Below are 56,044 nucleotides of genomic sequence, written 5' to 3' on the forward strand. Positions count from 1 at the left end.
GACGCCCTTGGGATCGCCCGTGGTCCCGGACGTGTAACACATGCCGGCGGCGGTGCTTTCGTCGAAGGTCTTCCAGGCGAAGTCGCCATCCGCTTCGTCAAGCCAATCTTCATAGGCGACCGCGTTGGGCAATGTCGTCGGCGGCATATGCGCCCTGTCGGTCAGCACGATCACCTGTTTCAGCGACTTGACGGCGCCGGCGATCTTCTCGAGCAGCGGCACGAAGGTCAGGTCGACGAAGACTGCCTTGTCCTCGGCATGGTTCATGATCCAGACGATCTGCTCGGGAAACAGCCGCGGATTGAGCGTGTGGTAGATGGCGCCGATGCCCATGATGCCGTACCAGGCCTCGATATGGCGTGCGGTGTTCCAGGCCAGCGTGGCGATGCGGTCGCCCAGCCCATAGCCGTCGCGCTCGAGCCGCTGGGCGACCTTCAGGGCACGGCGATGGATGTCGGCGTAAGTGGTGCGCACGATCGGCCCCTCGATCGAGCGCGTCACGATCTCGCGCACGCCATGCTGCCGCTCGGCATTGTCGATGAGCTTATGGCAAAGCAGTGGCCATTCCTGCATCAGTCCCAGCATTCGATCCTCCCTCACGCTTTTGCGTTGTGCTTTTCGAGCTATTGTGGAGCGAACCGGCGGATTGTCCAGCCGCCAGCACCCCTGAGCGCCGCATTGGTGGAAAACCGCCACAATCCGGCCATCGTCGGCGTTAAGTTTCGTTAACGGGCAAAGGGGTGCGATTGGCGACTGAAAGAGGTTCGCATGGACGCGCAGCTCGACGACAAGGCTCTCGAGAGTACGCTTGCCGAAAGTCTGGCCGATCTGGTGCCGGACACAAAGACTGTTTCCGAAGATGAATTTGTTGAAGTTGTCGGCGGCGCGCTGGAAGCGGTCGGCGGCACGCTGCTGTTCAAGATGTGCGTCCAGAATCAGGGCGAGGACCAGCACGTCGCGGCCGCGTCAGTCGGCGATGGCGGAAACCGCCAGTTCCTGCTGCTCACCTTGCCTACCGGCGGCGGTTCCCTGAAGGTCGAGACCGTCTCGAGAAGCAGCAACCCGGTCGCCGGGATCGCTGCCGCCTATGCCGGTCTCATGGACGTGTTCAAGGCCGCCGCCTGACCGCTGACGACAAGTACCTCGAAGATTCCAGGGTCCGATTCATCAATGTCGGCCTCGGCAAGTTTTGCGGGCTGGATGGCGATAGCGGCCTTGCGCAACGGGCTTGCGCGACACACCTTAAGTCGACGCAAGGAGAGCCCCCCGCATGGATCAGATCGCCAACCCCGCACCCGGTTTCCAACGCAACCCGGACAAAATCATCACTGTCGAGCCCTATGCCGGCACCGTTACCGTGCGTGTCGGAGACGTGGTCATCGCTTCAACAACGAAGGCCAAGGTGCTGACCGAGGCCCCCTATCCGGCGGCCTTCTACATTCCGTTCGCCGACATCGATTTCGGCAAGCTCGGCCGCACCGACCACTCGACCCATTGCCCCTACAAGGGCGATGCAAGCTATTGGAGCGTGCTGCCTGCCGGCGAGACCGGCCAGAACGCCATGTGGGCCTACGAGCGGCCTTTCGACGAAATGGCTGAAATCCGCAACCACGGCGCATTCTACGCAAGCAAGGTCACGATCGAAGCCAAACCGGACTGAGCCAACGCCGAAGGCATCGAGATCCGCTCGGCTGGCCAGTCACTCCGTCGTGCCGTTATTGCCGATGCCCTCGGCATCGTCGAGCCGCACAAAGGTCAAGCCTTTGGCCTTGAGCGCCAGCAGCCCCTGCACCACGCCTTCGCCGGCCGCATGGGTCGGCTGGTTGATGTGCGAGATGATGACGTCGCCATCCTTGGCCGCCGCGATGCGCCGGGCGGTCTCCTTGGCGCCAAGCAAAGAGCCGCCGTCGCCATTTATCGAGAATCCCGCGACCTTGAAGCCAAGCTTGCGGATCATGGCGATTGACGACGGGCTGTATTCGGCGGTTGCGCCACGAAACCATTTCGGCGCCGGCTCGCCGGTCCCGGTAAGAGCGGCGGCTCCCGATTCGACCTCGGCCAGCACCGCATCCGGGCTGCCGGCGCTGCGAATGCCATAGATTTTCCGCGGCGTGTCGACCGCCGGGACATGGTGGCCGCCATGATTTTCCAGTTCGAACAGATCGGGATGCGCCCGCATGATCTCGACGGCGGCGGCGTTTCGCTTCAGCCAGATGCCGGTCACGAAAATGGTGGCGGGGATCTTGTTGTCCACCAGCGCCGAAAGGATCCGGTTGTCGGTCTGTCCACCGCACGCGTCGAGCGTAAGCGCCACACGGCCGGCTCCGCTCGCCTGCGACTTGATGTGCAGCGTCGGCTCGACGAGGGGCGCGGCATGGCTGGCGGATGCCATCGCCCACGACAGGGCGATCATGCAGAGATTTTTTTGCAGCAGGCGCATCAAACCGATTCCCGGACCCGTCATTTCAAGCAGGCATCCCAACGACCCGCATGAAGGCGGAAATCGGGATGGCGCATAGCAGAAAAGCGCTCCGCGACAATGTGACCATTCCTGTGGGCGACAGGTCATTCCACCGCGTCGAGAGCGGTCGTGCATGCGGCGCATGATCTCAGATGGCGTGTTCCAGCTTCATTTCGGTGCGCGAAAGAACCTCGCGCACCGCATCGACCACAGGCTTGACCTCCAGGCCCCAGACGCAGCATGCCTTGCTGGGATCCGGCGCGCGGCAGAGGTTTTCGGCCATGCAGGCGCAAGGCATCGGCGGCTGGAGCGAGATGCTGGGCACGCCGACGGGACCCCAGCGCGACGGCTCCGTCAGACCGAACAATCCGACAACCGGGGTTCCGGTGGCTGCGGCCATGTGCATCGGGCCGCTCTCATTGCCGAGAAACAGCCGGGCCTGTTTCAGCACCGCCAGCAGGCTTTCAAGCGACAGGTCACCGACGAGATTGACGACCGACGGCGCGGTCCTGGCGACGATACGTTCGGCGATCTCGCGCTCGTCCGGGCCGCCCACCAGGACTACGTCCAGGCCGGTCTCGCCGGCAATCTCGACGATCACTGCTGCAAACCGCTCCGGCTGCCAACGTCGGCCCTCGAAGCTTGCACCCGCATGTACCGCGATGAATGCGTTTGGCCTCAGATGGTGCTTACCCAGCAGCGCCAATGCTTTCGCCGTCTCCATTGGCAGCGGCTCAAGGTTTGGAATCACCGTGCGAAGTTCGATGCCGAGCGCTTCGAGCGGCGAGAGGTAGCGGTACAGGAAATGCTGACCATCAAAGCCGTAGGGCTTGGCAAAAACATTGGCGGGTTGCCGCTCCAACATACGCAAGGGTCTTTCGGAAGGACTGTAACCGACACGGGTCTTGGCGTTGACGAGCCCGGTGACGATGCGCGACGTCTTCGAGTCGGTCAGGTCAATGGTCAGGTCGAAACGGAAGCGGCGCAACGCCTGCACCATGGCGTAAAGCTCTTTCCCGCGCTCCAAGGACGTGCCGCGCATGCGGTCGCGCCTGAATGTGACCACCTCGGAAGCTATATCATGGGCGATCACGAAGCTCTCGAAGCGAGCCTCGCACAGAAAGACGATGCTGGCGCCGGGGAATGCGAGCCGCAGGTTCTTGGCGAGCGCCGAGGCGAGGACGAGATCGCCTATGAACTTGGTTTGGACGACCAGGATCGAGTGGAACGGCGCGGGAGAAATCTGCAGCATCTGTTTCCGGGAGCAATTTGCGGATAGCCGCAAATTGGGCAGGAACAATGTCGAGATTGCGCGACGCCGCCAGCACGTTCGCGTGAATTGCCTTACAAAACGGTAAGCTGGATGGATCCTATCGGCGGCCTGCCTTCGCAACCAGCACCGCAGCCTGCGCGGCCGCCAGCCTGGCGATCGGTACGCGATAGGGCGAACAGGACACGTAGTCGAGGCCGACCTCTTCGCAAAAGCGGATCGAGGCCGGATCGCCGCCATGTTCGCCGCAGATGCCGAGCTTGATGTCTGGCCGCGTCGCCCTGCCCTTTTGCGCGGCCATGCGCACCAGTTCGCCGACGCCGTCGATGTCGAGCGAGACGAACGGGTCCTGATCGATAATGCCCTTCTGGCGGTAGGTTTCCAGGAACGAGGCCGCATCGTCGCGCGAGATGCCGAAGGTCGTCTGGGTCAGGTCGTTGGTGCCGAAGGAGAAGAATTCGGCTGACTCTGCAATGACATGGGCACGGATCGCGGCGCGGGGGAGCTCGATCATCGTGCCAGTGAGATAGTCGATCTTGACGCCGGTTTCCTCCATGACGCTCTTGGCAACCGCATCGATGCGCGCCTTGACGTAATCGAGTTCCTTCACCAGGCCGACGAGCGGCACCATGATCTCGGGGACCACCAGAGCGCCGGCCTTCCTGCCGGCCTCCACGGCCGCCTCGAAAATGGCGCGCGCCTGCATCTCGGCGATCTCGGGATAGGAGACTGCCAGGCGGCAGCCGCGATGGCCGAGCATCGGGTTGAACTCGTGCAAGGCCTCGGTGCGCTGCCTGAGCTTGTCCGGCGACACCTTCATGGCGGCGGCGACCTCGGCCACCTCCTCCTCGGTCTTCGGCAGGAATTCGTGCAACGGCGGATCGAGCAGGCGGATCGTCACCGGCAGGCCGGCCATGATCTCGAACAGTTCGAGGAAGTCCGAGCGCTGCATGGGCAGAAGCTTGGCAAGTGCGGCGCGCCGGTCCTTTTCGGTGTCTGCCAGGATCATCTCGCGCATGGCGACGATGCGGTCGCCATCGAAGAACATGTGCTCGGTGCGGCAGAGGCCGATGCCTTCGGCGCCGAAGGAGCGCGCCATGCGCGCGTCGAGCGGCGTTTCGGCATTGGTGCGCACTTTCATGCGGCGGACCGCGTCCGCCCACTCCATGATGGCGGCGAAATCGCCGGAAAGTTCGGGCTGCAGCATCGGCACGGCGCCCTTCAGCACCTGGCCATTGCCGCCGTCAATGGTGACGATGTCGCCCTTGCGGAAGGTCGAGCCCATCGCCATCAGCGTGCCGGCCTTGTAGTCGACACGCAGCGAGCCGGCCCCGGAGACGCAAGGCTTGCCCATGCCGCGTGCCACCACCGCGGCGTGGCTGGTCATGCCGCCGCGCGTGGTCAGGATGCCTTCCGCCGCATGCATGCCGTGGATGTCTTCGGGGCTGGTCTCGATGCGCACCAGGATCGCCTTGCGGCCCTGCGTCTTCAATTCCTCGGCGTCGCCGGAGGAAAAGACGATCTCGCCGGTGGCGGCACCGGGCGACGCCGGCAGTCCGATGCCGATGACGTCGCGCGCGGCCTTGGGGTCGATAGTCGGATGCAGCAACTGGTCGAGCGAGGCCGGGTCGATACGGGCGACGGCTTCCTCTTTCGTGATCAATCTGTCGCGCGCCATCTCGACGGCGATTTTCAGCGCCGCCTTGGCGGTGCGCTTGCCGGAGCGGGTCTGCAGCATCCACAATTTGCCGCGCTCGATGGTGAATTCGAGATCCTGCATGTCGCGGTAGTGCTTCTCCAGACTGTCGGAGATGGTGACAAAGGACTGGAACGCGTCAGGCATCAGCTTCTGCAGCGACGGCCTGTCCGAGCCAGCTGCGATACGTGCCGCTTCGGTGATGTTCTGCGGCGTGCGGATGCCGGCGACGACGTCCTCGCCCTGCGCGTTCACCAGGAACTCGCCATAGAGCATCTTTTCGCCGGTCGAAGGGTTGCGCGTGAAGGCAACGCCGGTGGCCGAGGTTTCGCCCATATTGCCGAACACCATGGCCTGGACGTTGACCGCGGTGCCCCAGCTTTCGGGAATGTCGTGCAGCCGGCGATAGGTGATGGCGCGGTTGTTCATCCAGCTCGAGAACACGGCTGATATCGCGCCCCAGAGCTGCTCATGCGGATCCTGCGGAAAAGGCCTGCCGAGCTCTTCCTCGACCTTGGCCTTGTAGAGCGCGATGACGCCTTGCCATTCGAGCGCCGTGAGTTCGGTGTCGAGCTCGTGCCCGAGCCCCCCCTTCTGATCCTCCAGGATTTCCTCGAACACCTCATGGTCGAGGCCCATGACGACATCGGAATACATCTGGATGAAGCGGCGGTAGCTGTCATAGGCAAAGCGCGCGTCGCCGGAATCGGCGGCCAGCGCCTCGACCGTCTCGTCGTTCAGGCCGAGATTGAGCACGGTATCCATCATGCCGGGCATCGAGGCGCGAGCGCCCGAACGCACCGACACCAGCAGCAGTTTCGACGGGTCGCCGAACCGACGGCCGGTCAGCCGGCCGATGTGATCGAGCGCGACCGCGACATCGGCTTCCAACCCGGCCGGATAAATACGGCCGTTGGCGTAGTAGGCGTTGCAGACCTCCGTGGTGATGGTGAAGCCCGGCGGCACCGGCAGCCCCAGGCTGCACATCTCGGCCAGGTTGGCGCCTTTGCCGCCCAGGAGATTCCTGTCGCTGGCACGGCCTTCCGCCGCACCATCGCCAAAGGTGAAAACCCATTTGGTCATGCATCGCTCCGGTTGCAGGAGACTGGAAAGATTGGCGAAACGGAAAGTTCCGCCGGTCCGTCCTTGGAGCGATATGATGCTGCAGTGCGAAAGGCAAGACATCGGCAAAGCCACCTGGCCACTACAATCGATTAAGCAAAGCCGTGCTCCAGCATGCGGCAAAAAGACTTGCCAAGTCAGGAATTCTGGGGTAGAACATACAGTGAACAAACAGGTGCGCCATGAAACTGCCCGGAAAACTCGACTATCTGGAAATGCCCGCGACCGGTGGAACGCTGGACCGGCTGAAGGCTTTTTATAGTACCGCCTTTGCCTGGTCGTTCACCGATTATGGGCCGACCTATTCGGCCTTTGCCGAAGGCCTGGACGTAGGCTTTCAGGCAGATGCCGCGGAAGCGCCATCAAAGCCGCTGCCCGTGCTCTAAGCAGGGATCTGGAGCAAACCCTCGACGCTGTCGAAAGCGCCGGCGGCACGATTGTCAAACCGATCTTCCCGTTCCCCGGCGGCCGGCGCTTCCACTTCGTCGATCCAGCCGGAAACGATATGGCGGTGTGGTCCGAATAGCCCGCTGCATATCATTTGCCAGCGCTGCGTTGCCTGCCCAATTCGAGCGTTCCAACCGTCACTCATAAGGATTGTGCTTTTTGGCTGCTCTGCTAATAACGCGCCGCACAAGCGACTCTGACGGCAATTGGGGCGTCGCCAAGTGGTAAGGCATCGGTTTTTGGTACCGACATTCCCAGGTTCGAATCCTGGCGCCCCAGCCATCCCGCGAAGGTCCGTTCCGGACACATAGGACCCGAGAGGACCTTTGCGATCTTGCATGAAGCCGATCAGCTAATAATTCGACTGTTTCATAAATCCAGATGAGCCAACGCCATCGCGGCAAATCGGGTCAGCATTTGCACATGATCTGTAAAGTGTCGCCTTGAACATCTCCTTCTTTCCATACATAGGTCGACCAGGTGGGTGGCGGCTCAACATGGAACTTCAATGAACCTCCCTATCTTCGCCATCAACCTCGATCGCGAGACCCAGCGCTGGAGCGAATTGCTCGCCAGCGCCGAAGCGGCAGGACTGACCTTGCAGCGCATTGCCGCCGTCGACGGTCGGGCGCTTGCTGAAAAAGACTGGACGGAGATCGATCTTCCAGCCGCGCGCAAGCTGAGCGGGCGCGACATCCTTTCGGGCGAATATGCCTGTTACCGTAGCCATATCCGGGCGCTGGAAACGTTCCTGGCCGGTGGCAGCGCCCATGGCCTGATTGTCGAGGACGACGTCCTCTTCAGCAAAAACACCATGCGGCGCATCGAGGCCATCATCGCGGCGGTGCCGGATTTCGACGTCATCAAGCTGACCAACCATCGCATGAGCTTCTTCATGCGCGCCGTCGAAACGGTTGAAGGCGACGAGATCGGTCGTGCGCTGCATGGCCCGCAAGGCTCGGCCGCCGCCTATCTGGTGACGCGAGAGGGCGCGCAGGGTCTGTTGTCGGCGCTCGCCGTAATGAAAATGCCATGGGACGTCGCGCTCGAGCGCTTTTGGGATACCGGCCTGAAAGTCTATTCGGTCCGCCAAAACGTGCTTGGCTTCGCCGCCAGCAGTGGGATTTCGGGCATAGCCGGTCCCTCGGGAAGCTACAAATCCGCAAGGCTGGGCGGGCCAAGCCGGCTACGTGCCGGGGTGTTGCGGGCCAGCGACGAGCTGCGCCGCCTGCATCACGTCCTGCTGCCGCCCCCTCTGCCGCGAGATGCCCTGGATGATGCCAAGGACAACGCGCCTCGCCACACCTTGCTTCTGTTGCTTGCGGCATTCGCCATTCTCGCTTTGGTCTCCGCGGTGTGGCGCGAGGCCGACACCTACCGCTATGCGGGCCTGGCGCTGGCCCTGGTCGCGGTCATCCGCTGGTTCAGAGTGGATTTGTGGACCTACAGCAAACCGCTGATCGGTTGGGTCGGCTTTCTCTGTCTGGGCTGGTCGCTCTATGTCTTCATCCGACTGGCGATCGTCTATTTCGGCACCCACCAGTTGGGTGGCGCCGAAGGCATTTACATGTTTCCGCTGTTCTATGCGACGACCGGCTTCGCGTTTCTGCTGTTTGTCAGGCAACCCGCACGGCTCGTGCTCTGGTTCATGATCCTCAGTCTCGTCTTCCTGGCGGCGGACACCTTCTATTCGGACATGTTTCAAGGCATCCAACCGACCCCGTGGCTTTTCAACAATCCCATCCACGCGTCGGTGGCGGCCGGTTTCATCTTCCTCTGCACGCTGCAATTCATGGCCTACTCGGCCCAGAGAACGGACCTCGGGAAAGCAACCAAGAACCTGCATTGGGTCCTGTCGACAGCCGTCCTGCTGCTTGCCCTCGTCAACATCATCGAGATGCGCTCAAAGGGAGTGTGGCTTGCGCTTGCGCTCGCTCTGCTCTTGTTGGCGGTCATGACCCTGGCGAGAGGCCATCGCCGCGAACTGTTGGTTTCGGGTGGCGTGCTGGTGATCGTGGCGGCCGGCATTGTCGCGGCACACAACATCTTCTCGTCCACCGCCGACGATACCATGGCATTCGTCAAAACCTTGGTTCCGGATGTGTTCAGGCATGGGGTCCTCCCCGCCTTCGACCGCGCCATCGCGAGCGACGCGGTTCCGCTTGCAGCCAAGGAAAGGCTGATGCTGTGGGCGGATGCGATCAATATCTGGAAGCGCCACCCGATCTTCGGAGCCAGTTCCAGCTGGCTGACCGAATGGCAGAACAGAACCTATCATCCCATGATCTTCAATGTCTTCCACAATGGTTATCTGGAGATTGCCGTGCGTTATGGGGTGGTCGGACTGGCGTTCTTTGCCTTTCTCTACACCTGGTCGGCCAGGCAGGTTCTGCTGGCCATGCGAGCCAAGCTCGTCGCTCCGGCCGCATGGTCCTGCTACATCTCCACACTGGTCTTCTTCGCCCTAACCATCCTCACCAATTCCAACAACCGGCTGGCCATGGGCGAGGCCTTCATGTGGTTTGCCGCAGCGTTCGGCTTCTATTGTTTTTATGTTCGCCAGCAGAAGAACCTTGTCGCGCCGCGGACCTATTTTTAGGGCCTGCCGGCGCAGCACGTATCTGACCAGCCGATTGCGACCAATCCACCTTTGACGCCCCGCTCAATTTCCCGATAATCGGGAAAGTCGATGCCAAAATCGATGGCTTATCGCCGGCAACCCCTTCGTTACGATCGACACGGATCACAGACAGGGGTTGTCACGGACATGCTGACGGACAGGCAGGCACGCGAGGCGGTGGAGCAGTACCGCGAGGAAGGATACGCGGTCGTTCGACAATTCGTCGACGGCGACGAGATGATCCGGCTGAAGAAGGAAACCGATGCGGTCTATGCCGAAGGCCTCAAGCATCACGCCACCTTCCGGCACGGCAACCTGAATTTCCAGATCCTGCCTGAATCGGACTTTGGCCAACGCTATGTGCTGCAGGCTTACTGGTTTTCCTGGATCAATTCCTATTTCGAAGAATTCCGCCGCAATCCCGACTATCTGAAGCTGCTCGAGAGCCTGATCGGCCGTGACATAAGGCAGATCGCCCAACAGCTGCACTGGAAGCCGCCCGGCGCCAATGTCACGGGTTATCGCTTCCACCAGGATTTGCGCTTCCGTAACCAGGCGGCCTTCGACAATGTCGCCGACGCCACCGTGACAACAGGCCTCGCGGTCGATCGGGCGACGCTGGACAATGGCTGCCTTCAGGTCGTGCCCGGCAGCCACAAGCTCGGCTATCTCGGCCTGTCGGACGAGGGAACCGGCGAGCTGATGAAGGGCCTGACCGCCGAAGAAGAGTTGCGCAAAGTCGGCATCGACCCGGCGACCATCGTTCCGCTGGTGCTAGAGCCGGGCGACCTTGCTTTATGGGGGCTGCTTACCGTGCACGGCTCCTCGCCCAACAAATCGCAGCACGACCGGGCCTTTGCGCTGTCCAGCTATGTGCGGGCCGATACGACGCAACGTGGCGAATGGGCGTTCAGGGACGGCGTTTCGGTGCCGCTCGGCAAGACGCCGGCACTGTGCAAATACGAAAAGCTCTTCGAGGAGCCGGGACCGATGTACGACACCACCGCCTGGTGGAAATGACGCTGCCGCGTCGGGCGACGGGGGCAGAGGGGGCCTGGCGTTCGCGCCAGGCCCCTGGCGGCGTTGGCCATGGACAATCGGGCAGCATTTCAGGCGGTGAAGTCGGCCGACAGTTCGCGGATCAGGAAATCGACGAACGCGCGCACCTTGGCCGCAATATAGGTGCGGTGCGGATAGAGCGCGTAGATCGGGCTGGAGCCGGGGCGAAACTCATCCAGTTGCACTTCCAGCCGGCCGTCCCTGATCGCAGCGTCGACCAGGAGGCTGGGCAGGTTGCCGATGCCGAAACCGGCGGTAGTCATCTGGTAGGCGGCCTCGACGCTGTTGGTCGAGATGCGCCCGCCGATAGCCGCATCGAAAGGGCCATCGGGTCCGATGAATGGCCACGTGCCAAGGCGCTTGGCGAAATTGCTCAGCACGCAGGAATGGCTTGCCAGCTCATCCGGGTGGACCGGACGGCCGTTTGCATCCCAATAATCGGGCGTGGCGCAGACATAGTTGCGGACTTCACCAAGCCGGCGCGCAATCAGGGCGGAATCCGCCTGACCGCCGAAGCGGATGGCCACATCATAGCCTTCCTCGACAATGCCGACGACATAACGCGCGGTGAGGTCGAACTCGATCGTGGTGAGCGGGTTTTCTTCGAGGAATTTCGGCACCAGCTTGGTTATGCGCGTGTGGCCCAGAACATTGGAGCAGGAAACCCGGATCAGGCCGCGCGTCTCCTTGTGCAGGCCGCGCGTCGAATCCTGCAGTTCGGATATGTCGTCGAGCAGGCTGCGCGCACGCGGAGCATAGTCGCGGCCCGCCTCGGTGAGGCTGAGACGCCTTGTGGTGCGATTGATGAGCCGGACGCCAAGGTCGTCTTCCAGTTCCTTGATGGTACGGCTGACGGCCGTCGTCGACATGTTGAGATCGCGCGCCGCCGCCGACAGGCTGCCCAGCAGGCAAACCCGATCGAACACCCGCATCGCCGTCAGAAGATTCATCTTGCCTTCCCCTCGCCGTCGCGGCCCCGCCGCCATCGGCTGCGTCCTGTAGAAAACAGCGCCCAGCAACGACGCGGCAAGGGCATTCCACCGAATTTGGGCGTAAAATCAACAATGGGAGAACCGATATGACATCCAGACCTCTTCATCCCGCGATCGGCACATTTGCGAAAGGCGCGAAGAGCGGCGCGCTTGGCCGCCGCGAGTTCCTGGCGCTGGCCAGCGCCTTCGGCGCCAGCACGGCGATTGCCTACGGGCTCATCGGTCAGCCGGTCCCGGCGCGAGCCGAGGAAGCCGTCCAACCCAGGAAGGGCGGCGTGGTGCGTGTTGCCATGCAGGTGATGGAGCTGGAAGACCCGCGCAAGTTCAAGGTTTCGCAGATGGGCAACATCGCCATGCAGTTTCTCGAACCGCTGGTGCGCTGGAAGCCGGATTTCACCTTCGAGCCGGTGCTGCTGCAGAGCTGGGAGATCAATGCCGACGCGACGGAATATGTGCTCAAGGTGCGCCCGGGGGTGAAATGGTCGAACGGCGACGATTTCACCGCCACGGATGTTGCCTTCAACATCACGCGCTGGTGCGAGAAGGATGCCGCCGGCAACTCGATGGCCGGGCGCATGACCGCGCTGATCGATCCCGACACCAAGGTGGCGCGCACTGGCGCCATCGAGGTTCGCGACGGCCACACCGTGGTCCTGAAACTGTCTCAGCCCGACATCACCATCATCCCAGCGATGACCGACTATCCGGCATTGATCGTCCACCACACATTCAATCCGAAGGCGGCGCCACTGTCGGCCAACCCCGTTTGCACGGGCCCGTTCGAGCTTAAAAGACTCGATGTCGGCGTTGCTGCCTCGGTGCGCAAGCGGCCGGACGGATCGTGGTGGGGCGGCGAGGTGTTCCTCGACGGCATCGACTGGACCGACTACGGCACCGACTCGGCCGCCACCGTCTCCGCATTCGAATCCGGTGAGATCGACCTGAATGGGCAGACGCAGTCCTATGACGTCGCCATGCTCGACAGGCTGGGCCTGAAGAAAAGCGAGATCGTCACCGCGGCCACCCTGGTCTCGCGCTGCAACGTCAACGCCAAACCCTATGACGACAAGCGCGTGCGCAACGCCATACAGCTTGCGGTCGACAACGAAGCGGTGCTGCAACTGGGCGCCGACGGCATGGGTATCGTCGCGCAGAACGATCATGTCGGACCGATGCATCCCGAACACGCCGACTTGCCGCCGATCAAACGTGATCCGGTCCGGGCCAGGGCATTGCTCGAGGAAGCCGGCCAGCTCGATTTCGAATTTGATCTGATCTCGGTCGAAGCCGATTACCGCAAGGAAAGCTCCGATGCCGTCGCCCAGCAGATGCGCGACGCGGGCTTCAAGGTGAAACGCACCGTCATCCCGGAATCGGCATTCTGGAACGACTGGACGAAGTATCCCTTCGCGACCACCAATTGGAACGCCCGACCGCTCGGCATCCAGACCTATGCGCTTGCCTACCAGACCGGTTCGGCATGGAACGAGACAGGGTTCGCCGATCCCGACTTCGATGCCAAGGTCCACAAGGCCAACGCCATCGCCGATCCGGAGCAGCGCCGTGCGGTGATGAAGGAACTGCAGGTCATGCTGCAGGATTCCGGCATCATCGTTCAGCCCTACTGGCGAAAGCTGTTCTGCCATATGAAACCTGCCTTGATGGGCTACCAGATGCATCAGGCCTATGAGCAGGATTTCACCCGGGCCTGGCTCGCGGCCTGATCGCGGGCAACCCTTCCGACAGGCGGCGCATTTTCCGGCGCCGCCCATCGCCTGCTCACCGGGAAAGTTGCGCCGAAGCGTCGGCATCAAGGGCGTTCGAGGAGCAGTGCGGGCTTCGCATCGGGCATGATGCGCAGGTGCGGCCACACGCGCCATACCTTGGCAGGTCGGCCGGAATCCCGGGCCAGCGCACCGGACCGGCTGGCACATCAAGCGTGTGAAACATTCTGGTTTCCGCCTCTGTCATCATCAAGCTCCGGTTCATGGCTGGAGCTTACTTTTGAAAGATGGAAGTGAAACCCGCTTTCCCGGGCAACGACCTTCCCGAAAACCGGGAGAATTCGCGCTCTTGGTGCCGACAGGAACCGAAGCGGCAAGATCGAGCCGCATGAGCGGTCTGCCGCCGCCTGATGTTTAGAGATCTCAGGTCTCTGCCGCTCAATCGAACTGAATTCGCCTGCTTATTGCGCGGAACTCCAGCCTGTCTCGGGCGTTGGACGCCAATATCTGCAAGATATTTTCCGGTCGACGACAGGCAGTATTATGAAGCTGGCGAAACGCCCCGAGCCACACACGGTCTTCGGACATGAAGCAATTTTGCGGTTGAGATCGCGGAACATGCGGCGTTATTTCCATCCTATCTGGAGACCTTAAATTGCCAGTTCGAATATGCTGCGTCTTTGGCAGCTGGCAATTGCTCAGCCTGGTTGCCTCTCTTCGCCAGTCAACAATGGATGGAAGCTTCCCGGCGGGTGAGGAGCATGAGGATTACCTTCTGCTCTATGAAACGGCCGGCGTTTCCGAGCATTTCAAGACCGGTCTTGCTGAACTTGCGTCGACAGTATGGACCTGGAAACGGATCATATGGGCATACGACCTTCTGACGTCCGAGCGTAAATATGGGCAACTGCAAATTTTCCGGATTCATCGTCTGATCCGAGACACAATTGGCATCGACGCGAGTTCCGCGGTTGAAATCTGGGCCTGCTTCGTTAACCGGCCATCGGAAAAAATACTGCTGGACTCATACCCAGAAGCCAAGATCGTTTTGTATGAGGATGGCTTGACGTCATACCTTCCATTCGAAATATCAACCATGTCACGGCCGCCAGGCACCAGGTTTAGACGGCGCATCACCGGAGCCTTGATTGCAGGACTCTCTACAATTTCACCGGCGTTCCGACTGAGGAAAGCGGCCGACAAGATAGAAAGACACCATCTGAGACGGGTGACAAAGTTTTATTCTTTGCTCCACGAAATCCCCATTCACGATGCTCTGGAGAACGTACCAAGATTCCAGGTCGGCGCTTCGCTGATGCGCGACGTAATAGATGAAGCCTGCAGGGATGCGCTTTCCGACGGCAATGAACATTGCCGTGCGTCAGCCAACCCACGGATCCTGCTGCTCGGCCAGGCATTGTCGCGAAACGGCATAATGTCGTACGCGCAAGAGGCGGCGATCTATAGACGCATTGCGGAGCAGATCGTTGAGAGAGGATACGACGTCGTCTGGAAGGAACATCCCAGAATAAGCACGCCCTTCTTCCCCGAATTGCTGGATACCATCGGCAATGTGACGGCCGACGCCAGCACCAGGATCATGGAGGCGAACCTTCCGCACATATATCCGATAGAGCTTGTCGTATCCCGGATGAACATTGTTGGGTGCGTCTCCGGCACGTCAGCTGCCCTTCTCTACCTGAAGTGGCTTTACGGCATCAAAACATACACATTTGCGGAAACCTTGATCCCCCTGATGACTGGCGCGGATATTCTAATGAGCGAAATGGTGAAAGCCTATGCGGAGCCCTTTTCAGCACTCCACTCTTTGAACGAGACGCAGACGGGAATCCATTGAACGGCGGCAACGCCGCGCTACGTCCCGGCGCATCAAGACCAGGATGAGGCGGAACAGACCTGGCTGAAAAGGCTCAAGCAAAAATTGCGGCTTTGAAAGACAACGCCGTCGATCTGAGTTTCAGCCTGAACCGCCAATACCGAGCTGGTTTCGACCTTCGCGGCGGGCAGGCACAGATTGGAGCAGAATGAGACTTCATCCAGCCGCCGAACGGATTGCTTTTTTCAGCACGCTTGTCGCTGTTCTTGTCCTTGCACTGGTGCCTATACCCGGACTCGAGGAGTACGGGATCGATATCGGTTTCCATTACGACAAGCTGAATCACGCCAGCGCCTTTGCCGTCATGACTTTCCTTGGAGGGCTCGGCTGGCCTGATCGCAAGGTCAGGCTGATCGTCTTCCTTGCAGTTGTTGGAGCGGCGATCGAGGTCCTCCAGGGCACGGCGCTGATACGACGTGATCTGGACGTGTCCGACTGGGTTGCCGATTGCGTCGGCATCGCGTGTGGCCTCGTGGCCGTGATCTGTGTGAACTGGATCTTGCGGCGCAGAGGTTGAGCCTGTTCTCAAGCCTTTGTGCACGGGGCCGATAGCCAGAGGAGTTCGCCCCCGGCTCCATTGACTCGGCGAAATCGGATTGCAACGGTCCGATCCGAGAGTGGGCGGTTTTTTCTACCTTGGCCGGACAGATGAAGCTTCGGGCGCGGCACCCAGGAAGCGCGCCATCAGTATTGAGGGACGATGACGATCAAGATCAGGCTTCCGGGTGGTGTGTTGAAGGTCAAGCAACGTCATGAGTTGCGGCGACGGGAGCACAAGGGCGAAGTCCCGGCCTGGCAGTTTGGCAAATATTTCGTCATCTGGTGGCCCAGTACAATTCCCGATCGACCCTCCAAGAGCTCGAATACTAACGAGGAGCTTGAAATGAACATTCCGTCGACTGGAGAAAGCACGTAAGCTCTATGCATCATGGCTTTGCGAATCAGATTGCCGGGGGCACACTGAAGGTGAAGACCTACCGCGAACTGCGTGATCGCGAGCGGGATCGCAGGGTGCCTGTGCTGAAACTGGGATCGCTCTATTTCGTCTGGTCCTCGGCCAAGCATCATTCGCACAGGCACAGTCCGCGGCCCTGACATTTTTTTGCCGGGCGAAAACCGCTTGCACACTTTTCCTGAATTGCTCCGGAACGGCCCTTCGCAGGCAGCGCGACCTGGGTCAGCTTGCCTCGCGCATCGCCTCGGCCGCCTGCAGATCCACCGACACCAGTTGGCTGACGCCCTGCTCGGCCATGGTCACGCCGAACAGCCGGTTCATGCGTGCCATGGTGATGGGATTGTGGGTGATGATGACGAAACGCGTCTCGGTGGTGGCCGCCATCTCGTCCATGAGATTGCAGAAGCGTTCGACATTGTGGTCGTCGAGCGGCGCGTCGACTTCGTCGAGCACGCAGATCGGCGCCGGATTGGTCAGGAACACCGCGAAGATCAGCGACATCGCCGTCAACGCCTGCTCGCCGCCGGACAGCAGCGTCATGGTCTGCGGCTTCTTGCCGGGCGGGCGGGCAAGAATTTCGAGGCCAGCCTCGAGCGGATCGTCGGATTCGATCAACTGCAATTCCGCCGTGCCGCCGCCGAACAGATGCGAGAACAGCCGCTGGAAATGGCCGTTGACGACCTCGAAGGCGGCCAGCAACCGCTCGCGGCCTTCGCGGTTGAGGCTCTGGATCGCCTGCCTGAGCTTGCGGATCGCCTCAATGATGTCCTCGCGCTCGGAGACGATCGCCTCCAGCCGGTCGGATAGCTCCTTCTGCTCCTCCTCGGCGCGCAGGTTGACGGCGCCGAGCCGTTCGCGCTCGATCTTGAGCCTGTCGAGTTGACGCTCGATCTCGGCCATCTCAGGCATCGGGCTGTCGGCCTCCAGACCGGTGTGGCGGATGACCAGATGCGGCGGCGTGTTCAGCGTTTCCTGGATGCGCGCCTCGATCTCCAGCCGGCGCTCGTCGGCCGCGGTCAGCCGCTCTTCGGCGCGAACGCGGGTCTCGCGCGCCTCGGCCAGGAACTGGATGGCGCCGGTGGCGGCCTTGTCCAGTTCGGATTGCCGGTTCTCCGCTTCCTGCAGACGGTCGGCTGCCGCCTTGCGCAAGCTCTCGGCCTCGGTGAGCTGCGACAGCAAGGCACGCCGCTTGGCGTCGATTTCATCGGGAGCATCGGCCAGCCGCTCGCGTTCGGCCTCGGCCTCGGCCTTGCGTTCGCCGAGCGATGCGATCTGCGTCGAGGCGTTTTCGGCCCGCTCCAGCCAATTGCTGCGCTCGGCGCCAATGGCATCGAGCCGGCGCGCGCGCGCCTCGGCTTCGCGCCGCAGCCCCTCATGCACCGCGCGCGCATCGGCAAGCGCGGCGCGGTCGCGGGCGACATTGGCCGAGGACTGTTCGAGCTGCAATTGCAGATCGCCAAGATCGGGCGCGTCCTGCAGCAGCATTTCCGCCTCGGCGAAGGCGGCCGAAATCTCCTCATGGCTGTCGACGATGCGGGCGCGTGCCTCATCGAGTGCGGCGCGCCGGCTCTGCAATTCGCCGCCGGCCCTTTCGGCCTCGGCCAGCGCATTGCGGGCAGCGTCCAGCCGATGCTGAGCGTCACGACCGGCCTGGCGCGTGTTGCGCTCGGCCTCGCTTGCCAGGCGGAGCGCCTGTTCAGCCTCTCCCAGCGCATCCTCGGCCTGGCGCAGGACGAGCGTCGCTTGTATCGCCTCGGCATCGAGCTCAGCCAGCCGGTTCTTCTGCGCCAGCCGTTGTGCTGCGGCGGTCGGCGCATCGGCGCTTGCGGTAAAGCCATCCCAGCGCCAGAGCGCGCCTTCACGGCTGACCAGCCGCTGGCCGGGAGCAAGCAGCGACTGCAACCGGCGGCCGTCGCCGGCGGCATCGACGATACCGATCTGCGCCAGGCGGCGGGCGAGCTGTGCCGGCGCGTGGACCACGCTGGCCAGGCTTTTAACGCCTTCCGGCAGAGCCGCGTCGCCGGGCTGGATCGCACTTTCGCCCCAATGCACCGGCGCGCTGCGGTCAAGCGGCACGTCGAGGTCTTCGCCAAGGGCCGCACCCAGCGCCGTTTCGAAACCGCGATCGACGCTGATCTGCTCCAGCACGGCCGGGAAGAGATCGCCGCTGGCTGCATTCAGGATTTTGGCCAGCGTGCGCGCTTCGGTTTCGATCCGCGCCAGCTCGGCCCTGGCATCCTGAAGCGGTGGCCGGGCAGAACTTTCCGTGGCGCGGGCATCGATGACAGACTGCTCGGCCTCGGACACGGCAGCCTCGGCCTCCTCCAGCAGCGCCATGGCCTGTTCGACCAGCACCCGCTTCTCGGCCGGATCGGGCAGGCCAGCGACCTTGGAGAGTATCTCAGACAATTCCCGGTCAACATCGGCAAGCTGGCGGGCGAAGCGGTCGCGGCGCTCGGCGGTGTCGCGCAGCGTCCGTTCGATCTGGTTGCGCGAGGCGGCTGCCTCGGCCCGTTCGGCTGTCAGCGCGGCGAGCTTGGCTTCGCTTTGCGAAAGCGTCGACGCCGCCTGTTCGAACGCCGCACGGGTGGTGGCTTCGCGTTCGGCGGCGCCGGCATTTTCCGAATTGAGTGCTGCCTCTTCGGTGCGAAGGCGCTCGAGAATGTCCGCATTGTCGCGGACCATGCGCTCTTCACGCGCGATATCGCCGTCGAGCTGCTGTAGCCGGCGCTCGAGTTCGCTCTGGCGGGCGCGGATACGGCCGGCTTCCTCCTCGATCTGCGACTTGGCGATCGACAAGCGCTGGAAGGCAGCGGCGGCGGCGGCTTCCGCGTCGCGCAAATCCGGCAACCGGTGAGCGCCGATACCTTGCTCCCTGGCGGCGGCCATCTGGGCCGCGGCGCGGTCGCCGACAAGGGCTGTCGCAACCGCCAGCGCCGAACGCGCCTCGCCTTCCTGGGTCTTGGCCAGTGTCCAGCGCAGATGCAACAGCGTCGCTTCGGCCTTGCGAATATCGGCCGACAGGTTCTTGAAGCGGGAGGCCTGGCGCGCCTGGCGCTTCAGGCTTTCGATCTGGCTTTCCAGCTCGCCGACGACGTCGTCCAGTCGTTCGAGGTTCTGCTCGGCCGCCTTCAGCCGCAGTTCTGCCTCGTGGCGGCGGGTGTGCAGGCCGGAAATGCCTGCTGCCTCTTCGAGCAGCGCGCGGCGTGCCTGCGGCTTGGCCTGGATCAGTTCGCCGATGCGGCCCTGACCGACCATCGACGGCGAACGCGCGCCGGTCGACTGGTCGGCGAACAGAAGCTGCACGTCCTTGGCGCGCGCCTCCTTGCCGTTGATACGGTAAAGCGAGCCGGCCTCACGCTCGATGCGGCGCGACACCTGCAATTCGTCGGCATCGTTGAAGGCAGCGGGCGCCGAGCGGTCACTGTTGTCGAGGAAAAGTGTGACTTCGGCGGTGTTGCGTGCCGGGCGCGTGCCCGAGCCGGAAAATATGACGTCGTCCATGCCGGACGCGCGCATGTTCTTGTAGGAGCTTTCGCCCATCACCCAGCGCAGCGCCTCGACAAGGTTCGACTTGCCGCAGCCGTTCGGCCCGACAATGCCGGTCAGTCCGCGTTCGATGACGAACTCGCCGGGCTCGACGAAGGACTTGAAACCGAGGAGGCGAAGGCGCGAAAACTTCATTCGCGCCGCCCACTAAGCGGATTTCCGTGGTTTTGCGATGAGAATTCGCGGCACGACCGGAAGCCGCGCACGCCGAAGCGCCGCCGCCTCAGGGCTGACTGGACGTCAGAGCAGAGGGTCGATGATGGCCGACATTTCCTCAATCGACATCGCCCCCTTGTAGGTCTTACCGTTGATGAAGAAGGTCGGTGTCGAGTCGACCTTGAATTCATTGGCGCCACGCTTCTGGACCGATCTCACATCGTCCAGAAGTTTCTGGTCCGTCAAGCAGGCCTCGAAGGACTCCTGTGTAAAACCGGCGAGCTTCGAGATTTGCAGCAGTGCATCCTTGGTGTTCTGAACGCCAGCCCAGTTCGCCTGCTGCCTGAACAGGACGTCGACCATAGGGTAGTAGTTGTCCTTGGCGCAGCGCGCCAGCATAAAACCGGCTTCGGCACTCGGATCGAACGGGAATTCGCGCAGGATGTAGCGCGCCTTGCCGGTGTCGATGTACTTGGTCTTCAGGTCCGGAAAGGTGGTCTCGGCGAAATGCGCGCAGTGCGGGCAGGTCATCGAGGCGTATTCGACGATGGTGACCTTGGCGTCGTCCTTGCCAAGCTGTTTGTCGGGCAGCGCACCCGGCTTCATCAATTCCGCCATGTCCACGGTGCCCTGGGCTTCCGGCGCGGTGGCGGCGGCCGGCGTGGCCGGCGTCGCGGGGGCGGCCGGGGCCGCAGGCTTCACATCCGCGGCCTTCGCCTCCTCGCCAGAGTCGCTGCAGGCGGCGAGCAGGGCCACCGCCGGAATGGCGGCCAGCGAAGACAGGACGTTTCTGCGAGACAAGCTTTGGCCAAACGGGGGACGGTTCATACGAATCACCTGACAAGGGTTGGATTTTGCAATGCAAAGACACGAAAAGGCGAGAGTTGGCGCGAATTAAGGCATCTCGATCCCCAATCCAATCGCGAAACCTGACAAGGGCGATCACGAATGCGAGATATTGACTACGAATCCATGACTTTCTTCAAGACGCCTATGATTTTCTCTCCCCGATAATGGTCGCGCCAAGTTTCTCCAGCGAGGCGCGCAGTTCATCATTGTCGACGAGGCCGACAGTTCCCGACAATTTCGTCTTCTCAGCCGCCGTCAGCGGCCTCAGGGCCGGTTTGCGCCTTCCTTTGTCGGTTGTCACCGGCTTCTGCAGGATCCTGATGCGATTGATGGCGGTGAAGCCGAGGAAGGCGTTGACCCGGTTGATGATCTCGCCCGTCTCGTGCTGCAGATGAAGTGCCGCCATGCCTTCGCAGGCAATGACCAGCACGGCCGGCTCGAACGGATCGTCCTCATGCATACGGCGCGGCCATTGGATTTTTTCGGGGCGCGAATGGCTGGCCAGCCGCGGGCCGGCGATCTCGTCCCATGACTGGACGAGGCCGATCGAAATGCCAGCCCGCTTGCGCAGCACCGGATCGAGGATCCTGGTCGCGAGATCGCTGACCGGGACGGGATTGCCGTAGGGCGTTCTGCCTGCCATGTACGTCCTCCAGCCAAGACCCCAGCAGATACCGGCCAGGCCGATACAGATCAATGGCACCAGCAGACCAGACCCGCAAGACCGTATCCTGGGATAGTGGCAAAGCCGCATCCGGGGATAGCAGCAGAGCTGCATCCGGGCATATCGCGTCCCGCCTGCTAGGCTGGTACGACGTGCATCACCGTGAATTGCCGTGGCGCATCACGCCTCGTGAGCATGCGCGCGGCGTGCGGCCTGATCCCTACCGTATCTGGCTCTCCGAGGTCATGCTGCAGCAGACCACCGTCGAAGCGGTGAAGGCCTATTTCCGGATTTTCGTCGAGAAATGGCCCGATGTCGAGGCCCTGGCCGCGGCGCCGGCGGAGGACGTGATGAAGGCTTGGGCCGGGCTCGGCTACTACTCCCGCGCCCGCAATCTCAAGGCGTGTGCCGATCTTGTGGCCGCGCGTGGCGGCCGGTTTCCCGACACGGAAACGGCTTTGAGAGAACTGCCAGGCATCGGCGCCTATACGTCGGCGGCCATCACGGCGATTGCCTTCGACCGTCCCGCCGCCGTTGTCGACGGCAATGTCGAACGCGTCATCTCCCGGCTGCTTTCGATCGCAACCCCGCTGAGCGAAGCCAAGCCCGAAATCCGTGCCCATGTCGAGCGCATGGTGCCCGGGACAAGGCCTGGCGACTTCGCCCAGGCGATGATGGATCTCGGCGCCACCATCTGCACGCCACGCCGGCCGCGCTGCATGCTGTGCCCGCTGCGCGAAGACTGCAGCGCGGTCGTTTCAGGCGATCCCGAGCACTTCCCGGTGCGCCTGCCCAAGGCCGACAAGCCGCAGCGGCACGGCGCGGCCTTTGTCGCCGTGCGGGCCGACGGCGCCATCCTTCTGCGCAAACGGGCGGAGAAGGGCTTGCTCGGCGGCATGACCGAGGTGCCGACGACGGGCTGGACCGCGCGGATCGATGGGGCAACCACGGAAGCGGCCGCGCCCTTTCCTGCCGACTGGCGGCATGCGGGCCGCATTGCGCATGTCTTCACGCATTTCGCTCTCCAACTCGAAGTCTTTCACGCTCACATCAAAGGTGATGCGCCAGACGGGCATTTCTGGTCGCTCGCTCACGAGATTTCCGGCGAGGCGCTGCCGACTGTCATGAAAAAGGCAATCGAGGCTGCGATACCCGGCGCGACGAAAAAGCCGTCGCCACACAGTGCAAAGAGGCCCCATGACTGAAATACGCCACATCGTTTTCGACATCGGCAGAGTGCTGATCCACTACGATCCCAACATTCCGTTCAGCCGCCTCATTCCGGATGCCGAAGAGAGAAAGTGGTTTTTCGACAATGTCTGCACGCATGATTGGAACATCGAGCAGGATCGCGGCCGCACCTGGGAAGAGGCCGAGGCGCTGCTGATCGCGGACCATCCCGATCACGCGGAAAACATCCGCGGGTTCCGCCGCCACTGGCACGAGATGGTTCCACATGCCTATGACGACAGTGTCGCCATCATGCTCGGTCTGATCGAGAGCGGCCACGACGTGACCATGCTGACCAACTTCGCCAGCGACACGCTGGCCGAGGCCCGCGAGCGCTTCGATTTCCTCAATCGTCCACGCGGCGTCACCATCTCGGGCGAAATCGGCATGATCAAGCCGGATCGCGGCATCTACGATCACCACGTCGCCGCATTCGGCCTCGAACCGGCGGCCACGCTGTTCATCGATGACAGCCAGAAGAATGTCGATGGCGCCAAGGCGGCAGGCTGGCAATCGGTGCTGTTCACCGATGCAAAGGCGCTTCAAGCAGACCTCGAACGTCTCGGAATTAAGGCCTGATTTGAATCACTTCGCGCGATCCGTTGAGCCTTTGAATCAACGGCATTCGAAGCAATTGGCAGGGGTTCAGGCCCCTGCCCGCTCCATGCCGAGCCGCGCGATGCGGCGCAACTCGTCGATCGGGGTCAGGCCGCCGCTGCGCTCATAATGCCAGAAGGTCCAGCCGTTGCAGGCGTCCAACCCCTGCACTTCGGCGCCGATCTTGTGGATCGAACCGGCGCTGTCGCCGATCGCCACAGTACCGTCGGCGCGCACCTTGGCGGCCCAGCGCTTCTTGGCGTCGTAGAGCGTCGCACCCGGCATCATCAGGCCGGTGTCGATCAGGCTGACGAAAGCAACGCGCGGCTCGGCGCGCTTGCCGGTCAGCACGGTGAGATCGGCGCCATCCAGTGGCCGCACCGCGTCGATGCGCTCGTTGGCGGCGTCGATATAGGCCTGCTCGCGTTCGATGCCGACGAAATGGCGGCCGAGACGCTTGGCCACCGCGCCCGTGGTGCCGGAGCCGAAAAAGGGATCGAGCACGATGTCGCCAGGTTTGGTCGAGGCCATCATGATGCGGGCAAGCAGCGCTTCCGGCTTCTGCGTCGGGTGCAGCTTGTCGCCATTGTCGTTCTTCAGCCGCTCGCCGCCGGTGCAGATCGGAAACAGCCAGTCGGAGCGCATCTGGATATCGTCGTTGGACGCCTTCATGGCTTCGTAGTTGAAGGTATAGCCCTTGCCCTTCTGGTCGCGGGTGGCCCAGATCATCGTCTCATGCGCGTTCTGGAAGCGGCGGCCACGGAAATTCGGCATCGGGTTGGTCTTGCGCCAGACGACGTCGTTGAGGATCCAGAAGCCGAGATCCTGCATCTTGGCGCCGACACGGAAGATGTTGTGATAGGAGCCGATGACCCAGATGGTGCCGTTGGGTTTCAGCACCCGGCGCGCCGCCAGCAGCCAGGCCCGCGTGAAAGCGTCATAGGCCTCGAAACTCTCGAACTGGTCCCATTCGTCATCGACGGCGTCGACCTTCGACTGGTCGGGGCGGTGCAGGTCGCCGTCGAGCTGCAGATTGTAGGGCGGATCGGCGAAGATGACGTCGATCGATTTTTCGGGCAGCCGGTCGAGCGCGGCGACGCAGTCGCCCTTGAGGATCGTGTCCAGCCATTCGGATTGCTGGGGGGCGTGGGATAGCTCGTCGAGAAGACGCACGGCAGACATTCTGACACCCAGGGCACGCGTTACTGTTTACTCCTGGTTATGGTTACCGATCAGCGTAAATATTCCGTGAAGGCCAAGGCACGGGTGGGGCGAATTTGCGAAGGCGGCCCTGTTGGTGTATGCCGCGCCGCCTGAGCCTTCCGAGGCCGCTTCGCCCTCCCATTGTCCGGATCACCATGCCCCAGCCAGACCTTGTCATCTTCGATTGCGACGGCGTGCTCGTCGATTCCGAGATCATCGCCGCCCGTGTCGACGCCGAGCTTTTGACCTTGGCAGGATACGAGATATCGGCTGAGGAGATTTCGGAGAGCTATGCCGGCCTGACCTTCAAGGACATCATGCTGCGGGTCGAGGAAAAGTCCCGCATCCCCTTCCAGGCCTCTCTGATCGACAGGGAGGAACAATTGGTCGACCGCAAACTGCGCAGCGACGTCCGCGCCATCGATGGCGCGCGCGAGGCCGTTGCCGCGGTAACCGTGCCGCGCTGCGTCTGCTCGAATTCACGCTCCGAGCGGATCGAATTCATGCTGGAGAAGGTGCATCTTTTGCCGTTTTTCGCCGACCGGATTTTTTCGGCGATGGAAACACCGACCGGGAAAACGAAACCGGCGCCGGACGTGTTCCTGTTCGCGGCGGAGAAACTCAACGCCAACCCGGCGAACACTTTCGTCATCGAGGATTCCGTGCACGGCGTCCACGGCGCAAGGGCGGCGGGCATGCGGGTGATCGGCTTCACCGGAGCCGCCCACAGCTATCCCGGCCATGCCGACGCGCTCACCGAGGCCGGCGCCGAAACGGTGATCCGCCGCTGGGCGGAGCTGAAAAGCGTGATCGCAGCGCTGTCGGAGTGGTCGGACGCCTGAGAAGCGTGCGCCGCGACGCACGCCTCATGCAACTGCCGAGACCTAGTTCGTCGCGGCAGCCCTCTTGCGGCGGGTCTTCTTCGGCTTGTCGGCCGTTGCCTGATGCGCGGTTTCGTCATAGCCGGCAAAGGCCTGATAATCCTGCGCCGTCGGCTCGGGCACGACGACATTGGAATCGGTGAAGACGAACTGCGTGGCGACCGAAGGATCGGTGACCTGGACCTGATACTGGTGGAGCTGCGAATAGAGGACCTCGGTGCCATGCATCACAGCCGTTCGGATCGGCATGGTGATCGTGCCTGGAGAAAACTTCGGTCCGGGGACAATCTTGCCGGCGACCGCGATCTTCATCGTCAGCTGGCCGTTGGCACGGCTGCAGTCGCGTGTCACGTCGCTGACCGATGCCTGGTAGATGATGTTGGCCGATTCGTCGGGCGGAGTTGCAGCTGCGGCGTCAGCCTCGGCCTGGGCTGCGGCATCCTGCGCGGCGTCGCCGGTCTTCTTGATCCTGGGCTTGGGCTTCTGAGCTTCCTTGGAATAGGTATTGAAGAAAGCCGTGCCGTCGCGCACCATCACCCGAGGGCAATAGGCCTGCAACTGGCTGGCCAGTATCTTGGGATCCTGGGGCGGCGGTGGCGCCGTCGGGTCCTCCTTCTTGCCTATGCCGAGGTTCAGGATGCCATTGTCGCCCGATTGGCAGCCGGCGGCGGCAAGCATAAAGCCGGTGAGCGCAAGACCCGCCAAAAAGCGACCACTGAATGTACGAAACGCCATGAAACTGCACTTCCCTCTCGCAAAGCTGGTGACGTATATCAACCGCGCGGCAAAAATGCGACTGAGCCAGCGCAGAAATTAACCACCTTGCGGTGGATGGAAAGCCAAGCAATAACGGAATTGTGACATGCACTATGTGAGTACCCGCGGGGAAGCCCCCGTTCTTGGATTTTCCGACGCCGTGCTAGCCGGGCTGGCGCGCGACGGCGGGCTCTACGTGCCGCGCGAGTGGCCACAGTTTTCCGCCGCCGAGATCCGCGCCATGCGCGGCCTTGCCTATCCCGACCTTGCCATCCGCGTGCTGTCGCCGTTCCTTGGCGACGAAATCCCGGCCCCCGTTTTCGAGCGGCTGGTGCGCGAAGCCTATGCCACCTTCCGCCACGAGGCCGTTTGCCCGCTGGTGCAGACCGGCCCCAACACCTTCATCCTGGAACTCTTCCACGGGCCGACGCTCGCCTTCAAGGATGTGGCGATGCAGCTTTTGGCCCGGCTGATGGACCATGTGCTTACCGAACGCGATCAGCACGCCACCATCGTCGGGGCGACCTCGGGTGATACCGGCGGGGCGGCCATCGATGCCTTTGCCGGTCGCAGCCGGACCGACATCTTCATCCTTTTCCCGCACGGCCGCGTCTCGCCGGTGCAGCAGCGGCAGATGACGGCGTCGACGGCTGCAAACGTCCATGCGCTGGCGATCGAAGGCAATTTCGACGATTGCCAGGGCCTGCTCAAGGACATGTTCAACGATCACGGCTTTCGCGACCGGGTTGCGCTTTCGGGCGTCAATTCGATCAATTGGGCCCGCATCATGGCCCAGATCGTCTATTATTTCTCCTCGGCGCTGTCGCTCGGCGCACCGGACAGGCCGGTCTCCTTCACCGTGCCGACCGGCAATTTCGGCGATATCTTCGCCGGCTACGCCGCCAAGAAGATGGGCCTGCCGATCGAACGGCTGGTCATCGCCACCAACGACAACGACATCCTGGCGCGCACCTTCGCGACCGGCGAATACCGCACCAAAGGCGTCTTTGCGACCACCTCGCCGTCGATGGACATCCAGGTGTCGTCCAACTTCGAACGCTTGCTGTTCGAGGCCTCCGGCCGTGACGCCGCGACTGTGCGGCGCTACATGGACGGTCTGAAGCAGTCCGGCGCTTTCACCATCGAAACCCAGCAAATCGCCAGCATGCGGTCCGAATTCGACGCCGGCAGGGCTGATATGGACGAGGTTGCCGCCACCATCCGCTCGACGCTCGCGGCCAGCAACTATCTGCTTGATCCGCACACCGCGGCAGCCGTGCATGTCGCGGCAGGCAAGGCGGCGGGCGCCGTGCCGATGGTGGTGCTGGGCACCGCACACCCGGCAAAATTTCCGGCCGCTGTCGAAGCCGCCAGCGGCGTCTCGCCCGCCCTGCCTGCATGGCTAGGCGGGTTGATGACAGCGGAGGAAAAATACACGGTACTTCCATCCGACCTGAAAATGGTGGAAGATTATGTCGGCCGCCGCGCGCGGGCGGCGCGTTAGGGAGTAGTAGCCATATGGGTGTTGAGGTAAGCCGTCTGTCGAACGGCCTGACAGTCGCCACCGAAACCCTTCAAAGCATCGAATCGGTTGCCCTTGGTGCCTGGGTCAAGTCGGGTGCCCGCAATGAACGTGACGACGAGCATGGCATGGCCCATCTGCTCGAGCACATGGCGTTCAAGGGCACGAAAAGGCGGAGCGCCTTCGAAATCGCCTCGGAGATCGAGGACGTCGGCGGCGAGATCAACGCCGCCACCAGCGTCGAGACCACCTCCTACTATGCCAGGGTGCTCTCCGACGACGTGCCGCTGGCCGTCGACATTCTTGCCGACATCCTGCAGGAGTCCGAGTTCGACCCGCAGGAACTCGAACGCGAACAGCATGTGATCCTGCAGGAGATCGGCGCCGCGCACGACACCCCCGACGACATCGTCTTCGACCGCTTCACGGAAACCGCCTATCGCCATCAGACGATTGGGCGCTCCATTCTCGGCACGCCCGAAACGGTCAAATCCTTCACCTCCAAGCAACTCCACGACTTCATCGAGCGGCAATACGGCGCCGAGCGCATGGTGATTGTCGCCGCCGGCGACATCAAGCATGACAATTTCGTGCGCGAGGTCGAAAAGCAGCTCGGCGGCTTCCGCAGCAAGGCCGACAGCACCATCCCGCAATATGCGCAATATGTCGGCGGCGACTTCCGTGAGGACCGCGACCTGATGGACGCGCAGATCGTGCTGGGGTTCGAAGGCCGGGCCTATCATGTGCGCGACTTCTATGCCTCGCAGGTGCTCTCGATGATCCTCGGCGGCGGCATGTCGTCGCGCCTGTTCCAGGAGGTCCGCGAGAAGCGCGGCCTGTGTTATTCGGTCTATGCCTTCCATTGGGGCTTTTCCGACACCGGCGTCTTCGGCGTCCATGCCGCGACCGGCCAGAGCGACATCGCCGAACTGGTGCCTGTCATCATCGACGAACTGCAGAAGGCCGGCGAGAAAATCCTGCAGGAAGAACTCGACCGGGCGCGCGCCCAATATCGCGCCGGACTGATCATGTCAGCCGAAAGCCCGGCCAGCCGCGCTTCGCAGATCGCACGGCAACTGCTTCTGTTCGGCCGCCCGATCGCCAAGGAGGAACTGATGGAACGGCTGTCGGCGCTGACGATCGAGCGGCTGACCGACCTGTCGTCGCGATTGTTCTCGACCAAGCCGACGCTTACCGCTGTCGGGCCTGTGGGTACGCTGGCGCCATACGAGGCGATCCTCGAATCGCTCGCAGGCACGCAGACCACGGCCCGTAAGCTCGCCGTCTAAGCCCCTCGAAGCGTCGTGTTCGCGCTCCCTTTCTTTCGCCGCGACCTGCCGGCGCTGAAAGGCGACCGCGTCACGCTGCGCGTGCCGTTCACCAACGACTACCGCGAGTGGGCGGTGGTGCGCGGCGAAAGCCGCGCCTTCCTCGAACCCTGGGAGCCACGCTGGACTCCCGATGAACTCGACCGCAACGCATGGCGGCTGCGCATCAGCCGCTACCGCGAAGATTATGCGCAAGGAACCGCAATCGCCTTCTTCATCTTCGAGAAGAGCAGCGGCAAGCTTGCTGGCGGCATCACGCTCGGCAACATACGCCATGGCGTCTCGCAAAGCGGCCATGTCGGCTACTGGATCGGCGAGCGCTTCGGCGGCCGCGGCCTGATGACCGACGCGGTCAAGGTGGTGGCCCGCTTCGCCTTCGATACGCTGAGGTTGCACCGGATCGAAGCGGCCTGTATTCCCGACAATATCAGGTCGATCCGCGTGCTTGAAAAAGCCGGATTTCGGCGCGAAGGACTGCTGCGATCCTATCTCAGGATCAACGGCATCTGGCAGGACCACTACCTCTACGCCCGGATCGCGGACGATCCGCCGGGCGTTGGAACGAAGGACTGATTTTTGACGAATTTCCTGCGAAACGGGCCGCTGTTCGCCTTTGTCCTCGCGACACTCCTGACGCTGTGGGCGGCATCGTCGGCCTTCGCCGTGGAGCCGATCAAGATCGCCCGCGACGACGTCGCGCTCGACCTTTCCGGCGCCGTCGAGATCTACCGGAACCAGGGTGAGAATTTCCAGGTGTCGACCGCGCCGGGTCCGGACGGTATCGTGCGGCGCATCGAGGTCGAGGCCAATGATGCACGTTCGACCGGCGACTGGGCGGTGTTCGCGCTCGCCAACACCACCGACCAGCAGCTCGACCGGCTGATCGTCGCACCGCATTTCCGCCTGGTGAATTCCGGCATCTTCTGGCCGGATCTCGGCTCGACCCGCATCGCCGCCATCACGCCCAGCGAGGGTTTCGCGCTCGACCGCCAGACCAGCCCCGATGCCGACGTTTTCCGGGTGACGCTGAATCCCGGCACGGTGATCACCTTCATTGCAGAACTGGCCTCGCCGAAGCTGCCGCAGGTCTACCTCTGGGATCCGGAATCCTACAAGGACTCGGTCAATTCCTACACGCTGTTTCGCGGCATCGTCATCGGTATCGCAGGCTTGCTGGCGCTGTTCCTCACCATCCTTTTCGTGGTCAAGGGAACCTCGATGTTCCCCGCGACCGCCGCCCTTGCCTGGGCGGTACTGGCCTATATCTGTGTCGATTTCGGCTTCCTCAACAAGGTCATCGAGATCTCGCCCGGCAATGAGCAGATGTGGCGGGCGGGAACGGAGGTGGCGCTGGCTGGAACCTTCGTGGTGTTCCTGTTCGCCTATCTCAACCTCAACCGATGGCACGGCCATTTCAGTTACGGCGCGCTGGTCTGGATCCTCGGGCTGGTGCTGATCGCCGGGGTCGCGATCGTCGATCCGGCGGTTGCCGCCGGCATCGCCAGGCTGTCCTTCGCCGCAACCGCACTGACCGGGCTTGGCCTGATCATCTTCCTCGGCATACGCGGCTACGACCGTGCCATCATGCTGGTGCCCAGTTGGGTCATGGTGCTGTTGTGGCTATGCGGATCGTGGATGGCGATCACCGGCATGCTCGACAACGACATTGCCCAGCCGGCCCTGGGCGGCGGGCTGATCCTGATCATCCTTCTGATCGGCTTCACAGTGATGCAGCACGCCTTTGCCGGCGGCGCCCTGCACCAGGGCCTGTTCTCCGACCTCGAGCGGCAGGCGCTGGCGGTGGCCGGATCGGGCGACACGGTCTGGGACTGGGACGTGCTGCGCGACCGCGTCGTCACCAAGCCCGATGTCAGCATCCAGCTCGGCCTGGCACCGAACAGCCTTGGCGGCGCGGCCCGCAATTGGCTGCCGGTGCTGCATGCCGACGACCGCGACACGTTCCGCACGACGCTCGACGTGGTGCTCGAACACCGGCGCGGCCGGGTGTCGCAGAATTTCCGCCTGCGCGGCGCCGACGGCCACTATCACTGGTTTTCACTGCGCGCACGCCCGGTCATCGGCTCGGACGGCGAAGTCATCCGCTGCGTCGGCACCATGGTCGACGTGACCGAGCAGAAAAAGTCCGAGGAAAGGCTGCTGCACGACGCCGTGCACGACAATCTGACCGGCCTGCCCAACCGTGAACTTTTGATGAACCGGCTGGAAGCGATCATCTCGATCGCGCGCACCGAAGAGAAGGTGCGGCCGACCGTCTTCGTCATCGACATTGACCGTTTCAAGCAGGTCAATGACGGGCTCGGCATCTCGGCCGGCGACACCATCCTCTTGACCATCGCGCGCCGCCTGCACCGGCTGCTCAAGCCGAAGGATTCGCTGTCACGCTTTGCCGGCGACCAGTTCGCTTTGATGCTGCTGTCCGAACAAGACCCGGCCCGCATCGCTGCGGTCGCTGATGCCATAAAGCATGCCATCAACAACCCGATCACCTTCGCCAAGCGCGAGATCGTGCTGACCGCGTCGATTGGGCTGATCACCTGGAATTCGCCGCAGATGTCGGCCGAGGACATGGTCAAGGATGCCGAGCTTGCCATGCACCAGGCCAAACGCTTCGGCGGCGACAGGATCGAGCCGTTCCGTCCGGCTTTCCGCACTGTCGGCACCGACAGGCTGCAGTTCGAATCCGACCTGCGCCGCGCCATCGAGCGGCGCGAATTCACGCTTGCCTACCAGCCGATCGTGCGGCTCGAGGACGGCAGTGTCGCCGGCTTCGAGGCGCTGCTGCGCTGGGACCACCCGCGCCGCGGCATGATCCCGCCGGCGGATTTCATCCCGGTCGCCGAAAGCTGCGGGCTTATCGTGCAGCTCGGCCTGTTTGCCATGCAGCAGGCGGCGGAAGATCTCGCCAGCTGGCAAAAACAGATCGGCGACGCGCCGCTGTCGGTCTCGGTCAATTTGTCCAGCCGCCAGTTGATCCGCCGCGACCTGGTCAGTGACGTCCGCTCGGTCATCGCGCGGGCCAATCTGAAGCCGCGCTGCTTCCGGCTGGAGCTCACCGAATCGCTTGTCATGGACAATCCCGAGCAGACCGCCCATGTGCTGACCAAGCTGAAGCAGCTCGGCATCGGCCTGTCGCTGGACGATTTCGGCACCGGCTACTCCTCACTGGCCTACCTGACGCGTTTCCCCTTCGACACCATCAAGATCGACAAGAGCTTCGTCGACGACAACACGCCCAAGCGCGCGGTGCTGCTGAAGTCGATGGTCAACATGGCGCATGAGCTCGGCCTGTCCGTCGTCGCCGAAGGCATTTCGGACGAGAGCGATGCGCTGGAATTGCGTCAGATGGGCTGCGAATATGTGCAGAGCTTCATGTTCGGCGCCCCGATGCCGGGCGACCAGGTGCTGAAGACGCTAAAAGAGCAGTATCCGCTGACGCAAGCGTGAGAGCCCGTTTGGAAACTCTACTCTGGCGGCCATCTGACGGCGTTTTCTGCGCTTCCGGTGCTCACGGACCCGAATGTCCGCTGCGCTCCGGTTCTCGAAAACACCACCATATGACTCTCCAGAGCGAGTTTCGAAACGGGCTCCGCGATGAGGGGGTTTAGGCGTGTCCGGCCGCCAGGCTGAGATGCGCAAGGTCGATGCCGATCGAGGCGAGGATCCGGTCGTATTTGCGCTCGATATCGGTGTCGAACAGAAGCTCGGCATTGGCCGGACAGGTCAGCCAGCCATTTTCGGCGATCTCGGTCTCCAGCTGGCCGGCGCCCCAGCCGGAATAGCCGAGCGCCATCAGCGCATGACGAGGCCCGCGGCCGGACGATATGGCGCGCAATATGTCGACGGTCGCCGTCAGGCAGATGTCGTCGGAAACGGTCAGCGACGATTCCACCCGATAGTCTCCCGAATGCAGGACGAAGCCCCGGCTGCGGTCCACGGGGCCACCATTGCGCACGACGAAATCGCGGGCCTGAGCCGGCAAGCGGATCGCCTCCTGCTCGTTCATGATGCCCAGTTGCACGAGCAAGTCCGGAAACAGCATCTGCTGCGTCTGGTTGATGATCAGGCCCATGGCGCCTTCATCGGAATGTGCGCAGACATAGATGACCGAGCGCGTGAAACGGTCGTCCTTCATGCCGGGCATGGCAATCAGGAACTGATCGTCGAGAAAGCCGCGGCTGGCGACCGTCTTCTTGTGGCGCAACAAGTCCATGAAAGGGAGCGTAACGCGTTTCCAAAGCGCCGAAAAGATGCGCCGTGCTGGATTCGACCAAAGCCTGTGGCGGCGGCTCGAACATTCTTCTCCCTCGAAGTCACGCAAATATGATACCGGCAAGGCCATGAAATCATTGCGCGGCCACGAACGGACGATCAAATCACCGCCATGCGAAGCTTGAAAATCCTGCTGCTCGGCGCCGCCATCGGATCGGCAACCGCTCTTCCCGCCGCCGCCTCCTCATCGGCGTGGTACAACAGCGAAGGCGGCAAGGTCCGGCTGGTGACATCAGGCAAAGCCGACGACACCGGCCGCATCCAGGGCGTTCTCGACATAGCGCTCAAGCCCGGCTGGAAGACATATTGGCGCGATCCGGGCGACGCGGGCGTGCCGCCGCAACTCGACATTTCAGCCAGCACCAACATCGCCGACGCAGCGCTATCGTTTCCGGCGCCGCAGCGCCATGACGACGGCTATGGCAAATGGGCAGGCTACAACTATCCGGTTTCTCTGCCGGTGACATTCACGCTGGCGGCGCCGAACCAGCCGGCGTTGATCGATGCCGACATCTTTCTCGGCATCTGCGAAACGATCTGCATTCCGGTGCAGACGCGGCTGACCGTCGACCCGGCCTCCGATCCGGACAATGCCGAGGACGCAGCGCTGGTGAAGGCGAGTTTCGCGGCGCTACCAGCGCCCGCGAGGTCCGATTTCGGCATCGCTGTGCTGCCGGGCGACCACGAGACGCTGATTGTTGAGGCGAGCTTTCCCGGCGATCCGGAGGCGGCGGATTTCTTCGTCGCCGGCGAGCGGGACTACATGTTCGGCACCCCTGCCCGCAGCGAAAAGGACGGCAAGCTGATCTTCACCGTGCCGATCCTCGATCGCCCCTCGACGACGCCGACCGATGGCGGGCTTCACTATACGCTGACGAGTTCGGCGGGCGCGGTCGAAGGGGTTCTGCCTTTCCCTTGATCCAGCCCACCCCAACGGTTGCAGGAAGCCGTCGGGTTCGCTAGGCAAAGACACGTCCTTCCCCATTTTCCCAAGCGAGGAATCCATGACCATTTCCGTTGGCGACAAGCTGCCTGACGTGACCTTCAAGACGATGACCGCCGATGGCGCCAAGCCGATCACCGGGGCCGAGATTTTCTCGGGCAAGAAGGTCGTGCTGTTTGGGGTTCCCGGCGCCTTCACACCGACCTGCAGCAACAACCATTTGCCGGGTTATCTCGAAAACCACGATGCCATCCTGGCGCGCGGCGTCGACACCATCGCCGTCGTTTCGGTCAACGACGTCCATGTCATGGGCGCCTGGGCGCACTTCACCGGCGGTGAGGGCAAGATCATGTTCCTCGCCGACGGCAGTGGCGATTTCGCCAAGGCGGTAGGCCTCGACAATGACCTTTCCGCCAGCGGCATGGGGCTGCGTTCGAAGCGGTTTTCGATGATCGTCGACGACGGCAAGGTCACCGCGCTCAATGTCGAGACCAAGCCTGGTGTCGACGAGTCCGGCGCGGCTCATATTCTGGGACAGCTCTGAAGTTCAGCGCGGCGTCGGGTGTGGAACGACGATCGCGCTTGTAGCCCAGGGCTTGCGTTTGGGGGGATTCTAGCGATGTTTGACATGTTCTGGCGCGCTATCGCGATCGGCATCGGCGCCACCGTCCTGATGGATCTCTGGGCCATCTTCCTGCACAAGGCGTTCGGCCAGCCACGGCCGAACTGGGGGCCGGTCGGTCGCTGGGTCTGGCATCTCCGCGACAAGGTCTTCCACGACGATATCGGCGATGCCACATCTTACGCGCATGAAAAGGCGCTGGGTTGGGCCTTTCACTATTTTGTCGGCATCGCCTACAGCATCATCCTGGTGGTGCTGGCCGGAGCGAGTTGGCTTGCCGCGCCGACATTCCTGCCGGCCTTCATCCTCGGCATCGTCACCGTCGGCGCCGGCTGGTTCCTGCTGGCACCCGGCATGGGCGCCGGCTGGGCGGCCTCGAAGCGGCCAAATCCGATGCAGATCCGGGCGCTGAACCTGGTGTCGCACACGGTGTTCGCACTTGGGCTTTGGGGCACGGCGCTGCTGATCCGATAAGGGTCTACAACTGCGCTGGCCAGTCGATCGGCAGCCAGCAGTAGATAACGCGGTGCGCGCCGATATCGTAGTAGTTGCCACCCCCGCCGGCTGATCCGCTTCTTCGTACCTGAGAGCCACGCCGCTCCGGAAATTCAATAGCTCTGGGTAGAGCGCCGCACTTTCGCGATTGCCGGTTGTTTGGCCGGCGCAGCAGGCTTTGCCGCTGCTGCAGGCTTGAACGGACCTTTCTTGAACGGCGCCATGCCTTCGCGCGCAAGCTCGTCGGCGCGCTCGTTCTCGACATGACCGTCATGGCCCTTGACCCAGTTCCAGGTGACCTTGTGGCGCTTGTTGGCCTCGTCGAGCGCCTGCCAGAGTTCACCGTTCTTCACCGGCTTCTTGTCGGCGGTCTTCCAGCCGTTCTTCTTCCAGCCGTGGATCCACTTGGAAATGCCGTCCATGACATATTTGCTGTCGGTGTGAAGGTCGACCGTGCACGGTTCCTTCAGCGCGTTCAGCGCCGAAATGGCGGCCAACAGTTCCATGCGGTTGTTGGTCGTCTCGGCTTCCCCGCCGGAAAGCTCCTTGGTGGTGCCGTTGAAGCGCAGGATCGCGCCCCAGCCGCCAGGGCCGGGATTGCCCGAACAGGCGCCGTCGGTGAAGATCTCAACCTGCTTGCTCATGATACCCATATCAGGCCAATCCATATTCCGAAGGAGATTTGATCGCCCGGTGGAACCGCATCCTTCTGATGTATTCGGTCGGATCGCGCTTCATCACGAGCCCGCCATCGGGGACGGTCAGCCAGTCGTACAGCCGGGTCAGCATGAAGCGCAACGCCGAACCGCGCGCCAGCACCGGCAGCGCAGTTTGTTCCTGGTCGCTCAGGGGCCGGACGCTCTGGTAGCCGGCGAGCAGCGCCTTGCCCTTGGTGAGGTTGAAGGAAAAATCCTTCTCGAAGCACCAGGCGTTGAGACAGGTGGCGACATCGTATGCGTAGAGGTCGTCGCAGGCGAAATAGAAATCGATCAGGCCGGACAGTTTTTCGCCGAGGAAGAAAACGTTGTCCGGGAAAAGATCGGCGTGGATGATGCCTTTGGGAAGGTCCTTCGGCCAGTTGCGCTCGAAATCGGCAAAGTCGGCATCGACCTCGGCCGCCAGGCCCGGCTCGACCTCGTCTGCGCGATCGCGCGCTGCATCCCAGAGCTTGCGCCAGCCGTCGATGGCCAGGGCATTCGGACGCGTCATCGAAAAATCGGCACCGGCCAGATGCAACTGCGCCAATGCCTTGCCGACCTCGGCACAATGCGTTGCTGTGGGCCGCCGCAACGAAAGCCCTTCCAGGAAGGTGATGATGACCGCCGGCCGGCCGGCGAGCGTGCCGATGACGCTGCCGTCATGCGCGGTCACCGGCAGCGGGCAGGACACGCCCTTGTTGGCGAGATGGCCCATCAGCCCGAGGAAAAACGGCAAATCCGCCTTCTCGACGCGCTTCTCATAGAGCGTCAGGATGTAGGAGCCGCTGGAGGTGTGCAGCAGGAAGTTCGAGTTCTCGGTGCCTTCGGCGATGCCCTTGTAGGACAGGAGATCGCCGACCGGATAGTGCTTCAGGAATGCGCCGAGTTCGCCTTCCGCAACGTCGGTGTATACCGCCATGTGGCTTACGCGGCTCCATTGACGAAGGCCATGTCGGCCCGCGTCAGTTCGACATCGCGCAATACCCGCATGACCGGAAAATCCTCCGTTTCCGTGGCCGTGATGGCCAGGTCGATCGTGACATCGAAGCGTTGCCGGAACGCGTCGATGATCTCGTCGACGATGATTTCGGGCGCCGATGCGCCGGCCGACAGGCCAAGCGTCGAGATGTTGCCGATGTCATTCCACGGAATCTCGGCGGCGCGCTGCACGAGAAGCGACATGGTGGCGCCTGCACGCTCCGCGACTTCGACAAGTCGTCGCGAATTGGAGGAATTCGGCGCGCCGACGATCAGATAGAGATCGGCACCCGGCGCGGTGTCCTTGACTGCTTCCTGGCGGTTGGTGGTGGCATAGCAGATCGATTCCGCCGCTGGTGCCTGCAGCGCCGGAAAGCGATCCCGCAAGGCGCGGATGATGCCGGCGGTGTCCTCGACAGACAATGTGGTCTGGGTAACGAAGCCGAGCGCCTGCGGATCGGCGGGCGAGAGCTTTGCGGCATCGGCTTCGGTTTCGATCAGCGTCACCGCTCCGTCCGGCAGTTGGCCCATGGTGCCGATCACTTCGGGATGACCGGCGTGACCAATCAACAGCACATGGCGGCCGAGCCGCTGATGGCGCATCGCCTGCTTGTGGACCTTCGACACCAGCGGGCAGGTGGCATCGAGATAGAAGAGATTGCGCGCCTTCGCATCCGCCGGCACCGATTTCGGCACGCCATGCGCCGAGAACACGACGGGCGACTGCCGATGTTCGGCCGGTATCTCGGAGAGTTCCTCGATGAAGACGGCGCCAAGGCTTTGCAGCCCCTCGACGACGTAGCGGTTGTGCACGATCTCATGGCGGACATAGACCGGCGCGCCATATTTCTTCAGCGCCAGCACGACGATCTGGATGGCACGGTCGACACCGGCGCAGAAACCGCGCGGCTGGCAGAGCCGGATCGTCAGAGGTGGTTTAGTGGTTGTCTGAAGCATTAAATCCGGGCCGGTTGATCAAAGCCGAAATGAAGTGCGCACCCCTGCCCTGTCAAGGGCATCGGTTGAAAGGGGGCATCAGCCGCGTTCATTCGTCTTTCGCGGGACGGCGAAGCCGCAGGATGAGCACGGCTGCGAGCGCCGCGGCAAGCCCGTACCAAGTCATCGCATATTGGAGATGGCTGTTCGGGAGATCGATGATGGTGACGCCGCCAACCGGCAAGCCGCCTGGGTTTGGCGTCTTGTCTGCGTCGATGAAGATCGGCACCAGCGCGGCGCCCGCCGGCAGACCGGCGCTTGCAGCCATCACGTCGCGGTCCTTCCAGTAGAAGATGTTCTTCGCCACGTCGTTGTCGGGAAGCATCATCGACGGCTTGCCCGGCAGCGGGTTGCGGGCCAGCCCCGTGACCGTCACTCTGCCAGCCACCTGTCCCTTGGCGCGCTTGGCGGCATCCTTCAGATCGTAAGGCACGAAGCCCCGATTGATCAGGACGAAGCGGCCGTCGTCGAGCGCCAGCGGCGTGTAGACATTGAAGCCGGCATCACCTTCCCAGGTCGCGTAGAAATGGCGTTCGCCTTGATGCAGGAACGTGCCGGTGACGGTGACAGGCGTATAATCGACATCCCCGGTGGCGGCGAACTCTTTCTCGACCGCAACCAACGGCAACGGCGCCGAATGGGTGCGCTGGTCGATGGTCTGCAGAAGGCCTTCCTTCCAATACAGGCGCTGCATCTGCCAGGTGCCGAGCACCAGCAGGATCAGGAACAGCACAAGGCCAAGGCCGAGCAGCAATGCCGATCGCGGCCGCGAACGACCGTCAGTTCTAAGGGAAGCCTCGCTCATTCGCCGCGATCCAGCCGGCCCTCGGCCGCTTGGTTGCGGTATTGCAGCGTCAGCAGCACGCCCTTGATCAGCCGCAGCGCCGTCAAGCACAGCACAACAGCCAGCGGAATCCAGACCAGCAGATGCAGCCAGAGCGGCGGGCTGAGCGTGACTTCTACCCAGAGCGCCAGGCCGACGATGATAAAGCCGATGATCAGGATCACGAACACCGCCGGCCCGTCGCCGGCATCAGCGTAGGAATAATCGAGGCCGCAATTGACGCATCGCTTGCCGACGGTGAGGAAGCCGGAAAATAGCCGCCCCTCGCCGCAGCGCGGGCAACGGCCATGCAGGCCGGCCGAGATCGGATCGATCGGCGGCCAGATCGCCCTATCTTCACTCTTGGAAGAGTCGTCGCTCATTGCTTACCGCTCGATTTCAGATCGACCGGCAACCAGTTCATATTGCCACTCATTGCCTACCGCTCGATCTCGATCGGTGTGCCATCGGCCACCATCGCCCAGATTTCGTCCATATCGGAGTCCGTAACCGCAATGCAGCCGTCGGTCCAGTCGACCAATTGAAGCAGCCAGCCCCACCAGCCATAACCGTTTGGCTGGCCGTGGATCATGATCATGCCGCCCGCGTCGACATTGCGCGCCCTGGCGGCCGCCAGATCGTCGGTGTTGGGGTACGAAATATGGATCGATCTGTGCGCGATGCTGTTCGGGTTGCGCCAGTCGAGGACATAGTTCCCCTCGGGCGTGCGTTGATCGCCCTCCTGGTGCTTATGCCCGACAGGATCGCCGCCGAGTGCGATGCCGTAGCTGCGCAGGATCTTGCCGTCGCCGATGAGTTCCAGCCGGCGTTCGGCTTTGTGGACACGCACCAGATCCACCTTCTCGCCGGCAAAGGCCGGGAGTGCCGCGATCATCAATGCGCAAATGGCCCGGAAAATTGTCAGCCGCATTGGCTATCGATCAGCGATCATTGCGCCAAAAAGAAGAAGGCGGCCACATTGCCGCGGCCGCCCCTCCCCAAACGGAAATTCCTCAGGCCAGGATCAGTGGCCCTCGATCACCGCGCCGACCGATCCCCAGACGTAGATCGAGGCGAACAGGAACAGCCAGACCACGTCGACGAAGTGCCAGTACCAGGCGGCCGCCTCGAAGCCGAAATGTTGCTTGGGGGTGAAATCACCCTTCATCGCCCGGATCAGGCAGACCAACAGGAAGATGGTGCCGATGATGACGTGGAAACCGTGGAAGCCGGTCGCCATGAAGAAAGTGGCGCCATAGATGGAATCCTTGAAGGCGAACGGAGCATGCATGTACTCGTAGGCCTGCACCATGGTGAACAGCATGCCGAGGCCAACGGTCAGCACCAGGCCGTTGATCAGCCCCTTGCGATCGCCATGGATGAGCGAATGGTGCGCCCAGGTCACCGTGGTGCCGGACAGCAGCAGGATGACGGTGTTGTAGAGCGGCAAATGGAAGGGATCGAGAACTTCCATGCCCTTCGGCGGCCAGACACCGCCGGTAAACGCGGTGCGGGCATATTGCTGGACTTCGCTCGGAAACAGGCTGGCATCGAAATAGGCCCAGAACCAGGCAACGAAGAACATTACCTCCGAGGCGATGAACATGATCATGCCGTAGCGCAGATGCAGCGACACGACACGCGTGTGATGGCCCTCATGCGCTTCCTTGATCGTGTCCGACCACCAGGCGAACATGGTGTAGAGGATGATCACGAGACCGATGAAGAACAGCCATGGATTGGCGATGTTGAAGCCGAAGATCGGGAACGAGCCGCCCTTCAGGTATTCCATCAAGCAGACGCCGCCAAAGGCGGCGACAAGTGCGCCTACCGATCCCAGGAAAGGCCACGGGCTCGGGTCGACGAGATGATAGTCATGCTGTGGTTTTGCGTGCGCGTCTGCCATATCAACCCCCGAGATTTGCTTCGGTATTCGAAATTGTCTTGCTATTGCCCTTGGCCGGCTCCGAGGAGGCGACCGGCTTGGCCTTCTCGACCGGGAACATCGTATAGGACAGCGTGATCGTCTTCACGTCCTTCAGTTCCGGCACATTGACGATGTCGGGGTCCACGTAGAACAGGACCGGCATGTCCAGTGTCTCGCCGGGCTTCAGCGTCGTGTCGGTGAAGCAGAAGCACTCGACCTTGTTGAAATAGGGACCCGCCAGTTCAGGCTGCACGTTGAAGGTGGCGCGGCCGGTCACGGGACGATCGAACTTGTTGGTCGCCTGATAGTGCGCCTGCACGGTCTCGCCGATCTTCATCGTCATCGAGCGCTGGACCGGCTGGAACTCCCACGGCACGCCAGCGATGTTGGCATCGAAGCGGACGGTGATCTCGCGGTCGAGCACGCGGCCGGCATACTGCTTCTCGGCACGTTGCGTCGTGCCGCCATAGCCGGTCGCCTGGCAAAACATCTTGTAGAGCGGCACCGCGGCATAGGCCATGCCGATCATGCCGGTAAAAAAGGCGAGGCAGACAGCCGCGACGATGACGTTGCCGTTCTTGCCAGCCGCTTTTTTGGAGGTCTCGACGCTCATCACATCGTGCCCAGATTGTGGCCGAACTTCACGATCGTCGCGATGTAGAAAATGACCACCAGCAGCGCCAGCGCCACACCGATGGCGATAGAACGGCTGCGCTGCGCCTTCTTCTGACGCTCGGTCAACGTGACGGTCTCGAGCTTTTCCTCGATCATGGTCATGCTCCACCCATGGCAAGCGCGCGTTCGACAACGCTGTCGGCCAGATAGGCAGCGAAGATGGCGAAGAGATAAAGCAGCGAATAGGCGAACAGGGCCTTGGCCGGTTTCATGACGCGGTCATCGTCGGCCATGCCAAGCACTTTCCACGCGTACCAGACAAAACCGACTCCCAGAAGCAGGGCGGCCACGCCATAGAACGGCGTGGTGTAGCCAAGCAGCCACGGCAGCACGCCGACCGGGGCCAGCACCAGCGCATAGGCGAAGATCTGGCGGCGGGTCGAAGCGTGGCCGGCGACGTTGGGCATCATCGGAATGCCGGCCTTGGCATAGTCCTCGGACTTGAACAGCGCCAGCGCCCAGAAATGCGGCGGCGTCCACAGGAAGATGATCAGGAACAAGACAATGCTTTCGAGGCTGACTGTCCCGGTCACCGCGGCCCAGCCGATCACGGGCGGGATGGCACCGGCGGCCCCGCCGATGACGATGTTCTGCGGCGTCCAGCGCTTCAGCCACATCGTGTAGACGACGGCGTAGAAAAAGATGGTGAAGGCGAGCAGCGTCGCCGCCAGCCAGTTGACCAGCACGCCGAGCGTCATCACCGACAGCACCGACAGCACCAGCCCGAAGGTCAGGGCTTCGTGCGGCTGGATGCGACCGGCGGGGACCGGGCGGTTGGCGGTCCTGGTCATCACGGCATCGATGTCGGCATCGTACCACATGTTGAGCGCGCCGGAGGCACCAGCACCTATTGCAATAGCCAGGATGGCGATCACCGCCAGCAGAGGGTTGATGGTCACGGGTGCGGCGACAAGGCCGACAAAGGCGGTGAACACCACCAGCGACATGACGCGCGGCTTCAGCAGCGCGAAGAAATCGCCCGCCGTCGCTTCCGACATGCGAAAGCCCGCTTCGTCAATCAATGGGTCGTCGACAAGGGCCATGCGTACTTAAGTCCATCATCCGTTGGCCAAAACCGCCGGCGGACCGGCGGTTTCGTATTCGAGCGGGCAGCCGCCTTACTTGATTTTCGGCAGCTGTTCCCACTGGTGGAAGGGCGGCGGCGAAGGCAGCTGCCATTCGAGCGTCGTTGCGCCCTCGCCCCATGGGTTGGCGCCGGCGATCCGCTTCTTCTGGAAGGCCTCGAACACACCATAGAGGAAGATCAGGACGCCGATGGCCGAGATATACGAGCCGATGGACGACACATAATTCCAGCCGGCGAACGCATCGGGGTAGTCGATGGTGCGGCGCGGCATGCCGGCGAGACCGAGGAAGTGCTGCGGGAAGAAGATCAGGTTCACGCCGACGAAGGTGACCCAGAAATGGGTGTTGGCGATGACGGGCGAATACATGTAGCCGGTCATCTTCGGGAACCAGTAGTACCAGCCGGCGAAGATGGCGAACACCGCGCCCAGTGACAGCACGTAGTGGAAGTGGGCAATGACGAAATAGGTGTCATGCAACGAGCGGTCGAGGCCGGCATTGGCCAGCTGGACGCCGGTGACGCCGCCGATGGTGAACAGGAAGATGAAGCCCAGCGCCCACAGCATCGGCGTCTTGAACGAAATCGACCCGCCCCACATCGTCGCGATCCAGGAGAAGATCTTCACGCCTGTCGGCACCGCGATGACCATGGTGGCGAAGACGAAATAGCGCTGCGTATCGAGCGACAGGCCGGTCGTGTACATGTGGTGCGCCCACACGATGAAGCCGACGGCGCCGATCGCCACCATGGCATAGGCCATGCCGAGATAGCCGAACACCGGCTTCCTCGAGAAGGTCGAGATGACGTGACTGATGATGCCGAAGCCCGGCAGGATCAGGATGTACACTTCAGGGTGACCGAAGAACCAGAACAGGTGCTGGAAGAGGATCGGGTCGCCGCCGCCGTCGGGCGCAAAGAAGGTGGTGCCGAAATTGCGGTCGGTAAGCAGCATGGTGATGCCACCGGCCAGAACCGGCAACGACAGCAGGAGCAGGAAGGCGGTGATCAGCACCGACCACGCAAACAGCGGCATCTTGTGCAGCGTCATGCCGGGCGCGCGCATGTTGAAGATGGTGGTGATGAAGTTGATGGCGCCGAGGATCGACGACGCACCGGCAATGTGGATCGACAGGATCGCCAGATCCATGGCCGGCCCGGGCTGGCCCGAGGTCGAAAGCGGCGGATAGAGCGTCCAGCCGCCACCGACGCCAAAGGCGCCCGGCGCGCTCGGCACGAACATCGAGGTGAGAAGCAGGATGAAGGCCGGCGGCAGCAGCCAGAAGGAGATGTTGTTCATGCGCGGGAACGCCATGTCGGGCGCGCCGATCATGATCGGAACCATCCAATTGGCGAAGCCGCCGATCAGCGCCGGCATGACCATGAAGAAGATCATGATCAGGGCGTGCGCGGTGGCGAAGGCATTGTACATGCTCTTGCCGCCGTCGATCGCGGCGTCACCGTTCATGCCGTAGACCATCTGCGCCAGACCGCTGAAGATCTGGATGCCAGGCTCCTGCAACTCCATGCGGATGGCGACAGACAAGGCACCGCCGATGATGCCGGCCATGATCGCGAAGATCAGGTAGAGCGTGCCGATGTCCTTGTGGTTGGTCGAATAAACCCAGCGGACCCAGCCGTGATAAGGCTTGTGGTCGTGCCCGTCGTGAGCTGCAGCGTCTGCCATGTTCCGCTCCGTTCCCTAAATCTTGCTAACCCGCGGCATCAGTTGCCGGCGGCCGCTACCTTGTTCTGGCCGTCGACCTCGGCCATCAGCGTCTTGTTGGCGCCGGGCAGATCGGTCTTGGCTGCCGCCAGCCAGGTCTTGAACTGCGCATCGGAGACGACGCGGATGGCGATCGGCATGAAGGCATGGTCCTTGCCGCAGAGCTGCGAGCACTGGCCGTAAAAAATACCTTCCTTCTCCGCCTTGAACCAGGTCTCGTTGGTGCGGCCCGGAATGGCATCGATCTTGATGCCGAACGACGGCATGGCAAAGGAGTGGATCACGTCGGTCGCGGTGACGAGCACGCGGGTCATGGTGTTGACCGGCACCACCAGTTCATTGTCGACCGCGAGCAGGCGCGGATAAACCTTGCGGTCCTCCTTGCCGGCGGCGGCGCGGTCGGTGTCCTGAAGGATCGCGGAATTGAAGGAGAGCGTGTTTTCGGTCTGGTACTCGTAGTCCCAGTTCCACTGGTTACCGGTCGCCTTGACGGTCAGCTTCGCTTCTTCCGGCGGCGTGTATTGCGCGGTCAGCAGCTGGAACGAGGGAATTGCCAGGCAAAGCAGGATGACGACCGGACCGACAGTCCAGATCACCTCGATCAGCGTGTTGTGGCTGGTCTTGGACGGAACCGGGTTCGCGCTCGCACGGAATCTGACGATGCAATAAGCGAGGAGAAGCAGCACCAGGATGGTGATCGGAACGATGAACCACATCGTGTAATTCCCGAACCACTCGATCTGCCGCATCATGTCAGTCGCCGGCGCCTGGAAGGTTGTCTCCCAGTTCTTGGGCTGGTCGGCATGGGCGGATGCGCCGGCGAAAAACGTGACAGCGGCACAAGCACTTAGAAACTTGGCACTTGCTGGAACCTTGGCGTTTGCCAGGAAATTTCTCATCGCCCTCATCGTCTCCCAGTTCCTCGCTGCGGTACCCACGAGAATAACGAACAATGCCGGGACGGGAATCCCGACAGTTTCAAGGTGGTTCAAACCATACTCTTTTTCCCTCCGCAAGAAAGGAGCGGACGAAACCGTGCGGCATTTTTGCGCGCAAGCCCGGATATGCCTTTGGAGGCAGCCGCGGCAGCACCGAATCGCCTACAGTGAGCCCGCAGCAGCATTCCCGCGGGCCGCAGGTGCCGAACGTCGCAATTCGGGCGAAATTGGCAGGGAAAAGCGCCCAATTGGCTTTTTCGGGGCAGACCTGGTGCGGTCTCGTCCTTTACTTGGCTTTGGCGCGGCTTAAAGTGCCGTGATTCGCAATGGAGCCGTCATGAATTACTGGCTTTCGAGAAACTCTCGGTTTTCGAGAAACTGGGCGAAGGTCATCTTTTTCGCCGCCCTGTCTGGCATCGGCTTGTCCGCGATCGTGTCCGGCACGGCGAACGCCGCGCAGCCGAGCGGCACCGTGCGCTCGACACATGGCGCATGGTCGATCATCTGCGACACGCCGGCCGGTGCCACCTCGGAACAATGCGTGATGATGCAGAACGTCGTCGCCGAGGACCGTCCGGAGATGGGACTGTCGGTCGTGGTGCTGCGCACCGCCGACAACAAGGCGGAGATCCTGCGCGTGCTGGCGCCGCTCGGCGTGCTTTTGCCCAACGGGCTCGGCCTCAATGTCGACGGCAAGGACATCGGCCGCGCCTATTTCGTGCGCTGCTTTCAGGACGGCTGCTATGCCGAGGTTATCCTCGAAAAGCCGCTTCTCGACACGCTGAAGACCGGCACGTCGGCCACCTTCATCGTCTTCCAGACCCCGGAAGAAGGCATCGGCATCCCGGTCGACCTCAAGGGTTTTGCCGACGGCTTCGCCGCCCTCCCCTGAAATCCTGCGACATCACCGGCATCATCAACCAGAAGTGACGTCGACGGGCTGCTGGCAAACCGCTTTTGTCTTCACAATGCGGCCGAGCGATTGTCTCGGCGCGCCTTCGCGCCTACATCGTGGCAAAGACCCATTCCTCCTGTGAACGGACGCGCCATGAACAGCCTGATCGGCCAATTCGACATTTCAGACGATCGCATCAAGCAGATCGTCGCCGAGACCATCAACGGCGCCGATGACGGTGAGTTGTTCCTCGAATACAGCGAGAGCGAAGCGCTGATGTTCGACAATGGCCGCCTGAAGACCGCCAACTTCAACACCGACCAGGGGTTTGGCCTGCGTGCGGTTGCCGGCGAAGCCAGCGGCTATGCGCATTCCAGCGACCTCTCCGAAGCGTCGCTGCTGCGCGCGGCCGATGCCGTTTCAACCGTCAAGGGCGGTTATTCCGGCACGCTTGCCGCGGCACCTGCCCGCACCAACCGCCATCTCTATGGCGAAGAGAACCCTATCCCCTCGCCTTCCTTCGAGGCCAAGGCAAAGCTCTTGCAGGAAATCGACGCCTGGCTGCGCGCCGAGGATCCGCGCGTGCGTCAGGTTTCGGCATCGCTCGCCGCATCCTGGCAGCATGTCGAGATCGTGCGCGCCGATGGCCAAATGGTGCGCGATATCCGCCCGCTGGTCCGCATCAACGTCTCCGTTGTGGTCGGCGATGGCGACCGCCAGGAGAGCGGCTCCTACGGCATGGGTGGCCGCAAGGCGTTTGGCGAATTCCTGGTCGAGGACAGCTGGAAGCACGCCGCCAAGGAGGCGCTCAGGCAAGCTCTGGTCAATCTCGAGGCCATACCGGCCCCGGCCGGCACTTTCGACATCGTCTTGTCCAGCGGCTGGCCGGGCGTCATGCTGCACGAGGCCGTCGGCCATGGGCTGGAAGGCGATTTCAACCGCAAGAAGACCTCGGCCTTCGCCGGCCTGCTCGGCCAGCAGGTCGCCGCCAAGGGGGTCACCGTCGTCGACGACGGCACGATGCCCGAGCGGCGCGGCTCGCTGACCGTCGACGATGAAGGCACACCTTCGGCCCGCAATGTGCTGATCGAGGATGGCAAGCTGGTCGGCTACATGCAGGATCGCCAGAATGCCCGGCTGATGGGCATGAAGGCGACCGGCAACGGCCGCCGCGAAGGCTATGCCCACCAGCCGATGCCGCGCATGACCAACACCTACATGACATCTGGCGACATGGAGCCGGACGAAATCATCGCCTCGGTCAAGAACGGCATCTATGCCGTCTCCTTCGGCGGCGGTCAGGTCGACATCACCTCGGGCAAATTCGTGTTCGGCTGCACCGAGGCCTACATGATCGAGAACGGCAAGGTGACGCAGCCGATCAAGGGCGCGATGCTGATCGGCAACGGTCCGGACGCCATGCACCGCGTCTCGATGATCGGCAACGACATGAAGCTCGACACCGGCATCGGCATGTGCGGCAAGGCCGGACAGGGCGTGCCCGTCGGCGTCGGCCAGCCGCATCTGCGCATGAACCAGATGACGGTGGGCGGCACGCGGGTTTGATAAGAACAGTCGACGAGCTTACTCGCCCATCTGAATTGCCCTAAAGCCAGGATGCCGGCGATTTCGGTAGACGACGGTCGGGGTCGACGACCTCCAGGCGCGGCGCGCCATCCTCGTTCCAGCGCCAGAGCGCAACGCAGGTGCCGCCGGGCGACATGAAGGACGGATAGATCACGCCGTTCACCCCATCGGCAAGCAGGCGATCCCGCAGCTTGTGGGTCTCGGGCACAAGGCCCTGATCCAGCATGTCTCGCCATTCGCATTGGTGAATACCCGCCGTCATGGCCAATTCGCTCAGCATTGCGGCATCGGTCAGATCGGCCAAGCGCGCGCCCGAGAGCTCTAGTTGGGCAATTAACGCCGGATGCTGGACGAAGCCCTGATTGTACTCCGCCCAGGCGGTGGACAATTCGCGCGCCGCATAGATCGTTGAAGCGCCAATCGGATTCCAGCGACCGCCGAAGTGGGCAGCGCCCTCGCCCGAAAGCGGCAGATGCGCCCAACGCGGTACGAAGGCCCGCCACAAGGTCAGGCTGATCTCAGGCATACACGCCGGAGCGGACGGCCTCCAGGTAGGCCAGCACCTTGTCCGTCTTGCCCTCGCGAACCAGGTCGTAGGCGGTCTTTCCCGCCCAGCCGGGGATCGGCTGGTGCTTAAACCAGATCGCCGCACGTTGCTCGCCGCCGGCCATTTCACCGGCCATCGACAGGATGCGGACGATCGGGCTGAGGGCGGCGTCGACCTTGCGCGCGCCGGCCTTGGCGGCAAGTGTGTTGCGCGCGACCCCGATCAGGCCGGCCAATTCGGTCAGGTTGACACCAAGCTGTTCCGCGACACGCCTTGCCGAAAGGTAAGGCGACCGTTCCTCGCCAAAGCGTGACGCCGGAACTTCGAGGGCTGCGGAGTTCATGACGATTACCTAGCATAGTTTGATGCGTACGGTATCAAAATAGGCCCAATTCACGCGCAACTCAAGCACAAGCGACCTACCGCCTCCGCTTCGGCTTCTCCAGCAACGCCACGGCCTCAACATGCGGCGACCACAGGAACTGGTCGATCGGCGTCACGCTTTTCAGGATGTAGCCGCCGTCGATGAGGATGCGCAAATCTCGCGCGAGCGTCACCGGATTGCAGGACACCGCGGCGACGTACGGCACATCCGAACGGGCGATCTGCTTCGACTGATCCTCGGCGCCAGCGCGCGGCGGGTCGAACACCACACCATCGAAGGCATTCAATTCCTTGAACGTCAACGGCCGCCGGAACAGGTCGCGGCGTTCACCCGTCACCCGCTTCAAGCCAGTGGCGAAACGCGATCCACGGTCGAGGGCCGAAAGGGCTGCCGCATCGCCCTCCACCGCATGGACTTCCGACTTCGCGGCCAGACGCAGAGCAAAGCTGCCGCAGCCGGCGAAAAGATCCGCCACCTTCTTGGCACGCTTCAGATGCCCACCGACGATATCGGCCATCGCCTGTTCGGCGGCCTCGGTTGCCTGCAGGAACGCGCCCGGGGGCAAGGCGACAGCGACGCTACCGAACATGACAACCGGCTTTTTCGGCTCGATGATGATTTCGTCATCGATGGACAGCCTGGCAAAGCCCTGCGCCATGACGAAATTGGCCGCGATACGGCGCTGGTGCTCCCCGAGCTTGCCGGATTCGTGAACCGCGACATCGAGCCCCGAACCGGTCACGGTGACCGCCAGCCGGAACGATTTGGTGGTTGCGCAGACCAATTCGGCGAGCGCCTTCAACCGATCGAGCGAAGCGACGATCTCCGGCAGCGAGATCGGGCATTCCGATATGGCGATGATCTCCGGCGACAGATGGCGATGGAAGCCGAGCAGCATGCCTGTATCGGTGCGCCGGGCGGCCAGCACGACACGGCGGCGCGTCTGCGGCGCGCAGGCGACCAGTTCGCCGATCTCGCAATCGATGCCTTTGCCCTTCAGGATGTGCGCCACTTTTTCGCGTTTCCACTGGCGATAGGCTCCGGCTTCGAAATGCTGGAGCGCGCAACCACCGCATTCGGTGAAATGGCGGCAGGCGGGGTCGATGCGCAGCGGCGATGCTTCCAGCACCGCCATCAGCATGGCGCGATCCCTTTCGCGCGCGGCGGTGACCGTTTCACCGGGCAGTGTGAAGGGAATGAACAGATCGCCTGTCTCGGTCTCGGCGACACCGTCGCCCTGAGCGCCAAGTTTCCTGATGCTGAAGCGCGCGCTCATCGGTCCTTGATCCCACCGAGCAGGAATTCGCGATTGCCGTCGCCGCCCTCGATCGGCGACAAATGCAGCCCCAGCGAGCGCCAGCCTGGCACGGAGTCCAGCCAATCCTGCAGCAGGCCGGCGACACGGGAGGCGTCGTAGGGATCTTTCAACAGACCACCCTTGCCGATCGCATCACGGCCCGCCTCGAATTGCGGCTTGACCAGAAACATGGCCTTGGCGCCAGCCTTCGCCAGATCAAGCGCCGGCGGCAGCGCCAGTTTCAGCGAGATGAAGCTGACGTCGGACACGATGAAATCCGGAATACGCCCGCTGAGATCGGCAACGGCGAGATCGCGGGCGTTCAGTCCTTCGATCACCGTCACACGCGGGTCGCCGCCGATATCAGGATGCATCTGGCCATGACCGACATCGACCGCGGTGACATGGACCACGCCGCGCTCGAGCAACACCTGGGTGAAGCCGCCGGTCGAGGCGCCAATGTCGAGCGCTTCACAGCCGGCAGGGTCGAGGCCGAAATGATCGAGCCCACCGATCAGCTTGAGTGCCGCGCGCGACACATAGCCTTGCGCCGGATCATCGATGGCAACAAGGCATTGCGGCAAAACGCTCTGGCCGGGCTTGCGCGCAATGACGCCGTCGACGGTCACCGTGCCACGCTCGACCGCGTCGCGGGCACGTGAGCGGCTGGCAAACAGCCCGCGCTGGACGAGCAGGTCGTCGAGCCGCTGGCGTGCGCTGGCTGGCAGAGGGGAATTCATCGGCCTTCATGGCGAAAGCCGACGACGATGGCAAGAGCACCGGCCGGAAGCATCTCGTCTCACGTTCCCATCATCACGCCCAGCACATTGGACCGCGGCGATGGTGAGGCGTTCCGTCACGCCGACCACCCTATGAATATCTATCGTTGCGCCGGTTGAGACGGATGACCGCCGAAGCATGAGGTCTCGTCGCCTGCCGATAAGTGCCTAAAATCTAGAAAGCCTCATGATTTCTTAACCAATTTTCATCGCATTTGCTTGAGGACTTCAATGTTATGACCGCGACGACCGGAAAAGCCGGATGAAGAGGCGGCAACCTTGGAAATGGCCAGCGATATCGTCTACAAGGTTCTTGACCGGATTTCCGGCGCCGGCCTGCTGGCGACCGGACTTCTGTTGCTGACTGCTTTGGTCAGCGCCCTGGTCGCCTACTGGCGCACGGTCGAGAAAAAGAGCTGGAAAGAGTTTTTCGAGTTCGCAGTCCCGCATGAGGTCATCACGCACCCTTCGGCGAAAGCCGACCTTTTGTTCTGGGTGACGCGGAAGGCGCTGATGCCATTCCTCATGCTGCCCGCCGGCGTCGTCTTCGTCAGCGCCGTCGGCTATGCGACGAACTGGTTGCTCTCCACGCTGCTGGCGATCCAGCCGCCCCTGATCGAAGGACCGGCAGGGCCGGTGACGGTGACGATCTTCACCATCACCATGCTGCTTGCCTACGACATCTCGTACTATCTCTACCACGTCGCCCAGCACCGCTACCCGGTGCTGTGGGAACTGCACAAGGTCCACCATTCGGCCGAGGTGATGGTCGGCATCACCAAGGATCGCGTCCACCCGCTCGACGAATTGATGAACCGGGCCTGGGACGGCGTCATTCCCGGCATCTGCTTCGGCATCTGGTCGCTGGTGTCGCTGAACCTCGTCGAGCTGACGGTCTTCGGCGTCAACGTCTACATCATACGCAACATCCTGATGATGGATTTCGTCAGGCACACGCATTTCAAGATCTCGTTTGGACCGTTGAACAATCTGATCCTGTGCCCGCACTGGCATCAGCTGCACCACAGCACCGACCCGCGCCACTACGACAAGAACTTCGGGCTGCTCTTCTCGTTCTGGGATCGGCTCTTCGGAACCATGTGCGTTCCGAGACCCGACGAGGACTTCAAGTTCGGTTTGATCGAACGCAACGTGCGCGACTACCAGTCGCTCGCAGGCCTCTATGTCCTGCCGCTGAAGCGGATGTGGCGGCAGATCGCCAGACATTTCCGCACCGACAAGCCCGAGCCACAGCAATCGCCGCAAAGGGGGAGGCCATGAACGGACCCGCCGTGTTCCGGATGCCGCGAACGCACCGGATCGAAATTGCGACCTCGCCAGCGCGACTGGCAGAAATCGCGCCCGCCTGGGCAACGCTCTGGCAACGCGCCGGCGGCCTCGTTTTCCAGCATCCCGACTGGATCTCGGCCTGGTGGCACACCACACCGCATCAGGACCGTCGCGGTCTCAGGATCGGCCTGGTCTGGAGCGGCGAGCGTCTCGAGGCCGTCATTGCGCTCGCGACCTTCTGGCGCTCAGGCATCCGTATGCTGGAATGGGCGGCGAAAGATCACTGCGACTATGGCGATGTCCTGGTTGCTCCCGATGCCGAGCCACAGATCCTGCCGCAACTCTGGCAACATATCCTCGACGATGGCGGCTTCGATCTTGCCTACCTCAATCGTCTGTTGCCTGATGCCCGATTCCGGACCCTGCTTGGTCCCGCCGCCCCAGGCCAGAGCAATATCTTGCAGCCAAGCCACCGCAGCGAGGTCAGCTATCGAGTTTCCGGCGCCGGGCAACGCGGCGCACAATGGTTTGAAAGCCAGTCGAAGAAAACTCGGCAAAACTATCGCCGTGGCTACAAATTCATGGAGGAAGGCGGCGCGCTGCGTTTCCGCCTGATGGATGCGCACGAAGCCCGCGAGCCGGTGCTGGAGCGCGTCGCCGCGCTGAAGCGGTTGTGGCTTGCAAAACACGGCCGCGTTTCGGACCTCTTCGACGAAGGCTCCCCCGCGCTGGCGGCACTCATATCCGTTCTGGCCAAGCTTGGATTGCTGCGCATCTTCGTGCTCGAACGCGAAGACGAGATCATCGCCATCTCGATCAATTTCGAGCAGCATGGAACGATGATGGCTTTCGTCACCACCTATGATCCGGCCTTCGAACGGGCCTCGCCGGGGATGGCCTTGATGATGGATTACATCCAGTGGTCGTTTGACCGAGGCTTGACCACGATCGATTTTCTCTGCGGCGGCGAGGATTTCAAGCGCCGCTTTGCGACGCATTCGGTGACCTTGTCGTCGGTGGTGGGTGGACGAAACCTGCGCGGACGCCTAGCCGCCCTGGCAGACCGCGCCCGCCACGCGGCGCAATCCTGGCGCCCCGAGAAATCGGCGCAGCAAGCGGAGCTGGTTGCGGCAGAGTAGCATTGCCGACGCTTTTTAGATCGCCTGCACAGCGGCAAGCGCGAAACGATCGGGCAATCCCGATAGGCTTGTTGGTCTTCAGCTCAGAATACGGTTCGCGAAACCGGGCGCTCGACGGCTGGAGACAAGCCATCCTCACGGCCGCCCGAAGCTTGCTCGCGTGCAGGCTCGATGGCAACCGCAGGCGCGGGAACAGGGGCCGGCAGAACCACCAATTGCGGCACCTGCTTGAAGGAAAAGCCGCCGCGGATGTCGCCCATCTTGCCGGCGATGATGCCCATCGCCGCCTTTTCGAGGCTGCGGTCATAGCGCGTTTCGGCTGTGGCCGGCGCGATGATAACGGCGCAAAGTGCTGCGCCGCACAGAAGCGTTTTCATTGTTGTTGTCTCCCTGCCTGATCACGATCTAGCAGGGCGCCATTGAAAAACGGCCAAGAGACACGGTAAGCAAAGCGCCAAACGGCAGCGTAAACAATGCCTTAAGATCGCGTGCCGGCAAACTGATTCAAGTCTTTGAGACTTTGATTCAGGCGCGCTGGGATTCAGGCGCGCTGGGCGTGGACTGTGTGCCCGAGTGCCACGAACACGGTGCGCACGATGCCGGCGGCATCGAGCCCGGCATCGGCATACATCTTTTCCGGCTTGGCGTGGTCGCTGAACGCATCGGGCAGCACCAGCGGACGCACCTTCAGGCCGCTTTCCAGCAGGCCCTCATGGGCAAGGAACTGCAGCACGTGGCTGGCGAAGCCGCCGACGGCGCCCTCCTCCACCGTCACCAGCACCTCATGCGAGCGGGCCAGCCGCCGGATCAGATCCTGGTCGAGCGGCTTGGCGAAACGGGCGTCGGCGACCGTGGTGGACAGCCCGGCAGCACCTAGCTCCTCCGCGGCGATCAGGCAATCCTGCAGCCGCGTGCCGAAAGACAGCAATGCAACCTTGGTACCCTCCTTGACGATGCGGCCCTTGCCGATTTCGAGAACCGAGCCGCGCTCCGGCATGTCGACGCCGACGCCATTGCCGCGCGGATAGCGGAAGGCGATCGGACCCTCATCATAGCTCGCCGCGGTGCGCACCATGTGGCGCAGCTCCGCCTCGTCGGCGGCCGCCATGACGACGAAACCCGGCAGTGTCGCCAGGAAGGTGGTGTCGAAGGCGCCGCAATGGGTCGCGCCATCGGCGCCGACGAAACCGGCGCGGTCGATGGGAAACCGCACCGGCAGTTTCTGAATAGCGACGTCGTGGACGACCTGGTCGTAGGCGCGCTGCAGGAAGGTGGAATAGATGGCCGTGAACGGCTTGTAGCCTTCGGTGGCAAGGCCGGCGGCGAAGGTCACCGCGTGCTGTTCGGCGATGCCGACATCGAAGGTGCGCGACGGGAACGCTTCGCCGAACAGGTCGAGACCGGTGCCGCTCGGCATAGCGGCCGTGACGGCGACGATGCGGTCGTCCTCGCGGCCCTCCTGGACCAGGCTTTCGGCGAACACCTTGGTGTAGGCCGGTGCGTTGGCTGGCGCCTTGGCCTGCGCGCCGGTGATGACGTCGAACTTGTTGACGCCGTGATATTTGTCGGCGGCGGCTTCGGCCGGCGCATAGCCCTTGCCCTTCTGGGTGACGACATGGATGAGCACCGGGCCTTCGCCATTGTCGCGGACATTTTTCAGGACCGGGATCAGGTGCTCCAGATTGTGGCCGTCTATCGGGCCGATGTGATAGAAGCCGAGTTCCTCGAACAGCGTGCCGCCGGTGACGTAGCCGCGTGCATGCTCGACCGCCCTTGTGATCGCACGATCCGCGCGCTTGCCGAGATAGGACGTCAGTTTCTTGCCGAAATCGCGCAGGCCGATATAGGCCTTGCCGGAGGCCAGCCGCGCCAGATAGGCGCTCATCGCGCCGGTCGGCGGCGCGATCGACATGTCGTTGTCGTTGAGAATGACGATCAGCCGTGCATCGAGCGCACCGGCATTGTTCATCGCCTCATAGGCCATGCCGGCGGACATGGCGCCGTCGCCGATGACGGCAATGACGTTGTTGCGGCCGCCGGAGAGATCGCGGGCGGCGGCCATGCCGAGGCCGGCCGATATCGATGTCGAGGAGTGGGCGGCGCCGAAGGGATCGTACTCGCTCTCGGCGCGGCGGGTGAAGCCGGACAGACCGCCTTCCTGGCGCAGCGTGCGGATACGGTCGCGGCGGCCGGTCAGGATCTTGTGCGGATAGGCCTGGTGGCCGACATCCCAGATCAGCCTGTCATCGGGGGTGTTGAAGACATAGTGCAGCGCCACTGTCAGCTCGACCACGCCAAGCCCGGCGCCCAGATGACCACCCGTGCGGGACACGGCGTCGACCAGCTCGGCGCGAAGCTCGGACGCCAATTGCGGCAGTTCACTTTCCGCAAGCGTGCGCAGGTCGGCCGGGATGCGGACCTTGTCGAGAAGTGGCGTATGCGGCGGTGCGTTCACGGTGCTGAGGCTTTCGGTTGATGGGCGAAATAGGTCGCCGGCCGGCGAAAGTAAATGCGTGTCAGTGACGCGGATCAGGCCCTAGTCTTTGTCTATGCATTTCGTTCTGCCACTTTCCGGCGACAGGCATCAGCTTTCCGGCAGCGGGATGAATTCTTCCTCGTCTCCTGGAACGATGTCGAAGCGGCCCGTCTTCCATTCTTGCTTGGCCTGTTCGATGCGTTCCTTCGACGATGAGACGAAATTCCACCAGATGTAACGCTTCGAACCGAGCGAGGCGCCGCCAAACAGCATGAAATGTGCACCGGTCTGCGACGATACGACGATCTCGTCACCGGGACGGAACACCAGCAGCCGTTCCGCCGGAAAGACGTCACCTGATATCGAGACCTCGCCTTCCAGCGTGTAAATGGCGCGCTCTTCCGCATCGGCAGGGATTTTCACGCTGGCGCCGGGCGCCAGGCGCAGGTCGGCGTAGAGCGTCTCCGAGTCGGCCC

General features: G+C 62.6%; 53 protein-coding genes, 1 tRNA gene and 1 pseudogene (2 of these 55 cut by a window edge). 25 read left to right on the plus strand and 30 right to left on the minus strand.

Going from position 1 to position 56,044, the window contains the following annotated elements; translation table 11 throughout:
* A protein-coding gene (locus EJ079_RS30615) for a fatty-acid--CoA ligase (RefSeq protein ID WP_127395679.1) crosses the window boundary here: on the minus strand, window positions 1-585 show its start. Its footprint begins 1,044 nt before the window's first position; the window shows 585 of its 1,629 coding nt (coding positions 1-585); the start codon lies at window positions 583-585; its stop codon lies off the left edge, out of view.
* Window positions 586-768: 183 nt separating this feature from the next.
* On the opposite strand from EJ079_RS30615, the gene EJ079_RS30620 reads away from it, so the two are divergent.
* Window positions 769-1,125, plus strand: coding sequence for a hypothetical protein (locus EJ079_RS30620; protein WP_013532740.1), 357 nt, complete (start codon window positions 769-771; stop codon window positions 1,123-1,125).
* A 145-nt stretch (window positions 1,126-1,270) separates the two neighbouring features.
* Window positions 1,271-1,660, plus strand: coding sequence for a DUF427 domain-containing protein (locus tag EJ079_RS30625; RefSeq protein ID WP_127270456.1), 390 nt, complete (start codon window positions 1,271-1,273; stop codon window positions 1,658-1,660).
* 39 nt (window positions 1,661-1,699) lie between these two features.
* Here EJ079_RS30625 and EJ079_RS30630 read toward each other — a convergent pair whose 3' ends face one another.
* Together EJ079_RS30630 and EJ079_RS30635 are read right to left on the minus strand one after the other, a co-directional pair.
* On the minus strand, window positions 1,700-2,440 hold the full coding sequence (locus EJ079_RS30630; RefSeq protein WP_127395678.1) for a polysaccharide deacetylase family protein: 741 nt from the start codon (window positions 2,438-2,440) through the stop codon (window positions 1,700-1,702).
* 169 nt (window positions 2,441-2,609) lie between these two features.
* Entirely contained in the window at window positions 2,610-3,461 is an 852-nt protein-coding gene (locus EJ079_RS30635; protein WP_245481761.1) for a glycosyltransferase family 9 protein, read from the minus strand.
* Window positions 3,462-3,542: 81 nt separating this feature from the next.
* On the opposite strand from EJ079_RS30635, the gene EJ079_RS34090 reads away from it, so the two are divergent.
* Window positions 3,543-3,740, plus strand: a complete 198-nt coding sequence (locus EJ079_RS34090) for a hypothetical protein (protein ID WP_245481762.1) — start codon at window positions 3,543-3,545, stop codon at window positions 3,738-3,740.
* Between the two features lie 91 nt (window positions 3,741-3,831).
* Here EJ079_RS34090 and ppdK read toward each other — a convergent pair whose 3' ends face one another.
* Window positions 3,832-6,510 carry a pyruvate, phosphate dikinase gene (gene ppdK, locus EJ079_RS30640; protein WP_127395676.1) on the minus strand — a complete coding sequence of 893 codons (2,679 nt, stop codon included), beginning with the start codon at window positions 6,508-6,510 and terminating at the stop codon, window positions 3,832-3,834.
* Window positions 6,511-6,731: 221 nt separating this feature from the next.
* Here ppdK and EJ079_RS30645 point away from each other — a divergent pair.
* The 4 genes and pseudogenes from EJ079_RS30645 (at window position 6,732) to EJ079_RS30660 (ending at window position 10,636) form a co-directional block, all read left to right on the plus strand.
* Window positions 6,732-7,075, plus strand: a pseudogene (locus tag EJ079_RS30645) (VOC family protein).
* Between the two features lie 128 nt (window positions 7,076-7,203).
* Window positions 7,204-7,278: transfer RNA gene (locus EJ079_RS30650), tRNA-Gln, on the plus strand.
* Between the two features lie 226 nt (window positions 7,279-7,504).
* Window positions 7,505-9,595, plus strand: a complete 2,091-nt coding sequence (locus EJ079_RS30655; RefSeq protein WP_127810989.1) for an O-antigen ligase family protein — start codon at window positions 7,505-7,507, stop codon at window positions 9,593-9,595.
* A 168-nt stretch (window positions 9,596-9,763) separates the two neighbouring features.
* The gene (locus tag EJ079_RS30660) at window positions 9,764-10,636 is read left to right on the plus strand and encodes a phytanoyl-CoA dioxygenase family protein (RefSeq protein ID WP_236382848.1); all 873 of its coding nucleotides are present in this window, start codon (window positions 9,764-9,766) and stop codon (window positions 10,634-10,636) included.
* Window positions 10,637-10,725: 89 nt separating this feature from the next.
* On the opposite strand, the gene EJ079_RS30665 is transcribed toward EJ079_RS30660, so the two are convergent.
* Window positions 10,726-11,625 (minus strand): LysR family transcriptional regulator, encoded by a 900-nt coding sequence (locus EJ079_RS30665; RefSeq protein ID WP_127810990.1) that lies wholly within the window; start codon window positions 11,623-11,625, stop codon window positions 10,726-10,728.
* Between the two features lie 128 nt (window positions 11,626-11,753).
* Here EJ079_RS30665 and EJ079_RS30670 point away from each other — a divergent pair, with 128 nt between their 5' ends.
* From EJ079_RS30670 to EJ079_RS30685, 4 genes are all read left to right on the plus strand, one after another.
* On the plus strand, window positions 11,754-13,391 hold the full coding sequence (locus EJ079_RS30670; RefSeq protein ID WP_127270479.1) for an ABC transporter substrate-binding protein: 1,638 nt from the start codon (window positions 11,754-11,756) through the stop codon (window positions 13,389-13,391).
* 655 nt (window positions 13,392-14,046) lie between these two features.
* Window positions 14,047-15,249 carry an alpha-2,8-polysialyltransferase family protein gene (locus EJ079_RS30675; protein ID WP_245481763.1) on the plus strand — a complete coding sequence of 401 codons (1,203 nt, stop codon included), beginning with the start codon at window positions 14,047-14,049 and terminating at the stop codon, window positions 15,247-15,249.
* Window positions 15,250-15,436: 187 nt separating this feature from the next.
* Window positions 15,437-15,805, plus strand: a complete 369-nt coding sequence (locus EJ079_RS30680; protein WP_127810991.1) for a hypothetical protein — start codon at window positions 15,437-15,439, stop codon at window positions 15,803-15,805.
* Between the two features lie 183 nt (window positions 15,806-15,988).
* Window positions 15,989-16,204, plus strand: coding sequence for a hypothetical protein (locus EJ079_RS30685; RefSeq protein ID WP_127810992.1), 216 nt, complete (start codon window positions 15,989-15,991; stop codon window positions 16,202-16,204).
* A 261-nt stretch (window positions 16,205-16,465) separates the two neighbouring features.
* Here the strand turns inward: EJ079_RS30685 and smc are convergent, their stop codons facing one another.
* From smc to EJ079_RS30700, 3 genes are all read right to left on the minus strand, one after another.
* Window positions 16,466-19,927 carry a chromosome segregation protein SMC gene (gene smc, locus EJ079_RS30690; protein WP_127810993.1) on the minus strand — a complete coding sequence of 1,154 codons (3,462 nt, stop codon included), beginning with the start codon at window positions 19,925-19,927 and terminating at the stop codon, window positions 16,466-16,468.
* A 105-nt stretch (window positions 19,928-20,032) separates the two neighbouring features.
* Window positions 20,033-20,776 carry a DsbA family protein gene (locus EJ079_RS30695; RefSeq protein ID WP_127268828.1) on the minus strand — a complete coding sequence of 248 codons (744 nt, stop codon included), beginning with the start codon at window positions 20,774-20,776 and terminating at the stop codon, window positions 20,033-20,035.
* A 163-nt stretch (window positions 20,777-20,939) separates the two neighbouring features.
* Entirely contained in the window at window positions 20,940-21,440 is a 501-nt protein-coding gene (locus EJ079_RS30700; protein WP_127268827.1) for a DUF721 domain-containing protein, read from the minus strand.
* 53 nt (window positions 21,441-21,493) lie between these two features.
* Here EJ079_RS30700 and mutY point away from each other — a divergent pair, with 53 nt between their 5' ends.
* Window positions 21,494-22,666 carry an A/G-specific adenine glycosylase gene (gene mutY, locus EJ079_RS30705; protein WP_127810994.1) on the plus strand — a complete coding sequence of 391 codons (1,173 nt, stop codon included), beginning with the start codon at window positions 21,494-21,496 and terminating at the stop codon, window positions 22,664-22,666.
* Window positions 22,659-23,270 (plus strand): HAD family phosphatase, encoded by a 612-nt coding sequence (locus EJ079_RS30710; RefSeq protein WP_127319723.1) that lies wholly within the window; start codon window positions 22,659-22,661, stop codon window positions 23,268-23,270. The genes mutY and EJ079_RS30710 overlap by 8 nt, the downstream gene beginning before the upstream one ends.
* Window positions 23,271-23,336: 66 nt before the next feature.
* Here the strand turns inward: EJ079_RS30710 and EJ079_RS30715 are convergent, their stop codons facing one another.
* Complete coding sequence (locus EJ079_RS30715; protein WP_127268824.1) at window positions 23,337-24,470, minus strand: site-specific DNA-methyltransferase; 1,134 nt, start codon at window positions 24,468-24,470, stop codon at window positions 23,337-23,339.
* Between the two features lie 176 nt (window positions 24,471-24,646).
* Here EJ079_RS30715 and EJ079_RS30720 point away from each other — a divergent pair, with 176 nt between their 5' ends.
* The gene (locus EJ079_RS30720) at window positions 24,647-25,333 is read left to right on the plus strand and encodes an HAD family phosphatase (protein WP_127268823.1); all 687 of its coding nucleotides are present in this window, start codon (window positions 24,647-24,649) and stop codon (window positions 25,331-25,333) included.
* Between the two features lie 42 nt (window positions 25,334-25,375).
* Here EJ079_RS30720 and EJ079_RS30725 read toward each other — a convergent pair whose 3' ends face one another.
* Window positions 25,376-26,107, minus strand: a complete 732-nt coding sequence (locus tag EJ079_RS30725) for a hypothetical protein (protein ID WP_127810995.1) — start codon at window positions 26,105-26,107, stop codon at window positions 25,376-25,378.
* Window positions 26,108-26,234: 127 nt separating this feature from the next.
* Here EJ079_RS30725 and thrC point away from each other — a divergent pair, with 127 nt between their 5' ends.
* The 4 genes from thrC to EJ079_RS30745 are packed head-to-tail and all read left to right on the plus strand — an operon-like array spanning window position 26,235 to window position 32,443.
* Window positions 26,235-27,632 (plus strand): threonine synthase, encoded by a 1,398-nt coding sequence (gene thrC, locus EJ079_RS30730; RefSeq protein ID WP_127810996.1) that lies wholly within the window; start codon window positions 26,235-26,237, stop codon window positions 27,630-27,632.
* A gap of 14 nt (window positions 27,633-27,646) precedes the next feature.
* Window positions 27,647-28,939 carry a pitrilysin family protein gene (locus tag EJ079_RS30735; protein WP_056580991.1) on the plus strand — a complete coding sequence of 431 codons (1,293 nt, stop codon included), beginning with the start codon at window positions 27,647-27,649 and terminating at the stop codon, window positions 28,937-28,939.
* A gap of 15 nt (window positions 28,940-28,954) precedes the next feature.
* Window positions 28,955-29,551, plus strand: a complete 597-nt coding sequence (locus tag EJ079_RS30740; RefSeq protein ID WP_127268573.1) for a GNAT family protein — start codon at window positions 28,955-28,957, stop codon at window positions 29,549-29,551.
* A 3-nt stretch (window positions 29,552-29,554) separates the two neighbouring features.
* Entirely contained in the window at window positions 29,555-32,443 is a 2,889-nt protein-coding gene (locus EJ079_RS30745) for an EAL domain-containing protein (protein ID WP_127810997.1), read from the plus strand.
* Between the two features lie 157 nt (window positions 32,444-32,600).
* Here EJ079_RS30745 and EJ079_RS30750 read toward each other — a convergent pair whose 3' ends face one another.
* Window positions 32,601-33,209 carry a YqgE/AlgH family protein gene (locus tag EJ079_RS30750; protein WP_023808594.1) on the minus strand — a complete coding sequence of 203 codons (609 nt, stop codon included), beginning with the start codon at window positions 33,207-33,209 and terminating at the stop codon, window positions 32,601-32,603.
* A gap of 171 nt (window positions 33,210-33,380) precedes the next feature.
* On the opposite strand from EJ079_RS30750, the gene EJ079_RS30755 reads away from it, so the two are divergent.
* From EJ079_RS30755 to EJ079_RS30765, 3 genes are all read left to right on the plus strand, one after another.
* A complete protein-coding gene (locus EJ079_RS30755; RefSeq protein ID WP_127270313.1) occupies window positions 33,381-34,187 on the plus strand; it encodes a protein-disulfide reductase DsbD domain-containing protein in 807 nt (268 codons plus the stop codon).
* A gap of 85 nt (window positions 34,188-34,272) precedes the next feature.
* On the plus strand, window positions 34,273-34,755 hold the full coding sequence (locus EJ079_RS30760) for a peroxiredoxin (protein ID WP_127398996.1): 483 nt from the start codon (window positions 34,273-34,275) through the stop codon (window positions 34,753-34,755).
* 75 nt (window positions 34,756-34,830) lie between these two features.
* Complete coding sequence (locus EJ079_RS30765) at window positions 34,831-35,307, plus strand: DUF2938 domain-containing protein (protein ID WP_127810998.1); 477 nt, start codon at window positions 34,831-34,833, stop codon at window positions 35,305-35,307.
* Between the two features lie 134 nt (window positions 35,308-35,441).
* On the opposite strand, the gene rnhA is transcribed toward EJ079_RS30765, so the two are convergent.
* The 12 genes from rnhA to coxB all read right to left on the minus strand — a co-directional run bounded on the left by rnhA (window position 35,442) and on the right by coxB (window position 45,251).
* Window positions 35,442-35,972 carry a ribonuclease HI gene (gene rnhA, locus EJ079_RS30770; RefSeq protein WP_127810999.1) on the minus strand — a complete coding sequence of 177 codons (531 nt, stop codon included), beginning with the start codon at window positions 35,970-35,972 and terminating at the stop codon, window positions 35,442-35,444.
* 10 nt (window positions 35,973-35,982) lie between these two features.
* Window positions 35,983-36,945 (minus strand): homoserine kinase, encoded by a 963-nt coding sequence (locus EJ079_RS30775; RefSeq protein WP_127811000.1) that lies wholly within the window; start codon window positions 36,943-36,945, stop codon window positions 35,983-35,985.
* A gap of 5 nt (window positions 36,946-36,950) precedes the next feature.
* Window positions 36,951-37,961 (minus strand): 4-hydroxy-3-methylbut-2-enyl diphosphate reductase, encoded by a 1,011-nt coding sequence (gene ispH / locus EJ079_RS30780; protein WP_127811001.1) that lies wholly within the window; start codon window positions 37,959-37,961, stop codon window positions 36,951-36,953.
* An 88-nt stretch (window positions 37,962-38,049) separates the two neighbouring features.
* The gene (locus tag EJ079_RS30785; RefSeq protein WP_164761698.1) at window positions 38,050-38,805 is read right to left on the minus strand and encodes an SURF1 family protein; all 756 of its coding nucleotides are present in this window, start codon (window positions 38,803-38,805) and stop codon (window positions 38,050-38,052) included.
* The gene (locus EJ079_RS30790) at window positions 38,802-39,206 is read right to left on the minus strand and encodes a DUF983 domain-containing protein (protein ID WP_127395867.1); all 405 of its coding nucleotides are present in this window, start codon (window positions 39,204-39,206) and stop codon (window positions 38,802-38,804) included. The genes EJ079_RS30785 and EJ079_RS30790 overlap by 4 nt, the downstream gene beginning before the upstream one ends.
* 56 nt (window positions 39,207-39,262) lie before the next feature.
* A complete protein-coding gene (locus tag EJ079_RS30795) occupies window positions 39,263-39,754 on the minus strand; it encodes a L,D-transpeptidase family protein (protein ID WP_127320373.1) in 492 nt (163 codons plus the stop codon).
* A 93-nt stretch (window positions 39,755-39,847) separates the two neighbouring features.
* A complete protein-coding gene (locus EJ079_RS30800; protein ID WP_127270321.1) occupies window positions 39,848-40,729 on the minus strand; it encodes a cytochrome c oxidase subunit 3 in 882 nt (293 codons plus the stop codon).
* A gap of 1 nt (window position 40,730) precedes the next feature.
* On the minus strand, window positions 40,731-41,363 hold the full coding sequence (locus EJ079_RS30805) for a cytochrome c oxidase assembly protein (RefSeq protein ID WP_127395869.1): 633 nt from the start codon (window positions 41,361-41,363) through the stop codon (window positions 40,731-40,733).
* Window positions 41,363-41,521, minus strand: coding sequence for a hypothetical protein (locus EJ079_RS30810; protein WP_013532777.1), 159 nt, complete (start codon window positions 41,519-41,521; stop codon window positions 41,363-41,365). The genes EJ079_RS30805 and EJ079_RS30810 overlap by 1 nt, the downstream gene beginning before the upstream one ends.
* Before the next feature lie 2 nt (window positions 41,522-41,523).
* A complete protein-coding gene (locus EJ079_RS30815; protein ID WP_127320379.1) occupies window positions 41,524-42,468 on the minus strand; it encodes a heme o synthase in 945 nt (314 codons plus the stop codon).
* Window positions 42,469-42,543: 75 nt separating this feature from the next.
* Window positions 42,544-44,196, minus strand: coding sequence for a cytochrome c oxidase subunit I (gene ctaD, locus EJ079_RS30820; protein ID WP_023808611.1), 1,653 nt, complete (start codon window positions 44,194-44,196; stop codon window positions 42,544-42,546).
* A gap of 38 nt (window positions 44,197-44,234) precedes the next feature.
* A complete protein-coding gene (gene coxB / locus EJ079_RS30825) occupies window positions 44,235-45,251 on the minus strand; it encodes a cytochrome c oxidase subunit II (protein WP_164873885.1) in 1,017 nt (338 codons plus the stop codon).
* Window positions 45,252-45,510: 259 nt separating this feature from the next.
* On the opposite strand from coxB, the gene EJ079_RS30830 reads away from it, so the two are divergent.
* Together EJ079_RS30830 and tldD are read left to right on the plus strand one after the other, a co-directional pair.
* On the plus strand, window positions 45,511-46,065 hold the full coding sequence (locus EJ079_RS30830) for an invasion associated locus B family protein (protein ID WP_013532781.1): 555 nt from the start codon (window positions 45,511-45,513) through the stop codon (window positions 46,063-46,065).
* Between the two features lie 156 nt (window positions 46,066-46,221).
* The gene (gene tldD / locus EJ079_RS30835) at window positions 46,222-47,634 is read left to right on the plus strand and encodes a metalloprotease TldD (protein ID WP_127811002.1); all 1,413 of its coding nucleotides are present in this window, start codon (window positions 46,222-46,224) and stop codon (window positions 47,632-47,634) included.
* A 40-nt stretch (window positions 47,635-47,674) separates the two neighbouring features.
* On the opposite strand, the gene EJ079_RS30840 is transcribed toward tldD, so the two are convergent.
* The 4 genes from EJ079_RS30840 to EJ079_RS30855 all read right to left on the minus strand — a co-directional run bounded on the left by EJ079_RS30840 (window position 47,675) and on the right by EJ079_RS30855 (window position 50,624).
* Window positions 47,675-48,181 carry an RES domain-containing protein gene (locus tag EJ079_RS30840; protein WP_127270325.1) on the minus strand — a complete coding sequence of 169 codons (507 nt, stop codon included), beginning with the start codon at window positions 48,179-48,181 and terminating at the stop codon, window positions 47,675-47,677.
* On the minus strand, window positions 48,174-48,545 hold the full coding sequence (locus tag EJ079_RS30845) for an antitoxin Xre/MbcA/ParS toxin-binding domain-containing protein (RefSeq protein ID WP_127270326.1): 372 nt from the start codon (window positions 48,543-48,545) through the stop codon (window positions 48,174-48,176). The genes EJ079_RS30840 and EJ079_RS30845 overlap by 8 nt, the downstream gene beginning before the upstream one ends.
* A gap of 76 nt (window positions 48,546-48,621) precedes the next feature.
* Window positions 48,622-49,863, minus strand: a complete 1,242-nt coding sequence (locus EJ079_RS30850; RefSeq protein WP_127811003.1) for a class I SAM-dependent RNA methyltransferase — start codon at window positions 49,861-49,863, stop codon at window positions 48,622-48,624.
* Window positions 49,860-50,624 carry a TlyA family RNA methyltransferase gene (locus EJ079_RS30855; protein WP_127811004.1) on the minus strand — a complete coding sequence of 255 codons (765 nt, stop codon included), beginning with the start codon at window positions 50,622-50,624 and terminating at the stop codon, window positions 49,860-49,862. Before EJ079_RS30855 ends, EJ079_RS30850 begins: the two co-directional genes overlap by 4 nt.
* A gap of 324 nt (window positions 50,625-50,948) precedes the next feature.
* On the opposite strand from EJ079_RS30855, the gene EJ079_RS30860 reads away from it, so the two are divergent.
* Entirely contained in the window at window positions 50,949-51,944 is a 996-nt protein-coding gene (locus tag EJ079_RS30860) for a sterol desaturase family protein (RefSeq protein ID WP_164874016.1), read from the plus strand.
* 266 nt (window positions 51,945-52,210) lie between these two features.
* Window positions 52,211-53,092 carry a GNAT family N-acetyltransferase gene (locus EJ079_RS30865; protein WP_245481764.1) on the plus strand — a complete coding sequence of 294 codons (882 nt, stop codon included), beginning with the start codon at window positions 52,211-52,213 and terminating at the stop codon, window positions 53,090-53,092.
* Between the two features lie 83 nt (window positions 53,093-53,175).
* Here the strand turns inward: EJ079_RS30865 and EJ079_RS30870 are convergent, their stop codons facing one another.
* From EJ079_RS30870 to EJ079_RS30880, 3 genes are all read right to left on the minus strand, one after another.
* Window positions 53,176-53,469, minus strand: a complete 294-nt coding sequence (locus EJ079_RS30870) for a hypothetical protein (protein WP_127811006.1) — start codon at window positions 53,467-53,469, stop codon at window positions 53,176-53,178.
* A 164-nt stretch (window positions 53,470-53,633) separates the two neighbouring features.
* Window positions 53,634-55,547, minus strand: coding sequence for a 1-deoxy-D-xylulose-5-phosphate synthase (gene dxs / locus EJ079_RS30875; protein WP_127811007.1), 1,914 nt, complete (start codon window positions 55,545-55,547; stop codon window positions 53,634-53,636).
* A gap of 129 nt (window positions 55,548-55,676) precedes the next feature.
* On the minus strand, window positions 55,677-56,044 hold the final stretch of the coding sequence (locus EJ079_RS30880; RefSeq protein WP_127811008.1) for a pirin family protein. The gene runs 553 nt beyond the window's last position; only the last 368 of its 921 coding nucleotides appear in the window; its start codon lies beyond the right edge, outside the window; it ends in the stop codon at window positions 55,677-55,679.

This window comes from Mesorhizobium sp. M7A.F.Ce.TU.012.03.2.1, assembly GCF_004006095.1.
GTDB lineage: Bacteria > Pseudomonadota > Alphaproteobacteria > Rhizobiales > Rhizobiaceae > Mesorhizobium.

What these genes read in the sequence shown, in the direction of transcription:
- EJ079_RS30850 (WP_127811003.1), bottom strand. Translation starts at nt 49,863, where the DNA reads ATGAGCGCGCGCTTCAGCATCAGGAAACTTGGCGCTCAGGGCGACGGT.
- EJ079_RS30765 (WP_127810998.1), top strand. Translation starts at nt 34,831, where the DNA reads ATGTTTGACATGTTCTGGCGCGCTATCGCGATCGGCATCGGCGCCACC.
- EJ079_RS30715 (WP_127268824.1), bottom strand. Translation starts at nt 24,470, where the DNA reads ATGTCTGCCGTGCGTCTTCTCGACGAGCTATCCCACGCCCCCCAGCAA.
- EJ079_RS30735 (WP_056580991.1), top strand. Translation starts at nt 27,647, where the DNA reads ATGGGTGTTGAGGTAAGCCGTCTGTCGAACGGCCTGACAGTCGCCACC.
- EJ079_RS30635 (WP_245481761.1), bottom strand. Translation starts at nt 3,461, where the DNA reads ATGGTGCAGGCGTTGCGCCGCTTCCGTTTCGACCTGACCATTGACCTG.
- EJ079_RS30790 (WP_127395867.1), bottom strand. Translation starts at nt 39,206, where the DNA reads ATGAGCGACGACTCTTCCAAGAGTGAAGATAGGGCGATCTGGCCGCCG.
- EJ079_RS34090 (WP_245481762.1), top strand. Translation starts at nt 3,543, where the DNA reads ATGGGCGATCACGAAGCTCTCGAAGCGAGCCTCGCACAGAAAGACGAT.
- tldD (WP_127811002.1), top strand. Translation starts at nt 46,222, where the DNA reads ATGAACAGCCTGATCGGCCAATTCGACATTTCAGACGATCGCATCAAG.
- EJ079_RS30800 (WP_127270321.1), bottom strand. Translation starts at nt 40,729, where the DNA reads ATGGCAGACGCGCACGCAAAACCACAGCATGACTATCATCTCGTCGAC.
- EJ079_RS30775 (WP_127811000.1), bottom strand. Translation starts at nt 36,945, where the DNA reads ATGGCGGTATACACCGACGTTGCGGAAGGCGAACTCGGCGCATTCCTG.
- EJ079_RS30860 (WP_164874016.1), top strand. Translation starts at nt 50,949, where the DNA reads ATGGCCAGCGATATCGTCTACAAGGTTCTTGACCGGATTTCCGGCGCC.
- ispH (WP_127811001.1), bottom strand. Translation starts at nt 37,961, where the DNA reads ATGCTTCAGACAACCACTAAACCACCTCTGACGATCCGGCTCTGCCAG.
- EJ079_RS30625 (WP_127270456.1), top strand. Translation starts at nt 1,271, where the DNA reads ATGGATCAGATCGCCAACCCCGCACCCGGTTTCCAACGCAACCCGGAC.
- EJ079_RS30795 (WP_127320373.1), bottom strand. Translation starts at nt 39,754, where the DNA reads ATGCGGCTGACAATTTTCCGGGCCATTTGCGCATTGATGATCGCGGCA.
- EJ079_RS30665 (WP_127810990.1), bottom strand. Translation starts at nt 11,625, where the DNA reads ATGAATCTTCTGACGGCGATGCGGGTGTTCGATCGGGTTTGCCTGCTG.
- EJ079_RS30700 (WP_127268827.1), bottom strand. Translation starts at nt 21,440, where the DNA reads ATGGCAGGCAGAACGCCCTACGGCAATCCCGTCCCGGTCAGCGATCTC.
- EJ079_RS30620 (WP_013532740.1), top strand. Translation starts at nt 769, where the DNA reads ATGGACGCGCAGCTCGACGACAAGGCTCTCGAGAGTACGCTTGCCGAA.
- EJ079_RS30655 (WP_127810989.1), top strand. Translation starts at nt 7,505, where the DNA reads ATGAACCTCCCTATCTTCGCCATCAACCTCGATCGCGAGACCCAGCGC.
- EJ079_RS30865 (WP_245481764.1), top strand. Translation starts at nt 52,211, where the DNA reads ATGCTGGAATGGGCGGCGAAAGATCACTGCGACTATGGCGATGTCCTG.
- EJ079_RS30670 (WP_127270479.1), top strand. Translation starts at nt 11,754, where the DNA reads ATGACATCCAGACCTCTTCATCCCGCGATCGGCACATTTGCGAAAGGC.
- EJ079_RS30750 (WP_023808594.1), bottom strand. Translation starts at nt 33,209, where the DNA reads ATGGACTTGTTGCGCCACAAGAAGACGGTCGCCAGCCGCGGCTTTCTC.
- EJ079_RS30845 (WP_127270326.1), bottom strand. Translation starts at nt 48,545, where the DNA reads ATGAACTCCGCAGCCCTCGAAGTTCCGGCGTCACGCTTTGGCGAGGAA.
- EJ079_RS30680 (WP_127810991.1), top strand. Translation starts at nt 15,437, where the DNA reads ATGAGACTTCATCCAGCCGCCGAACGGATTGCTTTTTTCAGCACGCTT.
- ppdK (WP_127395676.1), bottom strand. Translation starts at nt 6,510, where the DNA reads ATGACCAAATGGGTTTTCACCTTTGGCGATGGTGCGGCGGAAGGCCGT.
- EJ079_RS30785 (WP_164761698.1), bottom strand. Translation starts at nt 38,805, where the DNA reads ATGAGCGAGGCTTCCCTTAGAACTGACGGTCGTTCGCGGCCGCGATCG.
- EJ079_RS30720 (WP_127268823.1), top strand. Translation starts at nt 24,647, where the DNA reads ATGCCCCAGCCAGACCTTGTCATCTTCGATTGCGACGGCGTGCTCGTC.
- mutY (WP_127810994.1), top strand. Translation starts at nt 21,494, where the DNA reads ATGGCACCAGCAGACCAGACCCGCAAGACCGTATCCTGGGATAGTGGC.
- EJ079_RS30685 (WP_127810992.1), top strand. Translation starts at nt 15,989, where the DNA reads ATGACGATCAAGATCAGGCTTCCGGGTGGTGTGTTGAAGGTCAAGCAA.
- ctaD (WP_023808611.1), bottom strand. Translation starts at nt 44,196, where the DNA reads ATGGCAGACGCTGCAGCTCACGACGGGCACGACCACAAGCCTTATCAC.
- EJ079_RS30810 (WP_013532777.1), bottom strand. Translation starts at nt 41,521, where the DNA reads ATGATCGAGGAAAAGCTCGAGACCGTCACGTTGACCGAGCGTCAGAAG.
- EJ079_RS30830 (WP_013532781.1), top strand. Translation starts at nt 45,511, where the DNA reads ATGAATTACTGGCTTTCGAGAAACTCTCGGTTTTCGAGAAACTGGGCG.
- thrC (WP_127810996.1), top strand. Translation starts at nt 26,235, where the DNA reads ATGCACTATGTGAGTACCCGCGGGGAAGCCCCCGTTCTTGGATTTTCC.
- EJ079_RS30855 (WP_127811004.1), bottom strand. Translation starts at nt 50,624, where the DNA reads ATGAATTCCCCTCTGCCAGCCAGCGCACGCCAGCGGCTCGACGACCTG.
- EJ079_RS30805 (WP_127395869.1), bottom strand. Translation starts at nt 41,363, where the DNA reads ATGAGCGTCGAGACCTCCAAAAAAGCGGCTGGCAAGAACGGCAACGTC.
- EJ079_RS30630 (WP_127395678.1), bottom strand. Translation starts at nt 2,440, where the DNA reads ATGCGCCTGCTGCAAAAAAATCTCTGCATGATCGCCCTGTCGTGGGCG.
- EJ079_RS30695 (WP_127268828.1), bottom strand. Translation starts at nt 20,776, where the DNA reads ATGAACCGTCCCCCGTTTGGCCAAAGCTTGTCTCGCAGAAACGTCCTG.
- EJ079_RS30815 (WP_127320379.1), bottom strand. Translation starts at nt 42,468, where the DNA reads ATGGCCCTTGTCGACGACCCATTGATTGACGAAGCGGGCTTTCGCATG.
- rnhA (WP_127810999.1), bottom strand. Translation starts at nt 35,972, where the DNA reads ATGAGCAAGCAGGTTGAGATCTTCACCGACGGCGCCTGTTCGGGCAAT.
- EJ079_RS30840 (WP_127270325.1), bottom strand. Translation starts at nt 48,181, where the DNA reads ATGCCTGAGATCAGCCTGACCTTGTGGCGGGCCTTCGTACCGCGTTGG.
- EJ079_RS30870 (WP_127811006.1), bottom strand. Translation starts at nt 53,469, where the DNA reads ATGAAAACGCTTCTGTGCGGCGCAGCACTTTGCGCCGTTATCATCGCG.
- EJ079_RS30725 (WP_127810995.1), bottom strand. Translation starts at nt 26,107, where the DNA reads ATGGCGTTTCGTACATTCAGTGGTCGCTTTTTGGCGGGTCTTGCGCTC.
- EJ079_RS30755 (WP_127270313.1), top strand. Translation starts at nt 33,381, where the DNA reads ATGCGAAGCTTGAAAATCCTGCTGCTCGGCGCCGCCATCGGATCGGCA.
- EJ079_RS30660 (WP_236382848.1), top strand. Translation starts at nt 9,764, where the DNA reads ATGCTGACGGACAGGCAGGCACGCGAGGCGGTGGAGCAGTACCGCGAG.
- smc (WP_127810993.1), bottom strand. Translation starts at nt 19,927, where the DNA reads ATGAAGTTTTCGCGCCTTCGCCTCCTCGGTTTCAAGTCCTTCGTCGAG.
- EJ079_RS30760 (WP_127398996.1), top strand. Translation starts at nt 34,273, where the DNA reads ATGACCATTTCCGTTGGCGACAAGCTGCCTGACGTGACCTTCAAGACG.
- EJ079_RS30710 (WP_127319723.1), top strand. Translation starts at nt 22,659, where the DNA reads ATGACTGAAATACGCCACATCGTTTTCGACATCGGCAGAGTGCTGATC.